Source organism: Pseudoduganella sp. (assembly GCF_041914865.1).
Classification (GTDB): Bacteria; Pseudomonadota; Gammaproteobacteria; order Burkholderiales; family Burkholderiaceae_D; genus Rugamonas.
Genome location: NZ_JAYSCO010000027.1, coordinates 1 through 57,671, shown reverse-complemented (window position 1 = coordinate 57,671; position 57,671 = coordinate 1). Strand labels below are relative to the sequence as shown.

General features: G+C 65.1%; 44 protein-coding genes and 1 other RNA gene (1 of these 45 running past the window's edge). 19 read left to right on the top strand and 26 right to left on the bottom strand.

Annotation, left to right across the window (positions count from 1 at the left end; all coding sequences use genetic code 11):
* Nucleotides 1–935, top strand: partial view of a methyl-accepting chemotaxis protein gene (locus ACE3TQ_RS14375; protein WP_374582957.1) — the 3' portion only. 697 nt of this gene lie to the left of the window's left edge; 935 of the gene's 1,632 nt are visible here — the last part of the coding sequence; the start codon falls outside the window, past its left edge; the stop codon is at nt 933–935.
* On the opposite strand, the gene ACE3TQ_RS14370 is transcribed toward ACE3TQ_RS14375, so the two are convergent.
* The gene (locus tag ACE3TQ_RS14370; protein WP_374582955.1) at nt 932–4,168 is read right to left on the bottom strand and encodes an alpha/beta hydrolase-fold protein; all 3,237 of its coding nucleotides are present in this window, start codon (nt 4,166–4,168) and stop codon (nt 932–934) included. The two genes, ACE3TQ_RS14375 and ACE3TQ_RS14370, sit on opposite strands and share 4 nt — an antisense overlap.
* A 2-nt stretch (nt 4,169–4,170) precedes the next feature.
* Nucleotides 4,171–6,009 carry a glycoside hydrolase family 13 protein gene (locus ACE3TQ_RS14365; protein ID WP_374582954.1) on the bottom strand — a complete coding sequence of 613 codons (1,839 nt, stop codon included), beginning with the start codon at nt 6,007–6,009 and terminating at the stop codon, nt 4,171–4,173.
* Nucleotides 6,010–6,323: 314 nt separating this feature from the next.
* Here ACE3TQ_RS14365 and ACE3TQ_RS14360 point away from each other — a divergent pair, with 314 nt between their 5' ends.
* Nucleotides 6,324–9,053, top strand: coding sequence for a TonB-dependent receptor (locus ACE3TQ_RS14360; protein ID WP_374582953.1), 2,730 nt, complete (start codon nt 6,324–6,326; stop codon nt 9,051–9,053).
* A gap of 45 nt (nt 9,054–9,098) precedes the next feature.
* Here the strand turns inward: ACE3TQ_RS14360 and ACE3TQ_RS14355 are convergent, their stop codons facing one another.
* Entirely contained in the window at nt 9,099–10,901 is a 1,803-nt protein-coding gene (locus tag ACE3TQ_RS14355; RefSeq protein WP_374582952.1) for a M2 family metallopeptidase, read from the bottom strand.
* A gap of 58 nt (nt 10,902–10,959) precedes the next feature.
* Here ACE3TQ_RS14355 and ACE3TQ_RS14350 point away from each other — a divergent pair, with 58 nt between their 5' ends.
* The 4 genes from ACE3TQ_RS14350 (at nt 10,960) to ACE3TQ_RS14335 (ending at nt 18,171) form a co-directional block, all read left to right on the top strand.
* On the top strand, nt 10,960–13,341 hold the full coding sequence (locus tag ACE3TQ_RS14350; protein ID WP_374582951.1) for a TIM-barrel domain-containing protein: 2,382 nt from the start codon (nt 10,960–10,962) through the stop codon (nt 13,339–13,341).
* A 122-nt stretch (nt 13,342–13,463) separates the two neighbouring features.
* Complete coding sequence (locus ACE3TQ_RS14345; protein WP_374582950.1) at nt 13,464–14,789, top strand: MFS transporter; 1,326 nt, start codon at nt 13,464–13,466, stop codon at nt 14,787–14,789.
* Between the two features lie 85 nt (nt 14,790–14,874).
* Nucleotides 14,875–16,506 (top strand): alpha-D-glucose phosphate-specific phosphoglucomutase, encoded by a 1,632-nt coding sequence (locus ACE3TQ_RS14340; protein ID WP_374582949.1) that lies wholly within the window; start codon nt 14,875–14,877, stop codon nt 16,504–16,506.
* A gap of 21 nt (nt 16,507–16,527) precedes the next feature.
* The gene (locus ACE3TQ_RS14335; protein WP_374582948.1) at nt 16,528–18,171 is read left to right on the top strand and encodes an alpha-amylase family glycosyl hydrolase; all 1,644 of its coding nucleotides are present in this window, start codon (nt 16,528–16,530) and stop codon (nt 18,169–18,171) included.
* Nucleotides 18,172–18,216: 45 nt separating this feature from the next.
* Here the strand turns inward: ACE3TQ_RS14335 and ACE3TQ_RS14330 are convergent, their stop codons facing one another.
* Together ACE3TQ_RS14330 and ACE3TQ_RS14325 are read right to left on the bottom strand one after the other, a co-directional pair.
* Nucleotides 18,217–20,979, bottom strand: coding sequence for an alpha-1,6-glucosidase domain-containing protein (locus tag ACE3TQ_RS14330; protein WP_374582947.1), 2,763 nt, complete (start codon nt 20,977–20,979; stop codon nt 18,217–18,219).
* Nucleotides 20,980–21,220: 241 nt separating this feature from the next.
* The gene (locus ACE3TQ_RS14325) at nt 21,221–22,801 is read right to left on the bottom strand and encodes an oligopeptide:H+ symporter (protein ID WP_374582946.1); all 1,581 of its coding nucleotides are present in this window, start codon (nt 22,799–22,801) and stop codon (nt 21,221–21,223) included.
* A gap of 194 nt (nt 22,802–22,995) precedes the next feature.
* Here ACE3TQ_RS14325 and ACE3TQ_RS14320 point away from each other — a divergent pair, with 194 nt between their 5' ends.
* Nucleotides 22,996–24,603 carry an alpha-amylase family glycosyl hydrolase gene (locus ACE3TQ_RS14320; protein ID WP_374582945.1) on the top strand — a complete coding sequence of 536 codons (1,608 nt, stop codon included), beginning with the start codon at nt 22,996–22,998 and terminating at the stop codon, nt 24,601–24,603.
* Between the two features lie 84 nt (nt 24,604–24,687).
* Nucleotides 24,688–26,562: a glucokinase gene (locus tag ACE3TQ_RS14315; RefSeq protein WP_374582944.1), complete on the top strand. Its 1,875-nt coding sequence runs from the start codon at nt 24,688–24,690 to the stop codon at nt 26,560–26,562.
* A gap of 42 nt (nt 26,563–26,604) precedes the next feature.
* Here the strand turns inward: ACE3TQ_RS14315 and ACE3TQ_RS14310 are convergent, their stop codons facing one another.
* From ACE3TQ_RS14310 to ACE3TQ_RS14285, 6 genes are read right to left on the bottom strand one after another with little or no spacing between them, the layout of a single operon-like run.
* Nucleotides 26,605–28,338 (bottom strand): ABC transporter ATP-binding protein, encoded by a 1,734-nt coding sequence (locus tag ACE3TQ_RS14310; protein WP_374582943.1) that lies wholly within the window; start codon nt 28,336–28,338, stop codon nt 26,605–26,607.
* A gap of 26 nt (nt 28,339–28,364) precedes the next feature.
* Nucleotides 28,365–28,928: a peroxiredoxin family protein gene (locus ACE3TQ_RS14305; protein WP_374582942.1), complete on the bottom strand. Its 564-nt coding sequence runs from the start codon at nt 28,926–28,928 to the stop codon at nt 28,365–28,367.
* On the bottom strand, nt 28,928–29,500 hold the full coding sequence (locus ACE3TQ_RS14300; RefSeq protein ID WP_374582941.1) for a MauE/DoxX family redox-associated membrane protein: 573 nt from the start codon (nt 29,498–29,500) through the stop codon (nt 28,928–28,930). The genes ACE3TQ_RS14305 and ACE3TQ_RS14300 overlap by 1 nt, the downstream gene beginning before the upstream one ends.
* On the bottom strand, nt 29,497–30,372 hold the full coding sequence (locus tag ACE3TQ_RS14295; protein ID WP_374582939.1) for a hypothetical protein: 876 nt from the start codon (nt 30,370–30,372) through the stop codon (nt 29,497–29,499). The genes ACE3TQ_RS14300 and ACE3TQ_RS14295 overlap by 4 nt, the downstream gene beginning before the upstream one ends.
* The gene (locus ACE3TQ_RS14290) at nt 30,357–31,373 is read right to left on the bottom strand and encodes an MvdC/MvdD family ATP grasp protein (RefSeq protein WP_374582938.1); all 1,017 of its coding nucleotides are present in this window, start codon (nt 31,371–31,373) and stop codon (nt 30,357–30,359) included. The genes ACE3TQ_RS14295 and ACE3TQ_RS14290 overlap by 16 nt, the downstream gene beginning before the upstream one ends.
* Before the next feature lie 51 nt (nt 31,374–31,424).
* On the bottom strand, nt 31,425–31,601 hold the full coding sequence (locus tag ACE3TQ_RS14285) for a hypothetical protein (protein ID WP_374582937.1): 177 nt from the start codon (nt 31,599–31,601) through the stop codon (nt 31,425–31,427).
* Between the two features lie 171 nt (nt 31,602–31,772).
* Here ACE3TQ_RS14285 and ACE3TQ_RS14280 point away from each other — a divergent pair, with 171 nt between their 5' ends.
* Together ACE3TQ_RS14280 and ACE3TQ_RS14275 are read left to right on the top strand one after the other, a co-directional pair.
* Nucleotides 31,773–32,300 carry a PadR family transcriptional regulator gene (locus ACE3TQ_RS14280; protein WP_374582936.1) on the top strand — a complete coding sequence of 176 codons (528 nt, stop codon included), beginning with the start codon at nt 31,773–31,775 and terminating at the stop codon, nt 32,298–32,300.
* A complete protein-coding gene (locus ACE3TQ_RS14275) occupies nt 32,297–33,532 on the top strand; it encodes an MFS transporter (protein ID WP_374582935.1) in 1,236 nt (411 codons plus the stop codon). Before ACE3TQ_RS14280 ends, ACE3TQ_RS14275 begins: the two co-directional genes overlap by 4 nt.
* Here the strand turns inward: ACE3TQ_RS14275 and ACE3TQ_RS14270 are convergent.
* From ACE3TQ_RS14270 to ACE3TQ_RS14215, 12 genes are all read right to left on the bottom strand, one after another.
* Nucleotides 33,510–34,130, bottom strand: a complete 621-nt coding sequence (locus ACE3TQ_RS14270) for a hypothetical protein (protein WP_374582933.1) — start codon at nt 34,128–34,130, stop codon at nt 33,510–33,512. The genes ACE3TQ_RS14275 and ACE3TQ_RS14270 overlap by 23 nt on opposite strands.
* A 3-nt stretch (nt 34,131–34,133) precedes the next feature.
* Nucleotides 34,134–34,763: a glutathione S-transferase family protein gene (locus ACE3TQ_RS14265; RefSeq protein ID WP_374582931.1), complete on the bottom strand. Its 630-nt coding sequence runs from the start codon at nt 34,761–34,763 to the stop codon at nt 34,134–34,136.
* 3 nt (nt 34,764–34,766) lie between these two features.
* A complete protein-coding gene (locus tag ACE3TQ_RS14260; protein ID WP_374582930.1) occupies nt 34,767–35,219 on the bottom strand; it encodes a hypothetical protein in 453 nt (150 codons plus the stop codon).
* Nucleotides 35,220–35,358: 139 nt separating this feature from the next.
* Complete coding sequence (locus ACE3TQ_RS14255; protein ID WP_374582929.1) at nt 35,359–35,964, bottom strand: PEP-CTERM sorting domain-containing protein; 606 nt, start codon at nt 35,962–35,964, stop codon at nt 35,359–35,361.
* A 97-nt stretch (nt 35,965–36,061) separates the two neighbouring features.
* The gene (locus ACE3TQ_RS14250) at nt 36,062–36,802 is read right to left on the bottom strand and encodes a DUF6882 domain-containing protein (RefSeq protein ID WP_374582928.1); all 741 of its coding nucleotides are present in this window, start codon (nt 36,800–36,802) and stop codon (nt 36,062–36,064) included.
* A 67-nt stretch (nt 36,803–36,869) separates the two neighbouring features.
* Nucleotides 36,870–38,516, bottom strand: a complete 1,647-nt coding sequence (gene groL / locus ACE3TQ_RS14245) for a chaperonin GroEL (protein ID WP_374582927.1) — start codon at nt 38,514–38,516, stop codon at nt 36,870–36,872.
* Between the two features lie 39 nt (nt 38,517–38,555).
* On the bottom strand, nt 38,556–38,846 hold the full coding sequence (gene groES / locus ACE3TQ_RS14240) for a co-chaperone GroES (RefSeq protein ID WP_028101749.1): 291 nt from the start codon (nt 38,844–38,846) through the stop codon (nt 38,556–38,558).
* A 159-nt stretch (nt 38,847–39,005) separates the two neighbouring features.
* Nucleotides 39,006–39,905, bottom strand: a complete 900-nt coding sequence (locus ACE3TQ_RS14235) for a ThiF family adenylyltransferase (RefSeq protein ID WP_374582926.1) — start codon at nt 39,903–39,905, stop codon at nt 39,006–39,008.
* The gene (locus ACE3TQ_RS14230) at nt 39,892–40,659 is read right to left on the bottom strand and encodes an N-acetyltransferase (RefSeq protein ID WP_374582925.1); all 768 of its coding nucleotides are present in this window, start codon (nt 40,657–40,659) and stop codon (nt 39,892–39,894) included. The genes ACE3TQ_RS14235 and ACE3TQ_RS14230 overlap by 14 nt, the downstream gene beginning before the upstream one ends.
* A 188-nt stretch (nt 40,660–40,847) precedes the next feature.
* Nucleotides 40,848–41,663, bottom strand: coding sequence for a flocculation-associated PEP-CTERM protein PepA (gene pepA, locus ACE3TQ_RS14225; RefSeq protein WP_374582924.1), 816 nt, complete (start codon nt 41,661–41,663; stop codon nt 40,848–40,850).
* 186 nt (nt 41,664–41,849) lie between these two features.
* The gene (locus tag ACE3TQ_RS14220; RefSeq protein WP_374582922.1) at nt 41,850–43,271 is read right to left on the bottom strand and encodes a sensor histidine kinase; all 1,422 of its coding nucleotides are present in this window, start codon (nt 43,269–43,271) and stop codon (nt 41,850–41,852) included.
* Between the two features lie 7 nt (nt 43,272–43,278).
* Nucleotides 43,279–43,959 (bottom strand): response regulator transcription factor, encoded by a 681-nt coding sequence (locus ACE3TQ_RS14215; protein WP_374582921.1) that lies wholly within the window; start codon nt 43,957–43,959, stop codon nt 43,279–43,281.
* A 142-nt stretch (nt 43,960–44,101) separates the two neighbouring features.
* Between ACE3TQ_RS14215 and ACE3TQ_RS14210 the strand changes: the two genes are divergently transcribed.
* From ACE3TQ_RS14210 to ACE3TQ_RS14175, 8 genes are all read left to right on the top strand, one after another.
* Nucleotides 44,102–49,078, top strand: coding sequence for a hypothetical protein (locus ACE3TQ_RS14210; RefSeq protein WP_374582920.1), 4,977 nt, complete (start codon nt 44,102–44,104; stop codon nt 49,076–49,078).
* A gap of 89 nt (nt 49,079–49,167) precedes the next feature.
* Nucleotides 49,168–49,389, top strand: coding sequence for a hypothetical protein (locus ACE3TQ_RS14205; RefSeq protein ID WP_374582918.1), 222 nt, complete (start codon nt 49,168–49,170; stop codon nt 49,387–49,389).
* Nucleotides 49,386–49,685: a cell division protein ZapA gene (locus ACE3TQ_RS14200; protein WP_374582917.1), complete on the top strand. Its 300-nt coding sequence runs from the start codon at nt 49,386–49,388 to the stop codon at nt 49,683–49,685. The genes ACE3TQ_RS14205 and ACE3TQ_RS14200 overlap by 4 nt, the downstream gene beginning before the upstream one ends.
* Before the next feature lie 36 nt (nt 49,686–49,721).
* A non-coding RNA gene (gene ssrS, locus ACE3TQ_RS14195) (6S RNA) lies at nt 49,722–49,902 on the top strand.
* A 67-nt stretch (nt 49,903–49,969) separates the two neighbouring features.
* Nucleotides 49,970–50,434 carry an EVE domain-containing protein gene (locus tag ACE3TQ_RS14190; RefSeq protein WP_374582915.1) on the top strand — a complete coding sequence of 155 codons (465 nt, stop codon included), beginning with the start codon at nt 49,970–49,972 and terminating at the stop codon, nt 50,432–50,434.
* Entirely contained in the window at nt 50,434–51,237 is an 804-nt protein-coding gene (locus ACE3TQ_RS14185) for a sulfite exporter TauE/SafE family protein (RefSeq protein ID WP_374582965.1), read from the top strand. Before ACE3TQ_RS14190 ends, ACE3TQ_RS14185 begins: the two co-directional genes overlap by 1 nt.
* Nucleotides 51,238–51,252: 15 nt before the next feature.
* Complete coding sequence (locus ACE3TQ_RS14180) at nt 51,253–51,810, top strand: chromate transporter (RefSeq protein WP_374582914.1); 558 nt, start codon at nt 51,253–51,255, stop codon at nt 51,808–51,810.
* Nucleotides 51,807–52,346, top strand: a complete 540-nt coding sequence (locus ACE3TQ_RS14175) for a chromate transporter (protein WP_374582913.1) — start codon at nt 51,807–51,809, stop codon at nt 52,344–52,346. Before ACE3TQ_RS14180 ends, ACE3TQ_RS14175 begins: the two co-directional genes overlap by 4 nt.
* On the opposite strand, the gene ACE3TQ_RS14170 is transcribed toward ACE3TQ_RS14175, so the two are convergent.
* From ACE3TQ_RS14170 to ACE3TQ_RS14160, 3 genes are read right to left on the bottom strand one after another with little or no spacing between them, the layout of a single operon-like run.
* The gene (locus ACE3TQ_RS14170; protein ID WP_374582912.1) at nt 52,311–53,939 is read right to left on the bottom strand and encodes an alpha-amylase family glycosyl hydrolase; all 1,629 of its coding nucleotides are present in this window, start codon (nt 53,937–53,939) and stop codon (nt 52,311–52,313) included. The genes ACE3TQ_RS14175 and ACE3TQ_RS14170 overlap by 36 nt on opposite strands.
* Nucleotide 53,940: 1 nt before the next feature.
* The gene (lgt, locus tag ACE3TQ_RS14165) at nt 53,941–54,753 is read right to left on the bottom strand and encodes a prolipoprotein diacylglyceryl transferase (protein WP_374582911.1); all 813 of its coding nucleotides are present in this window, start codon (nt 54,751–54,753) and stop codon (nt 53,941–53,943) included.
* 1 nt (nt 54,754) lies between these two features.
* The gene (locus ACE3TQ_RS14160) at nt 54,755–55,663 is read right to left on the bottom strand and encodes a LysR family transcriptional regulator (protein WP_374582910.1); all 909 of its coding nucleotides are present in this window, start codon (nt 55,661–55,663) and stop codon (nt 54,755–54,757) included.
* Between the two features lie 90 nt (nt 55,664–55,753).
* Here ACE3TQ_RS14160 and ilvD point away from each other — a divergent pair, with 90 nt between their 5' ends.
* Nucleotides 55,754–57,616 carry a dihydroxy-acid dehydratase gene (gene ilvD / locus ACE3TQ_RS14155; RefSeq protein WP_374582909.1) on the top strand — a complete coding sequence of 621 codons (1,863 nt, stop codon included), beginning with the start codon at nt 55,754–55,756 and terminating at the stop codon, nt 57,614–57,616.
* Nucleotides 57,617–57,671 lie beyond the last annotated feature (55 nt).

The following is a 57,671-nucleotide window of genomic DNA, read 5'->3' as shown; positions in this document are numbered from 1 at the left end:
CCAAGACCGTGGCGGCGGGCGACCTGCGCTGCGATGTGGAAGTGAAAACCCGCGATGAAGTGGGCGAGCTGCTGACCGCGCTCAAACAAATGAGCGGCAACCTGGCCGACATCGTGAGCCGCGTGCGCCAGGGTACTGAGACGATTGCCAGCGCCTCGCAGGAGGTGGCGACCGGCAGCATGGACCTGTCCTCGCGCACCGAGCAGCAAGCCAGCTCGCTGGAGGAAACCGCGTCCTCGATGACGGAGCTGACCAGCACCGTGAAGCAGAACAACGAGAACGCGACCCAGGCCCGCAAGCTGGCGGACGAGGCGTCGGACGTGGCGGTGCGCGGCGGCGCTACCGTGTCGGAGGTGGTGCAGACCATGGGTGCGATCAACGAGTCCTCGCGCAAGATCGTGGACATCATCGGCGTGATCGACGGCATTGCGTTCCAGACCAATATCCTGGCGCTGAACGCGGCGGTGGAAGCGGCGCGCGCCGGCGAGCAGGGGCGCGGCTTTGCGGTGGTAGCGGGCGAGGTGCGCAACCTGGCGCACCGTTCGGCGGCGGCGGCCAAGGAAATCAAGGAACTGATCGGCGATTCGGTCGAGCGCGTGGAAGCGGGCAGCCGCCTGGTGGGCGAGGCCGGCGTGACCATGGAGGAAGTGGTGAGCAGCGTGCGCCGCGTGACGTCCATCATCGGCGAGATCGCCATGGCGACCGGGGAGCAGAGCGAGGGCATCTCGCAAATCAGCGATGCCATCAGCCAGATGGACAGCGTTACGCAGCAGAATGCGGCGCTGGTGGAGGAAGCGGCGGCCGCCGCCGAAGCCTTGCAGCAGCAGGCGGCCAGCCTGTCGGAGGCGGTGTCCGTGTTCAAGGTGCATGAGACGGCGGGCGCAGCGCGCCCGCGCCTGTCCCCAGGCCGCAGCCTGCAGACGCTGCCGGCTTAAGGCTTCCCTCCCTGCGCTGGCTTGCCGAAGAACCAGGCCAGCGCCACATGCACGCGGCTGGCCCATGACTGCTCGTTGTGGCGGCCGCCTTCATCGGACAGGAACAGCAGCTCGCGGCCTTCGCGGTAGCCGTTCTTCACCAGGGCCTGGCGGAACGCTTCGGTATCCTCCATGCCGTCATACACCGTGCCCGCATCGATATACAGCTTGAGCGGCAGGCGCTTGGGCGGATGCCTGACCGCGTCGCGGTTGTTCCACCAGAACGAGCTGGAAAAGCCGCCCGCCATCGAGAATACCTTGGGGTAGCGCTGGGCGATGCCGAGCGAGGCGATGCCGCCCAGCGATGAACCCATGATGGCGGTGTGCGCGCGGCCCGGCTTGGTGCGGTATTGCCTGTCGACCCAGGGCTTGACGGTCTTCGCCACGAAATCGGCGTAGGCATTCAGTTTGCCGCCGCCGTGCTTGGGGTCGCAGCACGGCGTGTATTCGGCAATGCGGTCGGTGGTGTTGTCGATGCCGACCACGATCACTTCCTGCATATCCCCTTGCCGCACCAGGCGGTCTGCCACTTCGTCGATATTCCACTCGGTGCCGTAGGCGGCGGTGCCGGCGTCGAACAGGTTCTGGCCATCGTGCATGTACAGCACGGGGTAGCGCCGTTTGGTGTCGCTGCCGTAGCTCGGTGGCAGGTAGATGCGCAGCGTGCGTTCGTTGCCGAGTTGCGGCGACTTGAATTTTTCCACCAGTTGCAGCGTGCCGTGGCGCGGCGGCTGGGGCGCTGCGGCGGCCGGCAGCAGGCGGCTGCCCAGCACCTCGGCCTGGTTGCGCGCGCCGCCGGCGTCGGCGTAGCTGGCATTGCTTTGCAGGTCGCTCATATTGTAGAAGGGCTGCAGCTCCAGCTGATAGTTGCCCGGCTTCAGCTGCGCCGTCAGGGGCGTCGACCACGCGGGGCCGTCGGCGGCGGCGTTGTGCGGCATCTGCACGATGCCTTGCGCCGCCAGCGCGCCGTGCCTGTCGCGCAGGCGCACGGCCTGCACGGCGTTGGTGATGCCAAGGTTGATCTGGTGCGCGTGGTTGTTGTAGCGCAGCTGGAGGTGGTAGCGGCCTTCCTTCGCCACGGTGATGCGGCCGTCGCTGGCTGCCTGCATCCCGGCCGCTTGCGTGGCGGAGGTGCACAACGGCTGCGAGTGGTGGCTGCGTGCGCCGCTGGCGGGGTAGGCTGCCTCCACGGCATAGCAATGCGCGGCGCCGGGCGCCGCTGCGCTGTCGCTCCATTCGCCCGCGGCGAGGCCGTGCGCGGCGAGCCGGCCATCGCGATAGATGCTGTAGCGCGCCGCGTCGCGCGTGCCGGGGGCGGGGGCAATGCGCAGCGCCGGCGCCGCGCCGGCCGGGGACAGCTGGACGATCGGTTCGGGCGGCGCGGTGGAGGCGTCTTCGCTGCCGGCGAAAGTGATGGCTTGCCGCCCGGGCACCAGCGGACCCATTTCCACCTCGATCAGGTTGTCGTCGGCCAGTTCGCTCCAGGCGACCGGGCTGCGCGCATCCTTGCCATTCAGCTTGCCGCCGGTCGGCACATAGTGGCCTTCCAGTGCCACGGCGGGCGGCAGCTTGATCCTGAGGTGCAGGCGCTTGCCATGCAGCGTGAGTCCCGACAGTTCGACCACGTCGCTGCCGGCAAACCATTCGCGCCGCAGGCGCGAGGTGATGAACGGGGTCACATGCAGGCGCTCGGCATCGACCCCGATCCCGAACACCTGCTGCACCACCATGCCGAGGAAGCCGCCCACCGACCAGAGCTGGCGGCGCGAATTGATGGCCGGCGCGGACGGGTCGCCGCTGCGCCATTCCAAGTTCTCCATATTGGACAGGTTCAGCGCCGCGCCTTGCAGCAGGCTGGCGTAGGCGGCGTCGGCCACTGCCACATTGCTGTGCTGCGTGGCGGCGCGCAGGCCGTAGGCGGTGACGAAGGGCCACAGGGCGCGGTTGTGGTAGACCGGCACGCCCGGCTGCTGCGGCCAGATGACGGGGGCGCCGAGCGGGCCGTGCGGATAGCGCGCGAGGATGGACTGCGCCTGGCCGGCGTCGGCCACGCCGGTGATGATGGCCAGCGCCTGGCCCAGCCAGTCGAACTTGTGCAGCGGGGCGCCGTCGAAGTGGCCGGCGGACAGGCTGCTGTACATGCCGGCGTCCTTTAGCCACAGCCGGTCGTTGATGGCGATCTTCAGTGCAGCGGCCCAGCGCGTGTAGCGCAGCGCGGTGCCGCTGTCGCCTGCTTCCTGCGCCAGTTCGGCGGCCAGGGTCAGCGCCTTGTAGTGCGCGACGTTGGTGGAGAGTGACTTGGCGCTGGCCATGCTGGACAAGTCGTGCGGGATCCAGCTGGCATAGGATTGCTCGCGCCAGTCGAGGAAGGATTGTTCGCCGTTGTATAAGCCGCTTTCCTGGTCGAAGGCGGCGATACGGTCGTTCTCGATGGTGTTGCGCAGGGCTTGCAGGGCGGTCGCGGCGAACTGGCTGCGTTCGGCGGCGGGCAGCGATTTCAGCGTTTGCTCGGCGCCGAAGGCCCAGCTGACGCGGTCGGTGCTAACCGGCCAGCTGCCGCCGCTGCCGGTGTCCTGCACGATCTGCAGGCCGTCGCTGCTGCCTGCCGCCAGCGCCGGCTTGCCGCTGCGGTAGCCGGAAAGCTTGAACAGCAGCGAGTTGCGCGTGCGCTGCGGGTCGAGCATGGCGAGGCCGAGGTGGGCGGCGTAGGACAGGTCGCGCGTCCACACGTAGTGCCATTTCTCGCCGGTCTCAAAGCACTCGCAGGCGATCGGCTGGCCGCCGTTGTAACTGCCGTCGCGGATGGCTTGCACCGAGTCCTGCTTCATCTCCGTGACCGCCAGGGCGAACAGGGCGTCGAAGGCCAGGTTGCCGCTGCGGACGCGTGGCAGGTTGGCTTGTTCGGCATAGATGATCGATTGCGGGGCGTTGTCGCGCAGCGGCATCGTGGTGGCGTGCGTGTAGCTGCGCAGCGGGGCTTGCGCGTCGGGCGTGGCGAAGCGCGCACGGTAGTTGCCGAAAGGCAGCTCAACGCTGCTGCTGGCAAAGGCCGGCGCGGCTGGCCACGCCAGCGCGAAAGCCGCTGCTATGGCGGCAACTGCGGTGGCCGCAGCTGTCGCCCTGGCGGCGGCAGGGGCGCCGGCGGCGGGGGCGGCGGGGGCGGTGGCGGTAGCGGCGGGGAGGCGGGGCGGCATGTTCACTGGACCTCCATCACTAGCACGCTGCGCGCCGGCAGCGTGAATTTGCCCTGCAGCGGCATGCTGCGGCCGGTGATCACATCCGTGCCGCTGCGCACGCCGGCCAGCATTTCGCGGAAGCGGTCGGCGTCGAGCGTGACGTCGTGCGTGTTCTTGTTCAGCGCCACCATGACTTTCTGCTGGCCGTCATAGCGGAAGTACACATACGTATCCTGCTCCGGCCCGAACTGCATCATCCTGCCATGCTTGACGGCGCTGGAGCCCTTGCGCCAGTTGGCCAGCTTGCGCACGAAAGCCTGCATCTCGCGCTGCGCCTCGGTCAGGCCGGCGCCGGTGAAGGCGTTCACCTTGTCGCCCGCCCATCCGCCCGGCATATCGTGGCGGTAGGACGGGTCGTCGCGCCCTTTGACGGTGCTCGGCATCAGGATCTCGGTGCCGTAATAGAACTGCGGGATGCGCGGCACAGTCAGCGTGAACGCCACTACCATGCGCAGCAAGGCCGGATCGCTGTTCACCACGCTGAAGCTGCGCGCCAGATCGTGGTTGCCCTCGAACAGCACCAGGTTGGACGGGGCAGGGTAGAGGTAATCCTGCGCCAGCGTCTCATACACATCGTACAGGCGGTAGGTGCCATCGGTGTCGGCCAGCGCCTTGCGCAGCGCGTCGTTGAGCGGGAAGTCCATCAGGCTCGGCGCGTTGAGCGCCTGCCAGCGCGCCACGATCGGGATGCGCGTGCTCCACTCCTCGCCCACCATGTTCAGGTTCGGGTATTCCGCGCGCAGGCGGCGCGACCACTCGGTGAGGAAATCGGTCTCGGAATAGCCGTAGGTATCGACCCGCAGGCCGGACAGGCCGGCATATTCGACCCACCAGATGTTGTTCTGGATCAGGTAGTTGGCGACAAAGCGGTTGGCCTGGTTCATATCCGGCATATGCGGCCCGAACCAGCCCTGGGTGAAGTTGCGCGCATCCTCCTTGCTGCCGTACGGATCGACATTGGCCACGCGGTGGTGCGCGGTCGGCGTGTACTTGCCGTTGTAGCTGAGCCAATCCGGCATCGGCATATCCTGCATCCACCAGTGGCGGCTGCCGATGTGGCTCAGCACCACGTCCTGGATCACGCCGATGCCGCGCGCCCGCGCCTGCGCCACGAAGTTGCGGTAATCCTCATTGCTGCCATAGCGCGCATCCACCTTGTAATGGTCGGTCGCCGCGTAGCCGTGGTAGGAATGCTTGTCCTGGTTGTTCTCCACCAGGGGCGTCGGCCAGACCTGGGTGAAGCCCATGTCGCGCACATAATCCAGGTGCGCCGCCATGCCGGCCAGGTCGCCGCCATGGCGCCCGCTGCCGTCGGCGCGGTTGGCCTTGTCCGGCATGCCCGCCACATTGTCGTTGGACGGATCGCCGTTGGCGAAGCGGTCCGGCATGACCTGGTAGATCGCGTCCGCCGGGGAGAAGCCCTGGCGCTGCGCCGAGCCGGGCGCGCGCGCCAGCAGCTGGTAGCTGTACACCATGCCGGCCTTGCCCGGCGCAGAGAAGCGGATATCGAAACGGCCCGGCGCCACGTTCGGCGCCAGTTCCAGGTCGATGAAGAGGTAGTTGCGGTTGGCCACCCGGCTCACGCTGGCGATGCGCACGCCCGGATAGTCGATGGCCGGCTCCAGGCCCGCCACCTGCGGCGCATGCACCATCAGCTGCAGCCTGGGATGCTGCATGCCGGCCCACCAGAACGGCGGCTCCATATGCTGGATGCGCGCCTCCGCCGCGAACGCGGACGGCAGCAGGGCAGGGGGCAGCAGGGCGGCGGCCAGCAGCGCGGCGCAAATGGTCTTTCTCATCTTGTCTCCGGTTGGAATGTCTTATGGGCCTGACAATACACCCAATTGAGCTGTAGTTCTACTACATTGAATTTTGCCCGAAGCTGTAGCCGAAATACAACGCGGCAACGCAGTTTCCCCAAGGAGGCCGGTCAATATTCGCAGTAATACATGCCGGTGATGATGGTCATTCATTGACATTGAATCTAGTTTTAGTACAGAATCCGGCTCAGAGCGTCCGATAGAGCGTTCGCTTCCTAAGGATTCCCGTGTAGTCGAAATAAACCGGTATGCGCAGGTTGCGGGAAAATTGTTTAATGAGTGAGGGGACTTTAATGAACATCTTCGCAAGCAAGCGAGGCAATACCGTATTCCGACTGAGTCCAGTGGCAGCTGGCTGCGCTGTCTTCGTATCGGCCGTTGCCGGCTCTGCCTACGCACAGAACACCACCACCGGCCAGGCGGCCGACGCAACCATGCAAACCGTGACCGTGTCCGGCATCCGGCGTGGTATTGAAGACGCGATCTCGGTCAAGAAGAACGCCACTTCCATCGTTGAGGCGATTTCCGCCGAAGACATCGGCAAGCTGCCGGATTCCTCCATCGCCGAATCCATCGCCCGCCTGCCAGGCCTGGCCGCCCAGCGCGTTGCCGGCCGTGCCCAGAACATTTCCGTCCGCGGCCTGTCGCCGGACTTCTCCACCACCCTGCTGAACGGCCGCGAGCAAGTCTCCACCGGCGACAACCGCAGCGTGGAATTCGACCAGTACCCGTCTGAACTGATCAGCGGCGTGACCATTTACAAGACCCCGGACGCCGGCATGGTCGGCCAGGGCCTGTCCGGCACGCTGGACCTGCAGACCGTGCGTCCGCTGGCCTTCGGCAAGCGCACCGTCTCCATGGGCGCGCGCGTCGAGAAGAACTCCCTGGGCGGCATTGCCAACACCGACGACCGCGGCAACCGCTTCAACTTCAGCTACATCGACCAGTTTGCCGACCGCACCATCGGCGTGGCGATCGGTTTCGCGCACCAGGACCAGCCGCAGCTGGCCTATGAAACCGGCGTGTACGAGCCATGGAAGCGCGAGTCGCGCCCAGGCGTTCCGTCCGGCACCACCGTCACCGACGGCATCAAGTCCCTGGGCCGCAGCGGCTACAACAAGCGCAATGGCCTGATGGGCGTGCTGCAGTACCGCCCAAGCAAGACCTTCACCAGCATGATCGACGTGTACGCGTCGCAGTTCAAGCATGAAGACACCGCCAACCAGTTCGAAGTGCACATCGGCGGCTACAACGGCAACTACACCCCGGGCCTGAACTTCGAAAACGTCACCACCAGCGGCGGCGTGCTGTCCAGCGCCACCGCCACCGGCGTGTACCCGCTGGTACGCGGCATGTACGACAAGCGCAAGGACGATATCCGCGCCATCGGCTGGAACAACGAATGGAAGATGGATGGCTGGTCCCTGGTGGCCGACATCAGCCGCTCCACCGCCAAGCGCGATGAAGTGAGCCTGGAAAACAACCTGCAGATCAGCGACGCAGCCGGCAATCCGTTCCTGGATTCGGTCAAGCTGGCCTTCCGCACCGGCGGTTTCCCGACCATGGACCCGGGCCGCGACTACAGCAGCCCAAGCAACCTGTACGTGCGCAACACCATCTACGGTTCCGGCTACGGCAAGACCCCGAAGGTCAAGGATGAACTGAACGGCTTCAAGCTGGCCGCCAACATCCAGTCCTCCGGCGCGATGGAAAAATACTTCTCGAGCTACGACTTCGGCGTGCACTACTCCGACCGCAGCAAGTTCAAGGACCAGCCGGAAGGCAGCATCAACCTGAAGGGCGCACCGTCCACCATTTCGTCGGACCTGATGTACAACTCGGTCGACCTGGGCTTTGCCGGCGTCGGCATGATCCCGGCCTGGAACGTGCCAGGCGTGGTCGCCAAGTACATGACCTTCGCACCGGTCAACAACCTGGACTACCTGATCGCCAAGGCCTGGACCGTGGATGAGAAGATCACCACCACCTTCGCCAAGGCCAACATCGACTACGACATGGGCGGCGTTTCGGTGCGCGGTAACTTCGGCGTACAGGCGCAGCACACCAAGCAGTCGTCGGACGCCAAGTACTGGGACGGCACCGCCCCAGCCGGCAGCCAGGTCAAGCCAGTCCACGACGGCAAAACCTACACCGACTACCTGCCTAGCCTGAACCTGGCGTTCGGCTTCGAGAACGACCACACCGTGCGCATGGCCCTGGCCAAGCAGATGGCCCGCCCACGCGTCGACCAGATGCGCGCAGCGCTGGACTTCAACGTCGGCACCAACGACTTCAAGCCAAGCGGCAGCGGCGGCAACGCCCAGCTGGACCCATGGCGCGCCAAGGCCTTCGACATCTCGTACGAGAAGTACTTCGGCAAGAAGGCGTACGTGTCGCTGGCTGGTTTCTACAAGAAGCTGGACACCTACATCTTCACCGAGACCCGCACCCGCGACTTCTCGGCGCAGATCCCTGGCACCAAGGCGATCACCCCGTTCGGCAACTACACCGCGCCATACAACGGCAAGGGCGGCAACATGAAGGGCCTGGAGCTGACCGCTTCCCTGCCGCTGAACATGGTGACCCCGGTGCTGGACGGCTTTGGCGTGAGCGGCAGCTATGCCTACACCGACAGCGCGATCACCATCAAGGACCCAAGCAGCAGCATCGCCACCAACATCATGCTGCCTGGCCTGTCGAAGAACACCAGCAACCTGACCCTGTACTACGAGAAGGCAGGCTTCGAAACCCGCGTCAGCCAGCGTCGCCGTTCCGACTTCGTGGGCGAGATCGGCAACTTCGCCGGCGAGCGCACCCTGCGCTACGTGGTGGGTGAGAACATCATCGACTTCCAGATCGGCTACAGCTTCGGCGAAGGCATGTTCAAGGGCATGGGCCTGGTGCTGCAGGTGAACAACCTGCGCAACGCAGCCTACGAGACCTACAACGGTATCGCCAACCAGCAGCTGGAATACCAGAAGTACGGCCGCACCGTACTGGTCGGCGCGAACTACAAGTTCTAAGCAGCCGGCATAAAAAAATCGGGGGCCGCGGCCCCCGATTTTGTTTTACTTCGCTTTAGCGGCGAGTTGCTTGTTTTGTTCGTCCAGCCAGGTTTTCAGCGGGGCGAAGTAGTCCAGCATTGCCTGGCCATCGATGCGTTCCTCGCCGGTGGCGGCTTTCAGTGCTTCCGGCCATGGCTTGGAAGTGCCCATCTCCAGCATGGACCACAGCTTCTTGCCTGCCTTTTCACTGCCGTAGATCGAGCACTGGTGCAGCGGGCCGGTGTAGCCGGCTTCCTTACACAGGGCACGATGGAGTTGGAATTGCAGCAGGTGGGCCAGGAAGTAGCGCGCGTACGGCACGTCGGCCGCCACGTGGTACTTGGCGCCGGCGTCGAAGCCGTCGGCCAGCATCGGCAGCGGGCGCTTCACGCCCATGTACTGCTCGCGCAGCTGCCACCAGCTCTTGTCGTAGTCCGCAGGCTTGGTCTTGCCGGCATAGACGTCCCAGCGCCATTTATCCACCGAGTAGGCGAACGGCAGGAAGGCCACCTTGGCCAGCGCGCGCTTGAGCAGCTCGCCGGTGGCGGCGTTCGGGTCCGGTTCCTCGTTCATCAGGCCGACCTTCTTCAGGTAGTTCGGGGTGATGGACAGGGCAATGGTGTCGCCGATCGCTTCGTGGAAGCCGTCGTTGGCGCCGTTGCGGAACAGGTTGGACTGGTTCTTGTAGGCCAGGTCGTAGTAGATGTGGCCCAGCTCGTGGTGGATGACGGCGAATTCCTCTTCGGTCGGGCGGATGCACATCTTGATGCGCACGTCGTCCTTGCCATCCAGCTGCCATGCCGAGGCGTGGCACACCACGTCGCGGTCACGCGGCTTTTCCAGCAGCGAGCGCTCGTAGAAGGTGTCCGGCAGCTTCGGCATGCCGAGCGAGGTGTAGAAGCGCTCGCCGTACTGCACCATCTCCTTGGCGCTGGTTTTCTTCTGCTCCAGCACATTGGTCAGGTTGAACTTGGAGGCGCCGGTGGCAGGCATCAGCAGCGGGTAGATGTTCTCCCAGCTCTGGCTCCACATATTGCCGAACAGGTGGGCCGGGATCGGGCCGGTCAGCGGCACCACGTCCGGGCCGTAGGCTTCGCGCAGCTTGTAGCGGGCGTAGGTGTGCAGCGACTCGTGCAGCGGCTTGACCTGCTGCCAGATGCGCTCCATCTCGGCCGAAAATTCTTCCGGCTTCATGTCGTAGCCCGAGCGCCACAGGGCGCCGGTGTCGGCATAGCCCATTTCGCGCGCGCCCTTGTTGGACAGCTCAACGTACTCGGTGTACAGCTTCTTGTAGGACGGCGACTGCAGGTGCCAGCCGTTCCACGCTTCCAGCAGCTCTTTCGGGTCGCGGCTGTTGGCCAGGGTCTTTTCCAGGTCGCCCAGGGCCTGGCACTTGCCGTCGGCGGTGCAGTACTTGGCCTTGCCGTAAGCGCCGTTCAGCTTGGCGTTGGCGTCGGCGTAAGCCTGGCGCTCTTTATCGTTCGGCAGCATCAGCGTCAGCTGCAGCAGCTTGATCTTGCGCGCTTCCTCGTCGCTCAGCTTCACGCCGTTAAAGCGGCGCGCTTCCAGCGCGGCCTGGCCGGACGCGTCCAGCTGCAGCTCGCCGAAGTAGGCGGTCAGCGCTTCGGTGTCGTCGGTGATGAAGTTCTGCGCCACCCAGGCGGCGCGGCTGCCGATGTGGCCCAGCTTGTCGAACTTGGCCTCGGTCTCGGCGATAAACTTCTTCGCTTCAGCCGGGGTGCCCTTGCCCTTTTTCGGGGCTGGGGCGGCGTGGGCGAAGCCCGTCGCCAGGGCCAGGCCCAGGGCCAGGACCAGTGGTTTTTTCATAGTAGTTTTAGTCAATTCAATCTCCTCTCAGATAAAACTGCCCGCTAATATATCACTCATGAAACTCATACAACTCGCTGTTTTGGCCCTCTGCAGCCAGGCCGCCCTGGCGCAAAATGCCGATCGCCAGTTCATTTCCGCCGCTCGCAACGCAAATTCGCTCGAAATCGGCACAAATGACGGCAAATACATCATCAAGCCGTATTCGGCAGCCGTGGTGGAAACCACCTTTGTTCCGCACGGCGAGCAGTTCGACCCTGCCTCGCACGCGGTGGTGCTGGCGCCGGCCGCCGTGCCCACCACGCTGCGCGAAGAGGGCGGGGTGCTGGAATACGCCACGCCCGGCCTGACGGTGCGCATTGAGAAGTCGCCGTTCCGCATCAGCTACGCCTACAAAGGCCAGCCGCTGGTGGCGGAGAAGCGCGGCTATCGCCGCGAAGGCAAGATGGAGGCGCTGGAGTTCGCGCTCGATGGCGACGAAGCCCTGTACGGCGCCGGTGCGCGCGCGGTCGGCATGAACCGGCGCGGCCACCGCTTCCAGCTGTATAACCGCGCCCACTACGGCTACGAGGCGCGCTCCACGCTGCTGAACTTCACCATCCCGATGGCGCTGTCGTCCAAGAAGTACGCGATCCACTTCGACAACCCGCAAACCGGCTACCTCGACTTCGACAGCAAGAAGGACGGCACGCTGTCGTACGAAACCATCGGCGGCCGCAAGACCTACCAGGTGGTGGCGGGCGAGCAGTGGGAGGACGTGGTGGCCAACTACACCAGCCTGACCGGCCGCCAGCCGCTGCCACCGCGCTGGACCTTCGGCAATTTCGCCAGCCGCTTCGGCTACCACACGGAGGCCGAAACGCGCGCCGTGGTCGACAAGTTCATCGCCGAGAAGATCCCGGTCGACGCCGTGGTGCTGGACCTGTACTGGTTCGGCAAGACCGTGAAAGGCACGATGGGCAACCTGGCCTGGGACAAGGACAGCTTCCCCAACCCGAAAGGCATGATGGCCGACCTGGCCGCCAAGGGCGTGAAGACCGTGATCATCACCGAACCCTTTGTGCTGACCACCTCCAGCCGCTGGCAGGAAGCCGTCGAGCGGCGCGCGCTGGCCACCGACGCGTCCGGGGCGCCGGGCCGCTATGACTTCTACTTCGGGAACACCGGCCTGGTCGACCTGTACCGCCCGGAAGGGCGCGACTGGTTCTGGAACATCTATAAAGAGCTGAAAGCCGGCGGCGTGGCCGGCTGGTGGGGCGACCTGGGCGAGCCGGAAGTGCATCCGGCGGGCCTGCGCCACGGCAGCAAGGGCGAGCTGGGCGCCGACCAGGTGCACAACATCTACGGCCACGACTGGGCGCGCCTGATCGCTGAAGGCTACCAGAAGGAATTCCCGAACGAGCGTCCCTTCATTCTGATGCGCGCCGGCTATTCCGGCTCGCAGCGCTTCGGCATGATCCCGTGGTCGGGCGACGTGCAGCGCAGCTGGGGCGGCCTGCAGTCGCAGATGGAGATCGCCCTGCAAATGGGCATGCAGGGCCTGGCCTACATGCACTCCGACCTGGGCGGCTTTGCCTCGCCGATGCTGGACGACGAGCTGTACGTGCGCTGGCTGCAGTACGGCGTGTTCCAGCCGGTGTTCCGCCCGCACGCGCAGGAAGAGGTGCCATCCGAGCCGGTGTTCCGCGCCGAGCGCACCAAAGCGCTGGCGCGTGAAGCGGTCCGCCTGCGCTACGCCATGCTGCCGTATAACTACAGTGCAGCATTCGACAACAGCCAGAGCGGCCTGCCGCTGATGCGCCCCATCATGTTCGAGGGCGGCGACGGTGGCGTAGCCTCCACCTACCTGTGGGGCCGCGACTTCCTGGTCGCCCCGGTCACCGAGCCAGGCGCGCAGCGCAAGGAAGTCAACTTCCCCGCCTCGTCCAAGGTCTGGTTCGACTTCCACAGCGGCGCCGCGCACAAGGGCGGCATCAATGAGGTGGTGCAAGTCGTCCCCGAGCGCATTCCGGTCTTCGTGCGCGCCGGCGCCTTGGTGCCGCTGGCGAAAGTGGTGCAGAGCACGCGCGACTACAGCAGCAGGCAGATCGACCTGCATTACTACTACGACGCCAGCGCCGCCGCGTCGTCCGGCAAACTGTATGAGGACGACGGCGCCACCGCCAATGCATACGGCCAGGGCAAATACGAGCTGGCCCGCTTCAGCGCCAGCGCCTCGGCGGGCGGCTTCGAGATCGGCATCGACACCGAGGTTGGCCAGGCCTGGCAGGCTGTCGCGCGCAGCTACGCCGTCAAGGTGCACAATGTGGCCAGCCGTCCGCGCAGCGTGACCCTGGACGGCAAGCCGCTGGCGGCGCGCTGGGATGCCCGTTCCCGCACCCTGGAGCTGGCCGTGCCGGCACGTGCGGCGATGAAGGCGAAACTGGCGGTTGCCCTGTAACATGACTACAAATTTGCACTAAAACCGGCTGTTTACGGGCTGTCACTGCATTGACAGCCCGTAGTTGCCATGTTATTTTGCTACAAATTTACGCAAGCGCGGACAAAAAACGGGGACACTAGATGCACGCAACCACCAGCAAACCGCGGCTGTCATTCTGGCAGCTGTGGAATATGAGCTTCGGCTTCTTTGGCATCCAGTTCGGTTTCGCGCTGCAGAACACCAATACCAGCCGCATTTTCTCCACGCTCGGCGCCACACCCGACGAGCTGCCGCTGTTCTGGCTCGCCGCACCGGTCACCGGCCTGCTGGTGCAGCCGATCATCGGCTACCTGAGCGACAACACCTGGCACGCCAAATGGGGCCGCCGCCGCCCGTTCTTCTTCATCGGCGCGCTGCTGGCCAGCATAGCCCTGTTCCTGATGCCCAATTCCACCGCCTTGTGGATGGCCATCCTGGTGCTGTGGCTGATGGACGCATCGATCAACATCTCGATGGAACCGTTCCGCGCCTTCGTCGGCGACAAGCTCGATGAATCGCAGCAGACCGCCGGCTTCGCGATGCAGACCTTCTTCATCGGCCTGGGCGGCGTGATCGCCTCGCTGCTGCCGACCATCTTCACCGACGTCCTGCACGTCAGTAACGAAGTGGTGAACGGCGCCATCCCCGACTCCGTACGCTACTCCTTCTACGCCGGCGGCGCCGCCTACTTCCTGGCCGTGCTGTGGACCGTGCTGACCGCCGACGAACTGCCGCCGGAAGACGTGGAAAAATTCCGCATGGAGCGCGCCCAGCGCCGCGGCTTCCTGCACTCGCTGAAGGAAGTCTTCGGCGGCGTGATGCACATGCCGAAAACCATGGTGCAGCTGGCGCTGGTGCAGTTTTTCACCTGGTTCGCGCTGATGGGCATGTGGGTATTCACCACGCCCGCCGTGGCCGACAACGTCTTCAACACCGTCGACGGCAAATCCGCACTGTTCCAGGAAGCAGGCAACTGGGTCGGCTGGCTGTTCGCCACCTACGGCGGCGTATCCGCCCTGGCCGCCTTCCTGCTGCCCAAGCTGGCGCACGTCACCAGCCGCCGCTTCGTGCACATGCTCTGCCTGGTAATCGGCGGCTTGAGCCTGGCCAGCGTCGCCTTCATCCACGACAAGCACATGCTGCTGCTGCCGATGATCGGCGTTGGCATCGCCTGGGCCAGCATCCTGACCATGCCATACGCCATCCTGGCAGGCGCGCTACCGGCCAAGCGCATGGGCTACTTCATGGGCGTGTTCAACTACTTCGTGGTGCTGCCGCAGATCGTCGCCAACCTGGTGCTCGGCCCGGTCATCAAGCACCTGTTCGACGGCCACTCCGCCAGCGTGCTGGTGCTGGGCGGCATCTCGATGGCGATTGGCGGCGTGCTGACCCTGATCGTCAGCGACTCCGCCAAGAAAGAAGCCTGAACCATCCAGCGGCGCGCACCGCCCGCGCCGTTCGCGGCAAACTAGGAAAAATGGGGACGTACCCCATTTTCTCGGAGGAGTGGACATGGCAATCCAGACCGTAGCAACTTCCCCCATCCCCGGGCAGCGGCCGGGGACTTCCGGGCTGCGCAAGAAGGTCAGCGTCTTCCAGCAGCCGCACTATCTCGAAAATTTCGTGCAAGGCGTGTTCGACACGCTGGGCGACGCCGCCGGCAAGACCCTGGTGCTGGGCGGCGATGGCCGCTACCACAACCGAGCCGCGATCCAGGTCATCCTGAAGATGGCGGCGGCGCACGGCTTTGCGCGCGTGCTGCTGGGGCAGGGCGGCATCCTGTCCACGCCGGCCGCCAGCTGTGTGATCCGCAAGCACGGCGCCATGGGCGGCATCATCCTCTCCGCCAGCCATAATCCCGGCGGCCCGGAGGGCGACTTCGGCATCAAGTACAACGCGGCCAACGGCGGTCCCGCGCCGGAAGCGCTGACCGAAGCAATCTACCAGCGCACGCTGGCGCTGGCCGCATACCGCATCAGCGACGCGCCGGATGTCGATATCGACGCAATCGGCGCCCGCATGGTCGATGGCATGCACGTCGAAGTGATCGACCCTGTCGCCGACTACGCGGAACTGATGGAGCAGCTGTTCGACTTCGACGCCATCCGCCGCCTGTTCGCCGCCGGCTTCACCATGCGCTTCGACGCCATGCACGCGGTATCCGGCCCGTATGCCCGCGCCATCCTGGAAGGCAGGCTGGGCGCCCCGGCCGGCACCGTCATCAACGGCCAGCCGCTGGAGGACTTCGGCGGCCTGCACCCCGACCCCAACCCGGTCAACGCCGAACAGCTGGTCGCGCTCATGGCCGCACCCGGCGCGCCCGACCTGGGCGCCGCCTCCGACGGCGACGCCGACCGCAACATGATCGTCGGCCGCAGTTTCGCGGTCACCCCGTCCGACAGCCTGGCCGTGCTGGCCGCCAATGCCGCCGTCGCGCCAGGCTACGCCGGCGGCCTGGCCGGCATCGCCCGCTCCATGCCCACCTCGCGCGCCGCCGACCGCGTGGCCGAAGCGCTCGGCGTGCCTTGCTACGAAACGCCCACCGGCTGGAAGTACTTCGGCACCTTGCTCGACGCCGGCAAGGCCACCCTGTGCGGCGAAGAAAGCTACGGCACCGGCTCGAACCATATCCGCGAAAAGGACGGCCTGTGGGCCGTGCTGTTCTGGCTCAACCTGCTGGCCGTGCGCGGCGGCTCGGTGCAGGAAATCGTCGAAGCCCACTGGCAGCGCTTCGGCCGCCACTACTACTCGCGGCACGACTACGAAGCCATCGAGCCCGACGCCGCGCGCCTGCTGATGCAGGACCTGCGCATCAAGCTGGCCAACCTGCCGGGCCAGAAAATGAACCACTACGAAGTGCAGGCTGCCGACGACTTCGAATACACCGACCCGGTGGACGGCGCGCACGCCAGCCAGCAAGGCATCCGCATCATGATGACGGACGGTTCGCGCATCGTCTACCGCCTGTCCGGCACCGGCACCGAAGGCGCCACCCTGCGCGTCTACCTCGAACGCTACGAGGCCGACCCGGCGCAGCACCATATCCCAACGCAGCAAGCACTGGCCGGGCTGATCGCCATCGCCGACAGCGTGGCCAGCATCGCCCTGCACACCGGCCGCAGTAATCCCACCGTCATCACCTGAACCGCAAAAGGAACCAGCCGCATGAAACTGTCATCCCTCGCATTGTCCCTGCTGCTTGCCACCGGCGCACACAGCGCGTTCGCCGCGCCGCCCAAGCCCTTCCTCTGGGAGAATGCGACCGTCTACTTCCTGCTGACCGACCGCTTCGCCAACGGCGACAAGTCCAACGACCTGGCCTACGGCCGCAAGGCCGACGGCGCCCCGCTGCGCGGCTACATGGGCGGCGACTTCAAGGGCCTGACCGCCAAGATCAAGTCGGGCTACTTCGACGAGTTGGGAGTGGACGTGATCTGGACCACGCCGCCGGTCGAGCAGATCCACGCGGGCACGGATGAAGGCACCGGCAAATCCTACGGCTTCCACGGCTACTGGGTGCGCGACTTCACGGCGGTGGACGCCAACCTCGGCACCGAAAAAGACTTCCGCGACTTTGTCGAAGCAGCGCACGCACGCGGCATCCGCGTGCTGCTGGACGTAGTGATGAACCACACCGGACCGGTGACCGAAGCCGATCCCGTCTGGCCGGCCGGCTGGGTACGCACCGAACCGCAATGCCACTACAAGGACGCCCCCGGCACCATCGCCTGCACCCTGGTGAAGAACCTGCCCGACTTCCGCACCGAGAGCAACGAGGCGGTCGAACTGCCGGAAGCGCTGGCCGCCAAATGGAAAGCCGAAGGCCGCTACGAACGCGAAGTGAAAGAGCTGGACGAATTCTTCGCCCGCACCGGCTACCCGCGCGCGCCGCGCTACTACATCATGAAATGGCACGCCGACTGGGTGCGCAAATACGGCATCGACGGCTTCCGCGCCGACACCGTCAAGCACGTGGAGCCCGCCGTATGGGGCGAACTGCGCAAGGTAGCCCAGGCCGCGCACGAAGACTGGAAGCGCGCCAACCCGAAAAAGGTGCTGGGCGACGGCCGCTTCTTCATGACCGCCGAGGTGTACAACTACAACATCGCGCACGGCCTGGAGTTCGACATGGGCGGCGGCACCAAGAGCAACTTCTACGCCAACGGCTTCGAAAACCTGATCAACTTCGGCCTGGTGCACGACGCCAAAGGCGACTACGAATCCGTGTTCGGCAAATACGCCGCCCAGCTGGCCGGCCCGCTCAAAGGCTACTCGGTGCTGAACTACATTTCCTCGCACGACGACGGCAACCCCTTCGACCCGGCGCGCAAGAAGCCGTTCGAATCGGCCAGCAAGCTGCTGCTGGCGCCCGGCCTGGCGCAGATCTACTACGGCGACGAAACCGCGCGCCGGCTCGATATCGCCGAAGCCACCGGCGACGCCAAGCTGCGCTCCTTCATGAACTGGGAAGACCTGAAATCGAACGCCCAGCGCGAAGGCTACAAGGTGGGCGCGGTGCGCGCGCACTGGGCCAAACTGGGCAAATTCCGCCGCGCCCATCCGGCAATCGGGGCAGGGGAGCACAAGAAGCTGGCCGACGCGCCATACACCTTCAGCCGCGTCTACGGCGCAGACAAGGTGGTGGTCGCGCTGGATGCCAAGACCGGCGCCGCGCTGGACATCCAGGTGGGCGGCGTGTTCGCCGAAGGTGTGCGCGTGAAAGACGCCTATTCCGGCGCCACGTACAAGGTGAAGAATGGGGTTGTGCGCACCAACGGCAAGCACGCCACCATCCTGCTGACCCAGTAAAACCGGAAAACCCGGGGGGCAGACAGTGTGGGTCTGCCCCCGGTCTTACTCGACAAACACCACAGCCGTCCGCGCCGGAATGGTGAAGCTGCCGCTGGCCGCATCGAAACGCGCCTCAGCCGCCCGCTTATCCCCCGCCTCCGGCGCGGCATGCACCGGATGCAGCTTGTAAGCCCTGCCAGCCTCCGACGACGCCACGACCGTCTGCGCCACCTTATCCACGTTGATGAAGTAAGCCACGGTACGGAAACCCGCGCCGGGATAGCCCGCGCCATCCAGCCGCGCCGCCACCACGGTCGCCACCTGCAGCGGCCCCGTATTCAGGAAATGCAAGCGCTGCCTGACATCCTCCGCCGAACGCATGCGGAACAGCGAGCTGCTCGCGCGGATACGCAGCAGGTCGCGGAAAGTATCGCGCGCAAACGCGATATCCAGCGGCGTCGGCTTCAGGGCCCGGTTCGCCAGCAAAGGCTGGATCAACGCATAATCCTTACCGTTATCCGCCTCCGGCGGCAAACCCGTGCCGAAATAGTTATCCTGGTAAGTCCAGTCCAGGCGATTGAACCAATCGCCCGACTCAAAGCTATTGCGGTCCATCGACTTCGAACGCAAGATCTCAAAGCCCGCGTGATAATAGGCCACGCCCTGCGAGAACGCATTCACCGCAGCCGCCAGCATCTGCACCCGCGCCCGATCCGCGCTGGTGGTCGACAACGGAAGCTTGAACGCATTGATATCGTAAAGCGTCTGGTTATCGTGGTTCTCCACATAATTCACCACCTCGCCCGGCTCGCTCGCGTAGCCCGCAGGCTGGTTGCCGCCATAGACGATGGACTGCAGCTCGCGCACCTCGCCGGTATGCACCTGCATGCGATATGAACGCAGCGAACCGGCCAGCCCCACGCGCACCATATCCGCCGCCTTCATCAGATCCGCCACCGGACGCAAGCCCGCGCCCGCATTCGCGTCATACACCAGCCCATTCACAAAACCCTGCTGCGCGATCATCTGCGCCCCCGAATCGCCCGCACCGCCGCCGCGCACCGCATCGCGCGCACGGTCGCTGAAAGTACCGATGCCGCTGCCGTTCAGCGACAGCTGCGACGCCTGCACAAAGCGCACCCCATCCGCCACCTCGCCGAAGTTCCAGCCCTCGCCGATCAGGTTCACATGGCGCCCGGCAGCCTTGTTGACGCGCGCCTGCAGCGCCACCATCGCCGCGCGCGGCTGGTGGCCCATCAGGTCGAAGCGGAAGGAATCGATGTGGTAATGCCGCGTCCACAGCTCCGCCGAATCGATCATCAGCTTCGCCATCATCCGGTTCTCGGTCGCCGTGTTGAAGCAGCAGGTCGACTGCTCGATATCGCCCTTCAGGTTCAAACGATGGTAATAACCCGGCACGATACGGTCCAGCACCGAACGCTCATGCTGCCCGCCGCGATAGGTATGGTTGTAGACCACGTCCGTCCCCACGCGCAGGCCGGTCTTATGCAGCGCCATCACCATCTCGCGCAGCTCGACGATGCGGCGCGCCCCATCCGAAGCATCCGTACTGTAGCTACCCTCCGGCGCATTGAAATGCCACGGATCGTAGCCCCAGTTATAGCAATCCTGCTGCGCATTTGCCGACACGATCTTCTGTTGCTGGTCGCTGTCCGGCGCCCCGTGCACGACCGGCGCCACGCAGCCCTTCTCAGGCACGCTGCCCAGGTCATACACCGGCAGCAGGTGCACATCCGTCACGCCCGCCCGCGCCAGCATGGCCAGATGCTTCATGCCGTTCGAACCCGACTCACGGAAAGCCGTGTACTTGCCCCGGTTCGCCACGCTGACCGACTGATCGTTGATCGAAAAATCGCGCACATGCAGCTCATAGATCGACATATCCGGCTGCGCCTTCACGCTGGGAGGCGGCGCATCCTTGTTCCAGCCAGGCGGCGCCAGGCGCGGATCGGCCAGGTCAGCGATATAGCTGCGCGCCGAATCCGCAGCCAGGCTGACGGAGTAAGGATCGGTTACCACATTGCGAACCAGCCCGGTGCGCGGCGCCACAACGTCCACCACGTATTTGTAGTAGCCGCCCGACAGGTTGCCGCGCAGGTTCGCCGACCAGATGCCGGTCTTCGCATCGGCACGCATGCCGGTGATGGATTTCGGCTTGCCGCTGCCGCTATCGAAAAGGCAGACGGACACCCGCTGCGCCGTCGGCGCCCACAGTTTGAAAGTCGTGCCACCTTTGCCGATGGAGGCGCCCAGGTCATTCGCGCCTTCCGCCGCCGCATAGATATCGTCCAGCGCACCCGGCACCTGCAGCGCGGTAGCATCGCGCACGGTGCCATCCTGGTTCTCCTGCACCAGCACCAGCTGCTTCGCCAGCAACGAAGGCAAGCGCGCACGATCCGCCTCCGTCAAGGCCAGCACCACGCCATCGCCCGCGTAGCGGAAGCGCGCCGGCAGTGCAGTCTCCACCAAGGCCAGGGACAACGCCCCATCCGCACCACCGACGGTCGCCCCCCGCGCCGCACTGATGCCCGCCGCCGCCGCGTAATACAGCTTGAAGCTGCCCCCCGGCTCGACGCCCGGCCAAGTCGCCCGCCCGCCATCCAGCCAAAGCGCACGCGCATCGAAGCCCTGGGTGCGTGCCAGCACGGTTTCGTGCGGACCATCGCAAGCGGCCAGGGTAGGCGCCGTCGCGGCCGTCGGTGAAGCTGTGAGGGCGGTGGTAGGCGCGGCCGCCTGGCCCGCCGGCGCGGCCAATGCCGCCACGGCGGAAGCCACCAAAGCCGCCATAAGGGTACGCTGCTGCATATTGTCTCCGTAGTAGTGATGCTACAGAAATATTACCTCAACACATGTAGTTGCACTACATCTCCGCGCCCAAAATTCGGGGTCAGGTCTGACAATCGGACACCGACAGCCTACCTTTGATTTTCCTCAAAACTTCCACTTCATGAAAAACGCCCCGTTCCTGGATGAGCCAGGAACGGGGCGTCTTGAGAAAAGTCAAAGGTGTGGGGTTGGTGTCCGATTGTCAGACCTGACCCCGAATTTAGTCTTTGCGGTAGAAGTCCATCATCTTGTAGCGCATGGCGTACACGGCGAATATGGTGCCGGCGAGGGCGGCGAAGGCGGCGCAGAAGTACATCTGGAAGGCCATCACCGAGAGGCCGGTGGTGGAGATGTAGCCCAGCACGCCTTCGTTCTTGACGCTGGCGTTCAGGATCAGCACCCACAGGTTGCCAATCGTGGTGCCGAGGTACCACAGCGCCATGATCGCGCCTTTCATCGAGGCCGGGGCCTGCGAGTAGGCGAACTCGATGCCGGTGGCGGACACCAGCACTTCGCCGGCGGTCAGCAGCACGTACGGCAGCACTTGCCAGGTCATCGAGACCGGGGTGCCGCCATCCATCACCAGCTGGATGGTGCCGATCACGATCCAGGACATCGAGGACAGCATGATGCCGGCGCCAATCCGCCGCAGCGGCGTCGGTTCAATGCCGATCTTGCGCAGCATCGGGAAGATGAGGATGTTGTTGAGCGGGATCAGCAGCATTACGAACAGTGGATTCAGCGCCTGCATCTGCGCCGGTTCAAATTTGAAGCTCCAGCCCAGCAGCTCGTAGGTCGGGCGCACCATGTCGTTGGCTTGCACGATCCAGGTCGAGGCTTTCTGGTCGAACAGCGACCAGAATGGGGTGATCAGGGCGAACACGATGAAGATGCGCAGCACGGCGCGGGTGCCGTCCACCGCTTCGTCGGAGTGCTTGCCGCGCGCGCGTTCGAGCTGCATGGCGGTGCCGATGCCGCCGAAGGCGAGCAGCAGGACGATGGCGGTGCAGGCGGCGATGACGAAGCCCCATTTGAACGACATGGCAAGCGACAGCACGGCCAGCGCCGCGCCGATCGCGGCCACCGCCAGGCCTGGGCGCGCTTGGCCGGGCGCCTGCGCCAGCAGGGCGGTCTTGGCGACGCGGGTGAAGGAGTCGGCGTTCGGTGCTTGCGGCGGTACGTGCACGTATTTGTGGCGGCCCATCCAGAACACCAGGGTGGCGATGAACATCAGGATGCCGGGGATGCCGAAGGCGACCGATGCGCCGTAGTCGCGCAGGAAAATCGGCATCAGCAGCGAGGCGAAGAAGGAGCCGAAGTTGATCGACCAGTAGAAGGCGTCGAAGACGATCTTGGCTTTCTTTTTGTTGGTCTGGTCGAACTGGTCGCCGACGAAGGACACCACCAGCGGCTTGATGCCGCCCGAGCCGAAGGCAATCAGGAACAGGCCGAAATAGAAGCCTTCAAGATGGTGCTCGAACAGGGCCAGGCAGGCGTGCCCGGCGCAGTAGATCAGCGAGAACCAGAATACCGTGTTGTATTTGCCGAAGAAGCGGTCGGCCAGCCAGCCGCCCAGCAGCGGGAAGAAGTAGACGCCGATGACGAAGGTGTGGAAGACGTGCTTCGCTTCGCTGGTGCGGTGTTCGGATGGGATGAACAGCAGCAGGGTGCTGACCAGGAATGGCACCAGGATGTTGCGCATGCCGTAAAAACTGAAGCGTTCGCAGGCTTCGTTGGTGATGATGTACGGGATTTGCCGGGGTAGCGGCCCGTTTCCCTGTTCCAGTTCTCGCGTCGACATGGAGTCTCCAATTTGATGAATGGGCGCGATGCTATGCGAACGGGCTGGGCTTGGCAACTACTGGTTTCACTTACATGTAGTTTGACTACGCGAAAATTTATAAGTCATTGATTTTAAACAAATCATAGTATTTGAACTTCCCCTGATCATAATGTATATTATCTACATAACAGTTTTTGGAGGGGATTTGGGTCATGAGCACGCCTTGGTGGAAAGAAGCAATCATTTATCAGGTTTATCCGCGCAGCTATCTGGATACGAATGGGGATGGCATCGGTGACCTGAATGGCATCACTGATCGCCTCGACTATATCGCCAAACTGGGCGTGGACATCATCTGGATCTCGCCTTTCTTCAAGTCGCCGATGCGCGATTTCGGCTACGACGTGGCGGATTACTGCGATGTCGACCCGATGTTCGGCACCCTGGCGGACTTCGACCGGATGATCGCCAAGGCGCACAGCCTGGGCCTGAAGATCATGATTGACCAGGTCATGTCGCACACGTCCGAGGACCATCCGTGGTTCAAGGAGAGCCGCTCTTCGCGCGATAACCCGAAGGCCGACTGGTATGTCTGGGCCGATCCGCTGCCGGATGGCTGCCCGCCCAACAACTGGCTGTCGGTGTTCGGCGGTTCGTCGTGGCAGTGGGATTCGCGCCGCAAGCAGTATTACATGCATAACTTCCTGGTCAGCCAGCCTGACCTGAACTTCCATAATCCGGAAGTGCAGCAGGCGCACCTGGATGCGCTGCGTTTCTGGCTGGAGCGCGGCGTGGACGGCGTGCGCATGGATGCCTGCAATTTCCACTTCCACGACCGCCAGCTGCGCAGCAATCCGCCGGCGCTGGTGCGCGATACGTCGACCGTGAGCGATGCCAACCCGTACGGCATGCAGGCGCACGTCTACGACAAGAGCCAGCCGGAGAACGTGGCCTTCCTGGAGAAGCTGCGCGTGCTGCTGGATGAATACGGCGCGGTGGCCATCGGCGAGGTGGGCGCGGACGATTCGCTGGCGGTAATGGCGCAGTACACGGAGGGCGGCAACAAGCTGCACATGGCCTACAGCTTCAACCTGCTGACCGCTGACAGCAGCGCGGGCCATATCCGCAAGCAGGTGGAGGACTTCAAGGCGCGCGTGAAGGACGGCCAGCCTTCGTGGTCGGTCGGTAACCATGACGCGGTGCGCGTGGTGACGCGCTGGAAGGGCATGGGCAACCAGGCGGCTTTCGCCAAGCTGGTGCTGGCCATGCAGCTGTCGCTGAAAGGCACGCCTTGCCTGTACCAGGGCGATGAGCTGGCGTTCAGCGAGGCGGATGTGCCGTATGAATTGATCCAGGACCCGTATGGCAAGACGTTCTGGCCGGAGTTCAAGGGCCGCGATGGCTGCCGTACGCCGATCGCCTGGACCAGCGGCGAGCATGGCGGCTTCACCAGCGGTACGCCGTGGCTGCCGGTGGCGGAGGAGCATAAGGCGATTGCGGCTTCGCTGCAGGAGGACGATCCTGCGTCGCCGCTGAACTTTGCGCGCAGGATGATCGCCTGGCGCAAGACCATGCCGCAGCTGACGCGCGGCGATATCGTGTTCTTCGATGCGCCGGAGCCGGTGCTGGCGCTGCGGCGCGACCTGGAGGGCGAGCGCAGCGTGATCGCACTGTTTAACCTGGGCGCGGCGCCGGTCAACTTTGCGCTGCCGGCGGCGCAGGGCGCGCAGAAGCTGGAGCAGCCTGGCTTGCCGGGCGAGGTGGTGGATGGGCAGGTGCAGCTGCCTGGCTACGGCGCCTGGTTCGGCTATGCCGCTTAAATAAGAAGGCCCCGTCTGTGCACGGGGCCTTGTTTTTCGGGTATCCTCCCGCCTTTGTGGCGTTATCTAATACTTAAAAAGACAATGAAACAGATAGAGGCAGACCCAAAAGCCAACCGTTCCGCTTTTGCGGACGGCCCGCGCCTGCTGGCGGACATCGGCGCCACCCATGCGCGCCTGGCCTTGCAGACGGCGCCCGGTGAATTCAAGGCGGTGCGCGTGCTGCAGTGCGACGACTTCACCGGCATTGTCCCGCTGCTGCGCAGCTATCTGGCCGACCACGGCGACATCACCCTGAACCACGGCGCGCTGGCGCTGGCCAACCCGGTGCACGGCGATTTCATCCGCATGACCAACCGCGACTGGCAGTTCTCGACCGACGAGGTGCGGCGCGAACTGGGCCTGCATACCCTGCTGGTGGTGAACGACTTCACCGCGCTGGCGATGGCTATCCCCGGCTTCAAGGCGGACGACTTGATGCAGGTGGGCGGCGGCGCGCCGGCGCAGAATTCGGTGATCGGCGTGCTGGGCCCGGGCACGGGCCTGGGCTGCTCGGGCGTGATCCCGACCACGGATGGTTTTGTGACCTTGGGTTCGGAGGGCGGCCACACCAACTTTGCGCCGGCCGACGAGCGCGAATACGCGATCCTGCAGTACGCCTGGCAAACCTGGCCGCACGTGTCGAACGAGCGCCTGATTTCCGGTCCGGGCATGGAAATCATCTACCGCGCGCTGGCGCGGCGCAACGGCCTGAGCGTGCGCGACCTGACGTCGCAGCAGATCATCGCTGGCGCGCTGAAGGACAAGAATGCGCTGTGCATCGAGGTGCTGGAATGCTTCTGCGCCATGCTGGGTGGCGCGGCGGCCAACCTGGCGGTGACGCTGGGCTCCTTCGGCGGCATCTTCATCGGCGGCGGCATCGTGCCGCGCATGGGAGAGTGGTTCCTGGAGTCGCCGTTCCGTTCGCGCTTTGAAGCCAAGGGCCGCTTCTCGTCCTACCTGGCCGATATCCCGACCTATGTGATCACCACGCCGAACCCGGCGTTCTACGGCGTGGCCACGATTTTGTCCGAACACCTGCGCGGGCGCACCGGCGCCAACACGCTGATGGAGCGCGTGCAGTCGCTGAAGGCGGAACTGACGCCGGCCGAGCAGCGCGTGGCGCAGCTGGTGATCGAGCAGCCGCGCCTGGTGCTGAACGAGCCGATCGCCGATATCGCCCGCCTGGCGGAGGTGTCGCAGCCGACCGTGATCCGTTTCTGCCGCTCGCTCGGCTTCCAGGGCCTGGCCGATTTCAAGCTGAAGTTCGCTTCCAGCCTGACCGGCGCGATCCCGGTGCGCCACAGCCAGGTGCGCGTGTCCGACAGCACGCACGACCTGAGCGCGAAGGTGATCGACAACACCGTGTCGGCCATCCTGAAATTCCGCGACCAGATGGACGTGCATTCGCTGGACCGCGCCATCGAGCTGCTGTCGAAGGCGAAGAAGGTCGAGTTCTACGCCATGGGCAATTCGCGCGTGGTGGCGCTGGACGGCCAGCACAAGTTCTTCCGCTTCCGCATCCCGACCGCGGCGTATGGCGACTCGCACCTGTTCACCCTGGCCGCCGAGCTGCTGAAACCGGGCGACGTGGTGATTGCCATCTCCAATTCCGGCAAGCTGCCGGAGCTGCTGGAAGCGGTCGACGCGGCGCGCCGCGCCGGCGCCGACGTCATCGCCATCACCAGCAGCCAGTCGCCGCTGGCGAAGAAGGCCTCGGTGTGCCTGGCGGTCGACCACGCGGAGGACAGCAGCGCCTTCCTGTCGATGATTTCGCGCATCCTGCAGCTGCTGCTGATCGACATCCTGTCGGTCGGCATTTCGCTGGACGAGCAGAATGCCGAGCTGGTGCTGGAGCACAAGGCCAACGGCGTGGTGCAGGAAAGCCGCCGCCTGCAAATTTCCCACCTCGACAACTGAAATCCGGGGCCACCCGAAAAATAGGGACGTACCCCATATTCGCTAAGCGAAAATTGGGGTACGTCCCCATTTTTCGGGTGGCCCCGGATTTATCTGGTGCTGCATCAGTTCGTGGTACAGGCCGTGGCGGTCGCGCAGGAGTTCTTCGTGGCGGCCTTGCTGCACGATGCGGCCTTCCCGCAGCACCAGGATGCGGTCGGCCTTGACGATCGTGGAGAAGCGGTGGGCGATGATGATCGTGGTGCGGCCTTCCATCAGCCGCTCGAGCGCGGCCTGCACCTGCATTTCGCTGGCGGCGTCGAGGGCGCTGGTGGCTTCGTCCAGCACCAGGATGGCGGGGTTGCGCAGCAGGGCGCGGGCGATGGCGATGCGCTGCTTTTGTCCGCCGGAGAGCTGCACGCCGCGTTCGCCGACTTCGGTGTCGTAGCCTTGCGGGAAGGCGCTGATGAAGTCGTGCGCGTTGGCGAGCCGGGCGGCGGCGGCCACTTCGTCGCGGCTGGCGCGGCGGCCGGGCACGGCGAAGGCGATGTTGTCGTGGATGCTGCCGGCGAACAGCGCGGGTTCCTGTTCGACGATGGCGATGCCGGCGCGCGCTTCGTGTCCCGCCAGCGGGCGGCCGTCGAACAGCACGCGTCCCGCCTCCGGTTCGTAAAAGCCCAGTAAAAGACTGGCGATGGTCGATTTGCCGGCGCCGGAGGCGCCCACCAGGGCGACCTTCTGTCCCGCCGCCACGCTGAAGTCGATGCCGTCGAGCGCCAGGCGCTGCGGGCGTTCGGGATAGCGGAAGCTGACGCGTTCAAACGCGAACTGGCCGGCCAGCGCTGCGGCGCCGGCGCCGGCTTCCGGCTCGGGCGGCGGGGCGCTGTCGATCACTTCGAACAGGCGTTCGGTGGCGCCCACGGTGCGCATCCAGTCGGCCCAGAAGTCGTTCACCATGCCGGCCGATTCGGTGGCCATGGCCGCGTACACGACGAAGGCGGTGAGCTCGCCGATACTGAGCGTTCCCTGGCCGATCAAATGGGCGCCGTAGCCCAGCGTTAGCAGCAGCGCGAAGTAGGTGAGGAAGGACGATATGCCGCGGAACAGGCCGAACAGGCGGGTGCCGGCGAGTGCCGTGCGCAGCGCGCTGCCGGTGGCCTCTTCGTAATGCCGGGCCGCGCTACGATACTGGCCGAAGGCGCGCACCAGCCGTATATTGGCCAGGTACTCATGCGCCACGCGGCCCGCTTCGGCCTGGCCGCGCTGGATGTCGCGCGCGCAGTCCTTGAGCCGTTTGCCGCTCCAGGTGCTCAGCACCACGCTGAGCGGGGCGTAGCACAGCAGCACAAGACATAGCGCGGGCGAAATCGCGAGCAGCATGGCGACGGCGCCTGCCACGATCAGCGCGCAACGCAGCGCGATGGACAGGCCCATGCTCAGCGCGTCGTGCAGCTCCTCGGCGTCGGCGGCCAGGCGGCTGGTCAGTTCGCCGACGTGGTGCTGGTCGAAGAAGGCGACCGGCTGGCGCAGCAGGGCGGTGTACACCTGGCGCCGGATGCTGGTGACGATCATGTAGCCGGTCGACTGGAACAGGTAGTAGCGCATGGTGGCGGCGATCCCTTGCACCACCAGCACGGCCAGCGCGGCCAGGAAGAAGGTGCCGTACCAGGCGGCGTCGTGCCCTTTGCCGGCGTTGTCGATGAAGTAGGCGAGGGCCTTGGGGTAGGCCAGCTGCACCGCCACGGCCAGCGCCATGCACAGCATGCCTGCCGCCATGCGGCCGGCGAAGGGGCGCACCAGGCGCAGGCGGCGCAGGTGGGCGTTCAGGCGGCCTCCCGCTCCGTGCCGGCGTCCAGCATCTGGGCGCGGAAGGTTTCCCAGTTTTCGTCGCCGACGGTGCCGCCGGTCTGCAGGCGGCCCTCTTCATTGACGAACAGGTAGAAGGGCGAACTCATGGTCGGGTTCAGCGCGCGGTAGCTGCGCATGTCGACGCGCAGGGTGTGGCCGGCGAGCGGGCTGCCGCGCAGGAAGCGCCGCAGGCGCCAGCGCGGTTCGCGGCTGACCAGCCACAGTTCCAGTCCGGCGTCGTCCAGCTGCGGCAGGTAGCCGGCGAGTTCGGGCAGCTTCTGGCGGCATTTGGGGCAGGTGCTGGAGAGGAAGACCAGCACGGCCGGCATGCCGGCCGGCGGCAGCTGCCGGCGCGCGCCGCCCTGCAGCATGCGGGCCGTAACGGCGGGCAGGATTTCATCGAGCGGTGGCGTGGCCTGGCGCTGGCCTGCCGCCGCCAGGTGGCGCGCCGCTTCGACCGCCGCCAGCGACAGCATCAGCGCCAGGGCGACGCCGAATGCCAGTACGCCCAGTAGCAGGTAAAGTACGCCGGCATCCATCACACCACTCCTTCCCTGGCGTACAGCAGCAGCATCATGATCTCGTGCAGCTTGGCCAGCACCACGGCCAGCAGGGTGGCGACGCCGAGCGCGCACACCATGGCTTGCCAGCCGGCCGCTGCCGCCAATGCCGGTGCGTTGGCGCCGGCCGCAAGGCTGTACGCCAGCGCGGCGATGATGGCGGCGTTGCGCGCCAGGTCAAAGCCGGACACGGAGCGGTCGGCATCGCCGAAGCAGCTGCATTTGACGATATCTTCGGTGGCGTATTTCCACGCCACCACCGCTGTGAACACGACGAACAGCAGCAGCGCGCCGGCCAGCGCGGCCTGGCCGGTCGTGCCGCCGGCGGCCAGGCCGACGGCCAGCCCCAGCTCGATGCCGGCGATAGCCGGGGCGAGCCAGGCGGCCAGCGCCGGCCGCACGCTGAAACTTGTTTCCAGGTTGGCGCGGAACTGGCCCAGCGCCTGCCATTTGCCGTAGGCGGCCGCCAGCAGGAGCAGGGCGCCCATCAGGCGCAGCACTTCGGCCAGAAAGGCGGCGGCGGGCAGGGCGGATGGCAGCGCGGCGCTCATGAGGCCGGCCTTTCTTCGCGCCAGCGTCCGTGCAGGCCGCCGGGGCGGCGCTGCCGCACGTTCACGCTGTCGCGCGTGGCCAGCAGCATGTCGTCCCATTCGTCCTCTTCCGATTGCGCCGTGCCGCGCCCAAAGCCGGCATGCAGCGTGCGCGCGATATCCCAGGCCAGCGCTTCGGCTTGCGCGTCGCGCCGCACGCGCAGGCCGAGGGCGGCCAGCTCAGCGCCGGTGATGGCGTAGTTGTGGGAATGGTAGTCCTGCATCAGGCGCCGCACGATGGCGCGCCGCGCCTCGCTTTCCAGCTGCGGCAGCTGGTAGCGCAGCAGCTCCTCGCCGATCTGCTCCATCTCCAGCGTGGTGCGGTAGAAGGCGGCCAGGGTGGGCGGGAAGATGTTCTGGCACATCAGCGCCAGGGCCTGCTCGCGCGCGGCATCCGGGTCGGCGCCGAACCAGCTGGCGCACATCTTGCCGAACAGGCGGATGTCCTGCGCCGAGATGGAGCTGGTGTCGCCGCCCGCGTCGCCGTGCAGGTGCGGGTCGATCGGCGAGAAGATGGCCAGGTCGCCGGCGATGATCTCGTCGCCTGCCATGGCCAGCAGGGTGGCCGACGACTCGCAGTAGTGCGGCACGATCACGCCCAGGTGCCGGGTGAATTCGCGCAGCAGCAGGGCGATGCGGCGCGCGCCGTTGACAATGCCGCCGCGGCTGTGCAGCACGACGTCGAGGCGTTCCACCTTGCCGATGGTGCGCAGCTGGTCGTACAGGGCGGGCAGCAGGTCGATGTCCAGCGTGCTGGCCGCCAGCACCAGCACGCGGCTGCCGCGCGCCTGTTCCAGCGCGCGCAGCGCCTGCAGGTCTACGGGTTGCGGCATAGGCACTCCTTGCTCAGCAGGTCAGCCACGGCGTCGAACAGGCGCAGCGCAGGCACCAGCTGTTCGACGAAAAGGAATTGGCCGCACGGGTTATTTTCGAGGAAGACGTAGTCGCCTTCCGGGGTGACGATCAGGTCCAGCGCGCCGAACGACAGGCCGTAGCTGCGCACGAAGTCGCGGCAGCGCCGCGCGACGTCGGGCGGCAATTCGGCGGCGCTGTAGCCGACGTCGGCCGACATGTCGCGGCAATCGACCATGGTGCGTTCATCGTCCTGCGAGTCGATGCGGGCGGCGAACACGCGTTCGCCGATCACGGTCACGCGCAGCTCGTATTGCTTGGGGATGTATTCCTGGAAGTGGCATGCCAGCTCGCTGACCGCATCCAGGCAGGCACGCATTTCCGGCGTGACCAGGGTGGTGGCCAGGCCGCTTGCGATGCATTCCTCGTCCGTCACCTTGTCGGCGGCGAGCGTGGGCGAGGACAGCGACTTGAAAATGCCGTCGCCCGGCAGCGCTGCGAGGAAGTCGCGCGCCTCCTGCGGGTCGTTGGTGACGATGGACGCCGGCACGCGGAAGCCATGGCACAGCGCGCGCTGCAGCTGCTCGCCTTTCCAGCATGCGCCGCGCAAGGCGGTCGGATGGCTCATCCAGAAGCAGTCGATGGTGTACAGCAGGCCAAACAGGGCCTGTTCGCTTTCCTGCTGGGCGTAAGCTTTTTCCTGCGGCGCCAGGTCGTCGCTGGCGAAGGCGAATTCGCCCGGCTTGCGGTTCCACACCGCGCCTACCTGACTCAGGTCGACGCGCGCGCCGCTGGGCAGGTGCTGCAGCTGCGCTTGCAGGCTGCCGTGCAGGAAGCGCTGGCTCAAACGGTAGTCGCGGGGGAAGGTATCAAGGTCGATGCGGAAGCTGCGCACGCCGCGCGCGGCCAGCAGGGGTGCCATCAGGTCCGCGTGCAGGTCGCGCGAATTGCTGATGATGAGGACTGTGTCTTTTGCGGCCATAGGCAAAAAAAGCCTCACTCCGCCGGAGCAAGGCTTTCTGGCTTGTATGACTTAGCAATAAACGCCGCCGTCGCCCCACTGGGTGCGTGCGCGTTCCGAAGGGAACGAGCAGCCGGCGGTTGCGACGCCCTGGCGTGCTTGCCACTGCTGGGTGGCTGGCTTTTTCACTTCGGTTTTGATTTCTGCGACTTTAAAGGCAAACAGCTTTTTCTCGTTCTGCTTTTTCATTTTCCACTTCTTTCTTAAAAAAGTTGATCATGATTGCTTAGTCACCGTCGTGATGCGACGGAAGGCGAATGTAGCTCGCGGGTTTCAGAAACGTCAACAAAAAAAATCATATGCAAGTTACAAAATAGTGCTACGATATATCTTATTAAGATATATCTTAAGGAGTTCGCCATGTTCCACTTCTTCCGCGGCCGGCACCGGCTGCACCACGAACACCACCACCACCAGCGCGGCGGCGGGCGCGGGCCGAAAATGTTCGACTCGGGCGCCATGCGCTATGTCGTGCTGCAGCTGATCGCCGACAAGCCGCGCCACGGCTACGAAATCATCAAGGAGCTGGAGACGCTGACCGGCGGCAGCTACTCGCCCAGCCCCGGCGCGATCTATCCGCTGCTGTCGATGCTGGCCGACATGGGCCAGGTCGATATCGTCAAGGACGGCAACAAGAAGCTGTATTCCGTGCTGCCCGAAGGCCTGGCCTTCCTCGATGCGAACCGCGCCATGGTGGACGCGTATATGGCGCGCCTGTCCTGCAGCGCCAACGGCGAAGCGGGCGGCGACTTGCGCAGCCTGATGCACGCGTTGAAGGAGGCCGTCTTCAGCCGCGGCCGCGGTCCCGGCACGACGCGCGCCCAGGTCGAGGCGATCCGCGCCATCCTCAAAAACGCCACCGACGAAATCAATAAACTGAACCAATGACACAAACACTCACCCCGCAACGCGAACGCACAGTCCTGTGGCTGCTGGCGTTCATCCAGTTCACCGTGATCATGGACTTCATGGTCATGATGCCGCTCGCCCCGCAGTTGATGCGGGCCTTTTCGATCAGCGCCGCCCAGGTCTCGGGCGCGGTGTCGGCCTATGCCTGGTGCGCCGGCCTGTCCGGCCTGCTGGCGGCCACCTATGCCGACCGTTTCGACCGCAAGAAGCTGATGCTGGCGGTCTTCATGCTGTTCAACCTGTCCAATCTGGCGTGCGCGCTGGCGCCCAACTTCCATGTGCTGGTGCTGTCGCGCGCCTTTGCCGGCATGACCGGCGGCGTGCTCGGCGCGATCAGCATGTCCATCATCGCCGACCTGATACCGCAGGAGCGCCGTGGCGCCGCCACCGGCATCGTCATGACTTCCTTCAGCATGGCCGCGATTGCCGGCGTGCCGGCTGGCGTCATGCTGGGCGCGCACTTCGGCTGGCAGTCGCCGTTCTACCTGCTGGTGCTGCTGTCGATGCTGGTGTGGCTGGTGGCGGCGCGCGCGCTGCCGTCCATGACGCAGCACCTGGCGCGGGCGGCGGTGCCGCTGGCGCGCGTGCTGCCCGAGCTGTTCGGCCTGTTCACCGTGGGCGCGCACCTGCGCGGTTTCCTGCTGTGCTTTGCGGTGACGGTGAGCGGCATGATGGTGATCCCGTTCATCTCGCCCATGCTGGTGGGGAACCTGGGCATTGCGCCGGCGCAGATCAGCTACGTCTACCTGTGCGGCGGCATCGCCACGCTGTTCAGCTCACGCCTGATCGGCGGCTGGTCGGACAAGGCCGGCAAGCAGCGCGTGTTCCGCTGGGTGGCGCTGTTCTCCATCGCGCCCACGCTGTTCATGACGCATATGCCGCACATCCCGCTGCTGGCGGTGATGCTGTTCTTCCCGTTCTTCATGGTGGCCATGTCGGGCCGTTTCGTGCCGTTGCAGGCGCTGCTGACCACCATTCCCGAGCCGCAGCGGCGCGGCGCCTTTTTGAGCGCGAATGCGGCGGTGCAGCAGCTGGGGACGGGCGTCGGCGCGTTCGCCGGCGGCCTGCTGGTGCATACCGATGCCGGCGGACGCCTGCTCGGCTACGACACCATCGGTATCATCGCCTCGCTGCTGATCGCGTTTGCGGTGTGGTGGATCGGGCGCGTGCAACCGGCGCCGGCGGCGGCTACTGCGCGTCCTGCGGCCTGACCACCAGGTCCAGCAGGCGGCGGCCCTGCTCCAGCACGGGCTTGGCCAGCGCGTCGCCCAGGATGCTGTGCAGCGGGCCTTCCAGCACGCGGTTGCCTTCCTGCGCCAGGATGGTCATGCGCATGCGGCCGTTGTGCGGCGCAAGCTTCGGCTTGTGCGGGTTGGCCCCGCTGTAGGCGGCGCTGGCGGCCGCCACCAGGGTTTTCGCCTGCTGCGCCACGTCGCCCGGCGCGCCCTCGAAGACGGCGGTGCCGCCGTGCTGGTCGATGTAGCGCACGCGCCCGTCGGCGTAGGCCGCCAGCGTGTCCATGCTGTCGTCCAGCGGCACTTCGATCACCACGCCCAGCACTTCCGGCGCGGCCGGCGGCTCGCCGTGGGTGCGCAGCCATTGCGCCGCCAGCAGGCGCACGCGCGATTCCTCGGTGGCATCCTGGGCGATGGCCTGCACCACGCGCACGTCCGGTGCATCGCCGAACAGCTGGCCGGCGTCGTCGGCGAACAGCAGCTTGTGGACGGCGTTCAGCTCGTCCTTGGCATAAGGCGCATCAGCGCGGGTTTTGGAGCCGGCGCCGAACGCCGCTAACAGCTTCTTGAACATCTCTTACCAATCACTAAGGGCTTCAACGTGCGACACATGCTGCCAGCTGGGGCGGGCACGCATCATGTCGGCATACTTGCGCAGCGCCGGCCAGTCGGTGGCGGGGCGCGGCATATTGCGCGACCAGCGCATATACATGGTCAACATCAGGTCCACGCCGGAGAACGCTTCTCCCAGCAGGTAGGGCCCGTTGGCGGCCAGCCGTGCATCGAGCCGCTCCCAGGCCGCCTCGATGCGCTGCCGGATGGCGCCGCGCGTCGCCGCGTCGCCTTCGCTGCTGCCGATGTCGGACGGGTAGAACCACAGGCGGAAATTATTGCCAAGGTCGTTCGCCAGCGACAGCGCCAGCTGGTACCACGCGGCGCGCGCCAGCGTACCGGCCGCCGGCGCCAGCTGCGATTGCGGGTGGCGTTCGGCCAGGATCAGCATCAGGGCGGCCGATTCGGTGAACGGCTGGCCCTCGATGAGCAGGGTCGGGATCTTGCCTTGCGGATTAAGGCGCAGGTAGTCCGGGCTGCGCTGCTGGCCGGCGTCCAGGTCGATCTCGGCCAGCTGGTAGGGCACGCCGATTTCGTGCAGCGCAGCGTGGATCGCCAGGCTGGCCGCACCGCGGCCGTAGTACAGGGTGTACATGCGTCAATCCTTCAGCTTCTTGCGCCACTGCTCGACCGGGAGCAGCTCGCCGCTGGTGTCGTCTTCCACCAGGATATCGCCGCTCGCGTGCGAGACCAGGAAGCTGGCCAGCGCCTGCGCCATGTCGTCGCCGTTTTCGACGAAGCTGAGCTGGTAGTAAGGCTGGCCGTTAACCGCGCGCGGCGCCGGATCGGTCTCCAGCAGGGCGCCGTGGCGCGTGCCGCCGCTGCGCTGCTCGATCGCATCGGCCCAGCGTTTCAGTTCCGGCAACGCCATCAGCCTGGCGACCGCCTGCTCGCGGCTGACGGCGGCTTGCGCCAGCGTTGCCGCAGGAGCGGATGCCGCCGGCGCAGGCAGAGCCTGCGCGCGCTGCTGGTTCACATGCCAGGCGCCGAGCCCGGCAAGCAGGAGGCCGGCCAGGGTGCCGGCGATTGCGGATTTACGGTTGGAGGACATGCTGGGTGCCGCCTTGCTGTTGAAAGTGCGCCCATACTATCAGAAACAAATTCGGGGTCAGGTCTGACAATCGGACATTTTGTCCGATTGTCAGACCTGACCCCGATTGTTGAGTCCGGCGGCGCGGCGCGCCTGGTGCTTACTGCTGGCGGCGGCGCAGGGTGAAGCCGAGCATGCCAAGGCCCAGCAGCAGCGAGGCCAGGGTGCCTGGCTCGGGCACGTTGGTGGTCAGCGAAACGTTGTCCAGCGAACCGCCCAGGCTGTCGCTGGTGCCCGCGGCCTTGAACTCCAGCTTGGACAGGCTGCCCACGCCGAACAGGGACAAGTCATACTTGATCCAGTTGGTCGCATTGCTGTAGTTGTTCTGCGCCAGTTGCTTGACCAGCTGGCCGTTCCAGAAGACGTCGATACCGTTGGTCGCGGCGCCAGTCTGCTCGCGCGCGGCGTAGTAGAAGGACAGCTTGTACTCGGCGCCCTTGCTGGTGTCGAAGGACTGGCTGATCCAGCTGTTGCCGGTGGTGTCCAGTTCCAGGTAGTTGCTGCCGTTCTGCGCGGCGCCGGCGACGTTGTTGCGCACTTCGGCGCCGTTGGCGCCGACGGTCCAGCCGTCCAGGGCATATTTGATGTTCCAGCTGTTCGCGGCGACGCCATTTTTTTCAAAGCTGCCATTCTTGACCAACTCGATGACGCCGGCATGTGCGGCCCCAGCGGCCAGCAGCAGCATCGCTGCAATAATCTTCTTCATGTTATTAAAAAGTAATATTAGTTGTTTAAAAGTCAGTGCGATTGTAGCACGGCAATTGCCAAAAAAATCGCCAGCAATGAAAAAAATGCGGGAGGGATCAGCTTCCGGGGCGGTGCCGGGCGGACAGAATGGCCATGAAGATGTAGCCATCGCCGGACGGGACGCGGTAGGCGCCAATGGCGCCCAGCTGCTCGACGGCGATGGCGGTCATGTGCCAGCCGTCGTGCATGTCGGCTTCCCAGATGGGAACGGTGAGATGGGGGAAGTCGCGCTCCCCGCCAGCCTCGCGCACCGCTGCGATGCGTGAACGGACTGCTTCGAGCAGGCTGAAATTGGCCCACGACCACATCCAGGTATTGCTGGCGGTGGAGAGGGTGCCGACGAATTCGATGTCGGCCACCAGCTCCGGCAACTGGCCGCCGGAAAACACCAGCTGTGCGCGGTCCTGGTAGTAGTCCCAGCGCGGATAGTCGTCCAGCCGCAGTTGCGCCGTCATGGCGGCCTGCTTTTCCGACAGGGTGGCGCAATGGCCGTCGACGAAGCTGGTCCACTCGTCCAGTGCCGCGCCCTCCAGGCGCTTCACGCTCTGGCCAATGTGGTGCTCGTAGCAGTGGCAGCAAATCAGCTTGATGTCCGCTTCGCCCTCGTTGTTTTCGTTCCATTCGCCTTCGCGTTCGAAGGCCAGCTCGCATTCGGCGCACCAGGCGTCGCGCCACTGCGCATCTTCTTCCGGATAGCCGCAGTACCACTGCTGGACGGGGTTGGCGAGCAGGTGCTTGCAGATATAGGCGAACTGGCTTTCGCCGTGCGTGGGGCAGGTGATGGTGTCGGTTGTCATGCGTGCATGGTACATAAAAAAAGCCCACCGGGTGGTGGGCTTTTTGGCCGTAAGGCGAGGGGATGGATTACATCATGCCGTCCATGCCGCCCATGCCGCCCATGCCACCCATGCCGCCCATGCCGCCGGCTGGCTTGTCTTCTACGACTTCAGCAACCATGCAGTCGGTGGTCAGCATCAGGCCAGCGATGGACGCTGCGTTCTGCAGTGCGGAACGGGTGACCTTGGCTGGGTCCAGCACGCCCATTTCAACCATGTCGCCGTAGGTGCCGTTGGAGGCGTTGTAGCCGTAGTTGCCGGTGCCGGCCAGAACAGCGTTCACCACCACCGAGGCTTCTTCGCCGGCGTTGGTGACGATCATGCGCAGTGGCTCTTCCATTGCGCGCAGCACGATCTTGATGCCGGCGTCCTGGTCGGCGTTGTCGCCTTTCACGTTCAGGACAGCGCGGGCGCGCAGCAGGGCAACGCCGCCGCCTGGCACAATGCCTTCTTCCACAGCTGCGCGGGTGGCGTGCAGTGCGTCTTCAACGCGTGCCTTCTTCTCTTTCATTTCGACTTCGGTGGCTGCGCCAACCTTGATCACGGCAACACCGCCGGCCAGCTTGGCCACGCGCTCTTGCAGCTTCTCACGGTCGTAGTCGGAGGTCGCGGCTTCGATCTGGGTGCGGATCTGTGCCACGCGGCCTTCGATGGCGGAAGCTTCGCCGGCGCCGTCGATGACGATGGTGTTCTCTTTGCCCACTTCGATGCGCTTGGCTTGGCCCAGTTCCGCCAGGGTGGCTTTTTCCAGGGTCAGGCCGACTTCTTCCGCTACCACCTGGCCGCCGGTCAGGATGGCGATGTCTTCCAGCATGGCCTTGCGACGGTCGCCGAAGCCAGGAGCCTTCACTGCGCAGGTCTTCAGGATGCCGCGGATGTTGTTGACCACCAGGGTCGCCAGGGCTTCGCCTTCGATGTCTTCAGCGATGATCAGCAGTGGACGGCCGGCTTTTGCTACTTGCTCCAGTACTGGCAGCAGGTCGCGGATGTTGGAGATCTTCTTGTCGCACAGCAGGACGAATGGGTTCTCCAGGACGGCAACTTGCTTTTCCTGGTTGTTGATGAAGTATGGGGACAGGTAGCCGCGGTCGAACTGCATGCCTTCCACGATGTCCAGCTCGTCGTGCAGGGACTTGCCGTCTTCCACGGTGATCACGCCTTCCTTGCCCACTTTTTCCATCGCTTCAGCGATGCGCTCGCCGATCGAGGCGTCGGAGTTGGCGGAGATCGCGCCAACCTGGGCGATTTCCTTGGAGGTGGTGCATGGCTTGGAGATGGACTTCAGCTGTTCGACGGTGGCAGCCACTGCCTTGTCGATGCCGCGCTTCAGGTCCATTGGGTTCATGCCGGCGGCAACGTATTTCATGCCTTCGCGCACGATCGCCTGGGCCAGCACGGTAGCGGTGGTGGTACCGTCACCGGCGTTGTCGGAGGTCTTGGAAGCAACTTCCTTGACCATCTGCGCGCCCATGTTCATCAGCTTGTCTTTCAGTTCGATCTCTTTGGCGACCGACACACCGTCCTTGGTGACGGTTGGGGCGCCGAAGGAGCGCTCCAGCACAACGTTGCGGCCTTTCGGGCCCAGGGTGACTTTAACGGCGTTGGCGAGGATGTTGACGCCTTCGACCATCTTGGAACGGGCGGAATCGCCGAAAATGACTTCTTTAGCTGCCATGTTTGTTTTCTCCTGAATTCTGTATCGGTGAGGCGGTGATCACTTCTGAACCACGGCCATGATGTCTTCTTCGCGCATTACCAGCAGTTCCTGGCCGTCGACTTTGACGGCTTGGCCGGCGTATTTGCCGAACAGAACGCGGTCGCCCACTTTCACTTCCAGAGCGCGCACGGTGCCGTTGTCAGCAACTTTGCCGTTGCCAACTGCCAGCACTTCACCCTGGTCTGGTTTCTCAGCAGCTGCATCAGGGATGATCAGGCCGGACGCGGTCTTGGTTTCCTGGTCCAGGCGTTTGACGATGACGCGGTCATGCAAAGGGCGAAGGTTCATACAAAACTCCTTTTACTCGGTTTATTGACAGTTGTTAGCACTCTCGGCTAACGAGTGCCAATAATTATAGGGACGACACTTTGGCTTTTCAAGGGAATTTCTTTTGCGAATGCTCAAATCTTGCGCACGATGCAATCGTGGCGGTTAAGCAAGTCCGGCTCAGGGACGGGCGTCGGGTGTGTTGCCGACGAAATGGCGGCGGGCGAACGCCAGCGCCAGGCGCTGCAGCGGGTGGCGGTTGCCGCCCGGGCGCCAGGTGGTGACCATCTTGTCGCGGTAGGCATCGTACTGGAAACCCCACGGCGCAGCCAGCACGGCGCCGCGCCGCAGCAGGATTTTCAGGGCCTGGCTGGCGGCGATGCCGGCGCACAGCTGGCAGCCCATGCTGGTCGAGGGGCCGCGGCGCTGCGCCAGGTCCACGCCTTGCGGCCATACCAGGTAGCTGCGGTGCAGGCCGGCCGGCGCCAGGCCGACCAGGAAGCGCAGCGCTTTTTCCACTTCCGGCAGGTCGCCCCACTGGAAGTAGTCCTCGAAACTCATTTTCCCGGGCAGGAAATTCAGGCAGGAGGCGCCCATGCCAAGCGGCGCCGCCATGGTGGCCGGAATGCCGCGCGCGGCGCAGTGGCCATATACCAGCTGGCGCGCTTCGAAGGCATAGAAGTCCAGGCCGTCCACATACACATCGACGCCTTGCAGGAAGTCGGCCACGTTGCCGGCGTTGACGCCGTCGCCAAACTCGCGGATGTCGACTTCGGGATTGATGTCGCGCGCCATGCGCGCCGCCACCGACACCTTGGGCAGGCCCATGGTGGACATGAAGGCGGCCGCCTGGCGGTTCAGGTTGGGAATGTCGTAGCAATCGAAATCGGCGACGTGGAAGGCGCCGACCCCCAGGCGCGCCAAGGTCAGCAAATGCACGCCGCCCACGCCGCCCATGCCGGCGATGGCGATGCGCTTGCCGCGCAGGGCTTGCTGTTCGTCCGGCGTCACCCAGCCGAGGTTGCGCGAGAACGCTTCCTCGTACTGGAACTGCGGCGGAGCCTGGTCACGACTTGCCATTGGGGAGGTTGAGCATTCTGTTGACGATTCCAATTTCCTCACGCGGCGAGAAGAAATGCGGGTAGAACGAGCGCACGCCGGGCAGATTGCCCTTGCCGCCGTAGCGCTGGATCTGCTCGGTCATATACGCCAGCTCCACGCACATCAGGATGCCTTGCACGCTGACGCGCGGGTTCATCTTGGCCTCGCCCAGCTGCTTGAAGCCGAGCGCGTTGTCGAAGAAGGCGCGGTGGCGCGGCTGCACTTCAATGAACATATGGGTGCATTTGTGCAGGTCGCGCGCGGTGATCACGGCCAGGTGGAACAGGGCGGCCTGGTACTGCTTGCTGGTGCCGGCCATGTCGAAGGCGAACTTGATGATTTCGCAGATGCGGCCGCCTTGCGCGCGCACCGCGTCCAGTTCCGGCTTGAACAGTTCGTCGGCCAGCAGGCCTTCCGGGCAATCGAGGCCCACGCTCAGGGTGCCAACCGCTTCGCCTTTCTGGCTGGCCATCAGCGTGACGCGGTTGGCCACCGGTTTCAGCGCGTGGTTGCCGCTGAAGCCGCGCCAGCTGTACATGCGGTGGATCAGCATGCTGGCCTGGTTGCGCCCGTCGGGCGTGTCGACCATTCTGATTCCGAAGTTCAGCTCCTGCGTGACCTGGTCGGGCAATTGCGCGAGCAGGGGATCGCCTTCGCTCACCGTGTGCGGCGTGGCGGCGTCTTCGGCCGTCTCCGGCGCGATGGTGGATGGGGCGTCTTGGCTGCTTTGCATGGCGAACTCCTCCAACGAGCGCCAGGCGTTGGCCCTTTCCAAACATAGCATGTTGAAAGCCAGGAAGTGCGTCAAACGCGCAGCGCTAAAAAACGATAGTGGCACGGCGGGCTCATGTGGGCAAGCGAATTTCGCTGCACCAATAGACAGGTCCCCGCCGCTGGCGGGGACCTATCGGAAAGGCCTGCTTAGCGGCGGCGCAGGCGCTGCGTGCCCAGCAACATCAGGCCCAGGCCGAGCAGGGCGATGCTGCCTGGCTCCGGAATGGCGTTGCCGTTGAAGTCCAGGATACCGGTCTCGGAGTTGATCGCCACCACCTCGGCGTCGACGCAACCGACGGTATCGCAAATAATGCCTTGCGACGTGTTGTTGAACGCGGTGAAGGCGGCGTTGTAGAACGGACGTGGATCGGTGAAGAAGTCGTAGCCGTCCGGGTTGACGGGATCGTCGTACAGGGTCCAGCCGAAGTTCAGGTTCTGGAACGCGCCGCCCAGCGCATCCAGACCGCCGATGCCGGCGTTCAGGACGTTGGAGCTGGCCAGCTTGTACTGCACGCCGTTCAGGCCGACCACCGGATCCAGCGCCACGGTCGACTGGCCGTAGCTGTTGTCGTTGCCCGGGTCAGCCCACATTTCGAAGCTGAAGTTCGACACCGTGCAATTCACGCCCGGGCCCAGCGGACCGGTACAGGTGAACTGCTGGCTGAACACGGCGTACAGGCCGTAATCGACGTTCACGCGCGAGGTGCCGCCCGGCACCGGTGCGCTGTCCAGCGCGAAGCCGTTGAAGAAGGCATAGCCGTTGGCCTTGTACACATTGGCCGGGTCGCCCACGTCGTGGCGGATACGGGTGGAGGAAAAGCCGTTGATGGCGTCCGCGTTAAAGATCGCGCCCGTGCCGGCGATGGTGGTCGGGTCCACCGTAAAGATCGGGGCCGCGGATGCCTGGGTTGCGCCTAGCAGGGCCAGGGCGCCTGCCAGCAATCCGCAAAGTTGTTTCTTCATGCTCGTTCTCCATTCAGGTTCTGGTTGAGTTCTTGGCTGTGCCAACGTTTGCCAGTCCTGACTAAGCAAGCGCCATGCCAAAAATCAGGGCCCCGAATAAATACAAGCACTTATTATTTACTTACAAATTGATATTTGAGTAACTTTTATATTGCTGTAAAAATTTCCGACGTTTTCCCAATGAAATCAAATACTTGCAGATTGTTTATCGATAATTTCTGCAGGCAACACGAGGCTGAAGCTGACCTGGGTTGGCAAGCATTCCGCAAGGCGCAGTTCGCCGCCATGGGCGCGTGCGATTTCGCGTGCCAGCGCCAGGCCCAGGCCGACGCCGGCCACGCGCCGGTTGTGCGCCTCGTCGGCGCGGTAGAAGCGGTCGAACAGGCGCTCGCGGTGTTCGAAGGCGATGCCGGCCGACTGGTTGGCCACGTCGATCTGCCAGCCATTGGGCGCGCGCCGCGCCTGGATTGCGATCCAGCCGTCCGGCACGCCGTACTTGACGGCATTGCTGACCAGGTTCTGCAGCACCTGGCGCAGCAGGTCGGCGTCGCCGCGGGCCGGCATGTGCGGCGGCAGCTGCAGCTGCAGCGGGCGCTCCGGCGCCATCATGTCCAGGTCGTCGGCCAGTTCGCGCAGCATCGGCACCAGGTCGAGCGGCTGCATCGGGATCTGCAGCTGGCCGGCGTCGGCGCGCGACAGCATCAGCAGCTTGCGCACGATGCTGTCCAGGCGCCGTACCTCGTCCAGCATGTCGGCCAGGGCCTGTTCCAGTTCCGGGTTGTCGGCGGCGCGCTCGAATGCGCGCTCCAGTTCGCCTTGCAGGATGGCGACCGGCGTGCGCAGCTCGTGCGCCGCGTCGCCGGAAAAACGCACCGCCTGCAGGAAGCTGCGCTCCAGCCGGTCCAGCATGTCGTTGAACACGGTCACCAGGCGTTCGAACTCCAGCGCCTCGTCGGCGGCCGAGACGCGCTGCCGCATATCGCTGGCGCGGATGCGTTCCATGACGCCGGTCAGGTGTTCGATCGGGCGCATGGCGCGTCCGGCCAGGTACCAGGCCACCAGGCCGACCAGCAGGCACAGCAGCACCACCGCGCCGCCGAAGCGCACGATGGTGGCTTTCAGCTGCGCTTCCGACAGCGTGGTGTTGACGCCCAGCTGCACCAGCATGTCGCCGCGCCGCGTCTGGCCGATGCGCCACTGGGTGCCGCCGCCGTAATAGGTGCGCAGTGCGCCGTCCGTCGCTTCCGGCACCAGCAGGGAGGCGGGCCAGTTCCGGCTCTGGTACACCAGCTCGCCCTTGTCGTTCACCGCGCGCAGGATGGCGAAATTCTCGCTGCTGCCGAGCGGTGCGAAGCCGCTGAAGCTGGCGTTCAGGTGGGCGTCGATGGCGGGCCAGACCGGGGTGCTGGTGGCGCCGAAGCCGGGCCCGGCCAGGTGCGCCACCATCATCCGGTCCAGGATGCTGCCGCGGCGATGCATGACGGTCCAGGAGGAGGCGACGAACAGCACCGCCACCACGCCGATGGCCAGGCCGGTCGTGATCAGCGCCACGCGCACGCGGAAGGAGCGGATGAAGGGGCGGCTGGCGCGCATCACGTCGGCATTCATGCGCGGCTTAGTTGTCGCCGTCCGGCTTGCGCAGGCGGTAGCCGACGCCGCGCACCGCCTCGATCGCGATGCTGTCGGGCAGGCTGAGTTTCTTGCGCAGGCGCTGGATGCAGACGTCCACCATATTGGTCTGCGGCTCGAAATCGTAGCCCCACACGTGCTCCAGGATCTGGGTGCGGGTGTAGACGCGGCCGGGCGAGCGCATCAGGTATTCCATCAGGTTGAATTCGCGGCTGGTCAGCTCGACTTCGCGCCCGTCGAGTTCGGCCACGCGCGTCAGGCGGTCCAGCTTGAGCGGGCCCACCGCCAGCACATTCTGCCGCTCGCCGCTCACGCGCCGCAAGAGGGCGTGGATGCGGGCGATCAGCTCTTCCACGTAGAACGGCTTGGCCAGGTAGTCGTCGGCGCCCAGGTTCAGGCCCTGCAGGCGGTCGTCCAGCTCGTTGCGCGCGGTCAGCAGGATGACCGGCGTGTCGCGCCCCTCGCGCCGCAAGCCTTTCAGGATGGCCAGGCCGTCGCGCCCCGGCACCATGATGTCGAGCAGGATGATGTCGTACTGGCGTGACAGGGCATAGTCATAGCCGAGGTTGCCATCTTCGCAATGGTCTACCAGGAAGCCTTGTTCGCGCAAACCGCTGCACACGAAACTGGCAATCCGCTGTTCATCTTCGACGAGGAGGGCTTTCATCTTTCCATTTTCCAAAAGTACAAAAGCGCCGTCAATGCGGCGCTCGATTACAGAATTGTAATCAAACTGTGGGGCTTTTTGTCATCTTCCCTTGATGTAATGAAAGAGTAGTAATCCTTTTTCAACAATCGGGAGAGAGACCATGGGCTTCGGCAGCTGGTTCAAGAAAAACGTCGTGAAACCCATCGAAAAGGTGGTCGACAAGGTCGGCGACGCAGTGAAGGATATGGGCGACGACTTCAAAGACATTGGCAGTGCCTTTGAACAAGTCGGCAACGATATGGCGGCGGCCGCCAAGAAAATCGTCGAACTGGGGTACACCAAGAAAAACCTGGGGAACGGCGACAACAATTACACAGCCACGTCGCTGGGCGCCAACATCATCCATGGTGAAGGAGGCAACGACAACATCACGGTCAACGCCGGCGCTTACAACAATATCTACGGCGACGACGGCAACGACACGCTGACGGTGCGCGTGGGCGGCTACAACGTGATCGACGGCGGCAACGGCAACGACACCATCCGCATCGACGTTGGCATTTACAACAAGGTCTCCGGCGGCAACGGCGACGACAACATCACCGTGGCTGCCGGCGCGGCGGCCGACGTCGACCTGGGCGAGGGCAATAACCGCCTGAGCGTCAATTCGGCCTATAACGAAATCGACGGCGGCAACGGCAACGACAACGTCACAGCCAACGGCGGCTGGAATGATATCGAGTTGCGTGGTGGCAACAATACCGTGGTCGCCAACGGCGGCAACAACAAGGTCACCACCACCGGCGACGGCCACGACAACATCACCGTCTACGGCGGCAACAACACCGTCAACGCGGACCACGGCAACAACGTGATCACCGCCGGCGGCGCGGCCAACACCATCAACACCGGCAACTGGGACGACAATGTGACCGCCGACGGCGTGAACAACGTCATCAACACCAACTACGGCAACGACACCATTACCGTCAAGGCGGCCAACAACCAGGTCAACGCCGGCGAAGGCAATAACGTCATCAACGCCGACGGCGGCCGCAACAGGATCACCAGCGGCGGCAACGACGACCGTATCACCGCCAACGGCGGCTGGAACGAGATCTACGCCGGCAATGGCCATAACAACATTACCGCCAACGGTGGCAACAACAAGGTGGTGACGGTTGGCGACGGCCATGACACCATCGTGGTCAACGGCGGCGCCAACAACGTCAATGCGGACCACGGCAACAACAATATTACCGCCGGTGGCGCCTCCAATATCATCAACACCGGCAACTGGGATGACGTGGTGGTGGCGGACGGCGTGTCGAACATCATCAATACCAACTTCGGTTCCGACCGCATCACCGTCAAGGCAGCCAACAACCAGATCAACGCGGGCCATGGCAACAACACCGTGAATGCCGAGGGTGGCCGCAACAAGATCACCACCGGCGACAATGACGACAGCATCACTGCTGCCGGCGCTTCCAACGAGATCAACGCTGGCCATGGCAGCAACAACATTACCCTGAACGGCGCCAGCAACGTCCTGAACACGGGCGACCACGTTGACCGCATTACTGCCAACGGCGCATCCAACGTGATCAACGCGGGCCACGGCAACAACGTCATTACCGCCAACGCCGCGTCCAACGTCATCACCACCCTGGGCGGGGCCGACAAGATCGATGCCAAGGGCGGCTCCAACGTCATCAACAGCGGCGCCGGCAACGACAATATCAGCGCGATCGGCGGCCTGAACGTCATCAACGCGGCCGAAGGCAACGACAGCGTGCTGGCGCTGGGCGGCGGCAACGGCATCAACGCCAACGACGGCAACGACACCATCATCGCCGGCGGCGGCGCCAACGTCATCGTGCAAGGCGGCGGCAGCAGCAATATCGTGGCCGGCGGCGCGGTCAACGTGATCTATACCGGCGGCGGCAACAACAAGGTCGGCGCGCTGGGCAGCACCAATGCGCTGGTCAGCAACCAGGGCGGCAATATGCAGGCGGCCGTGGGCGTGAACAACGTGATCCTGTCCAACGGCGGCGGCAACACCATGCTGGGCCTGGGCGCCGGCAACCTGATCGCCAGCACCGTGGGCGGCAACACCACCATCGCCGCCGGCGGCACCAACGTAGTGCTGACCGAACTGGGCGGCATGGTCAAGGCGGCAGCCGGCGGCCTGGGCTCGGTGCTGTCGAACGTGATGCCATCCAAGGATGCGGCCAAGGCCGTGACCAATGCCACCGGCAAGCTGACCGCCGCCATCAACAGCGGCGTCGGCAACGACATCGTGGTGGCGGCCGGCGGCAACAACGTGGTCTACACCGGCGGCGGCAAGGATATCGTGACCGCCGTGGGCGGCAACAATATCGTGCTGGCCAACGGCGGCGACAACGTCACCACCGCCCTGGGCGGCAACAACGTGGTCGTGAACATGGCCGGCAACAACGTGGTGACGGCCGCCGGCCAGAACAACGTGGTGGTGACCGGCCTGGGCGAAGGCATCAACGACGTCAGCGCCAAACTGGGCAACCTGGCGGGCGGCGTGACTTCCCAGGTCACCAAGTTCATCGGCAACAACGTCGCTGGCGGCAACGGCAACGACGTGGTGACCGCCGTGGGCAGCACCAACGTGCTGTACACCGGCGGCGGCAACGACGTGGCCACCGCCATCGGCGCCAACAACGTGCTCTGGAGCGGCAACGGCAACGACGTCGCCACCGTGTTCGGCGCGCGCAATATCGTCTGGGGCGATGCGGGCGTGGACAAGGTGACCGCAGTCGGCGCCAACAACCTGGTCGTCACCGGCGACTACAAGGAAGTGGCGGCAACCGCCGTCGGCCTGGTGGACTCCATCGCCGCCGGCGTGGCAGCCACCGACCTGGTGGGCAAGGCAGGCCTGAGCGCCGCAGCGACCAGCCAGTCCGGCACTGAAGTGATCACCGCCTTCGGCAAGAACAATGTGCTGGTGGGCGGCAGCGCTGCCACCATCGTGACCGCCGCCGGTGAGAACAACCTGGTGGCCACCGGCGCCAGCAACGACGTGATCACCGCAGCCGGCAGCAAGACCGGCATCGTGTCCGGCGCAGGCAACGACGTGGTGACCGCAGTGGGCACCTACAACGTTGTGGTGGCGGGCGAGGGCAACAACGTCGTCACCACCGTCGGCAAGGGCAACCTGGTCGAAGGCGGCTCCGGCAACGACGTGCTGACCGCGCTGGCCTTCGGCAGCGCCGCCAAGGTCAACGCCAACGCCAACATCCTGGTCGGCGGCGACGGCAACAACGTCATGACCGTGGTCGGCAAGGACAATGTGGTGGTCGGCGGCAGCGGCAAGGACGTGGCGGTGATGATCAGCTACGGCGGCTCCAACACCAAGAACACCACCACCGAGAAGGAAGGTTCGGACAAGACCACCACCAGCCAGACTACCGGCAGCACCCAGCTGAACGTGGGCTGGACCGGCGCCGGCAACGACGTGGCCGTGGTGTACGGCGACCATAACGTGGTGCTGGCCGACGCTGGCGACGACACCCTGGTGGTGCTGAACGCGGGCAGCAAGCTGTCCTACAGCAGCAAAACCACGCAGGCGGTGGAAGGTTCGGACAAATCTCAGACTGTCAGCTCCTCCAAGGTCAGCATCGACACCGGCATGAACTTCGTGCACGCCGGCTCCGGCAACGACACCATGGTGCTGGCCGGCACCACCACCGTCGGCATGGGCGGAGAGGGCAACGACACCATCGTGTCCTCCGGCCAGAACAACGTCGCCATCGGCGGCAGCGGCGACGACGTGATCATCGGCCTGGCCGAAATCACCGTCTTCAACGCAGCCGAAGCGCTGGTCGAGAACGAGTACGAATCGGCCGGCGACTGGGTCGGTGCGGCCATGAACGCCAAGTTCATCAAGTCGCAGTACGGTTCCCTGGCCAAGGGCGACCTGGGCAAGCTGAACCTGGTGGGCAACGTGATCGTCGGCGGCGACGGCAACGACACCATCTTCGCCACCAACGCCGGCACCTATGTCGGCGGCGGCAACGGCAACGACACCATGATGGGACTGGGCTGGGGCGTGCTGACCAAACTGCTGGTCAACAACAGCAAATCCATCAGCGGCGCCGTGAGCGACGTGGGCGCGGGCTTCGACGCCGTGACCAAGTACCTGAACAAGTCCTTCGGCGAAGAACTGCTGAAGGGCTGGAACAGCCTGTCGTCCGACATGAAGGCGGCGCTCGACAAGGCCACCGTTAACGCCAGCGACCTGATCGACGACATGGCCAATGCCGGCAACAGCGCCGTCAGCGCCATCAACGGCGTGACGGGCCTGAACATGGCCGACTTTGACTTCGCCAGCGCACTGAAGTCGGCGCTGGAGAGCGGCAAGGGCGGTTTGAACACGGCCATCAACGGCATCGGCAGCGGCGTCGGCTACGTGGCCGACGCCGACGTGGGCAGCGGCATCAACACCGCCGTCACCTGGACCGGCGAAGCAGTCAGCACCGCTTCGGGCGCCACCGCCTCCGGCATCGACTGGCTTGGCAAGCAGCTCGGCGTCAACCTGCAGCTTGACCAGTTCAAGGGCATGGACTTGTTCATCGCCGGCTTCATCGCCTATACGATGGGTTATAAGTACGCGGGCAACAACCGCCTCTGGGGCGGCGCCGGCGACGACACCATCTATTCCGGCATGGGCGCCGACCACTTGCACGGCGGCGCCGGCAAGGACATCTACATCATGTCCATGGGCGACGGCAAGGACACCATCCACGAAACGGCTGGCGGCAACGACATCCTCAAGTTCAGCGCCAACAAGCTCTTTAACGTGGCGATGAAGACCGACAATGTGAAGGTCAACATCGAGGGCAGCGACCTGGTCGTGAACTACGTGGACAACAACAAGTCCTACGCCCAGTTCACGGTGGAGAACTACAAGTCGGTCAACATCGCGGAACTCGACCTCCTCGATGCCAGCGGCGCTACCGTGGGCGTGCTCACGATGGCGCAGTTGCTCGAACGGGCGCAGAACAGCGCCAGCCCGTACGAAATGGCGTCGGTCTGGACTGCTGACCGCATGCAGGACTTCGCCCAGTTGGTGGGTACGGCCTTCACCGGCCAGGCTGCGTAACGCGGCTTAAGCTTGGACATGCATGCTAAAATGGCATGCATGTCCAACATCAGGTTGACCGCCCTAACGTGCGGCCCTATAGTTGCGGGATGATCGCAGACTTCCAAGAACTTTCCGACAAAATCGACCGACTGGCGGAACTCGCGCAATCCTTGCGCCGCGAGAATTCCCAGTTGCGCCAGGCCAACGCAAGCCTGGTGGCCGATAATCTTGAATACCAACGCCGCCTTGGCGAAGCGCACGCGCGTGTCGTGGCGCTGCTGGACAAAATTCCCGCCGCCGAAGCAGACACCCCTGAGGATGCCCAATGATCCATGTCGATGTGACCATCATGGGCCAGCCCTATAAGCTGGCGTGCAAGGAAGATGAAGAGCGCGCGCTGCGCGAAGCCGCCAACCTGCTGGATAAGAAAATGAGCGCGATCCGCGACGCCGGCAAGGTGAAAGGCAACGACCGCATCGCCGTGATGGCGGCGCTGGGCATGGCGGCCGAGTTCCTGGCGGCGAAAACCGCGGGCGGGCCGTCGCTGCTGGAAGTGCAGGAGAAGCTGGGCGCCATGCACAAGGTGCTCGACAACGCGCTGACCCCGCAAGAAAATCTGTTTTAGGCCTTTCGCCAAATTCGTTTGAGGAGTAAACTTCGTGTCACCCTGCGGTGTTCGAGATTTGCCATATATTCCTTGAACCATTTACATGCATCGGTTGCGGGAATTTGTTCGACGGGCGTGAGCGTCACTAGTCTGATGAACCCGAAGTTGAACTAACTGCAACCACCTTGAACCGTAAGGTTCGGGATGCCGGCATAACGGCACAGGCGGGGCCTCATTCCATACAAGAGCGGTTGCCAGCACCTGCGGGTGCGCAACCGTTTTTTTACGTCCAGAGGAGCGCCATGCAATATTGGTTGATGAAGTCCGAGCCCGACGAAGTGAGCATCGACGATGTCATGTCTGCCAAGGACAAGACCGTACCCTGGTTCGGCGTACGCAACTACCAGGCCCGCAATTTCATGCGCGACGCGATGCAGGTGGGCGACGGCGTGCTGTTCTACCATTCCTCCTGCCCGGAACCGGGCATCGCCGGCATTGCGGAAGTGGCCAGCGGGCCCTATCCGGACGCCACCCAGTTCGATCCCAAAAGCCATTACTACGACGCCAAGGCGACGCCCGAGCAGCCGCGCTGGATCTCGGTCGACGTGAAGGGCGTGCGCAAGACGCGCCTGCTGTCGCTGGCGGAAATGCGCACGCTGCCGCAGCTGGAGGATATGGTGGTGCTGCAGAAGGGCAGCCGCCTGTCGATCACGCCGGTCACGGCGGCGCAATGGAAGCAGGTGCTGGCGCTGCTGAAGGGCGCCTGATGGATTGGGGACTGGTCGGCATCCTGCTGCTGATGGGCGCAGGCGGCGGCTTCGCGGCGGGCCTGCTGGGCATTGGCGGCGGCATGGTGCTGGTGCCCTTCATTACCATGATCTTCACGGCCAAGGGCTTCCCGCCGCACGTGGTGGTGCATATGGCGATCGCCACCTCGCTGGCGACCATCATGTTTACCTCGCTGTCCTCGGTGCGCGCCCACCACAAGCATGGCGCGGTGCAGTGGCGCATCGTGGCGCTGCTGGCGCCGGGCATTGTGGTCGGTTCCTGGATCGGGCCGTGGATCGGCAAGCAGATGAACACCACCGCGCTGTCGCTGCTGTTTGCGGCCTTCGTCACCTTCTCGGCGGTGCAGATGATCCTGAACAAGAAGCCGGCGCCGGGGCGCGAGCTGCCCGGCACGCCCGGCATGTTCGCGGCGGGCGGCGCGATCGGCACCGTGGCCGGCCTGGTCGGCGCCGGCGGCGGTTTTATTTCGGTGCCGTTCATGACCTGGTGTAATGTGCGCATCCACCAGGCAGTGGCTACCAGCGCGGCGCTGGGCTTCCCGATCGCGCTGTCGGGCACCTTGTCGAACATTTACTTCGGCTGGTCGGAGCCGGGCCTGCCGCAGTACTCGCTGGGCTTTATCTACACGCCGGCGCTGGCGGTGATCGTGGCGGCCAGCGTGACCATGGCGCCGCTCGGCGCGCGCACCGCGCACAAGATGGATGTGGCGGCGCTAAAGCGCGCCTTCGCCGTGGTGCTGTTCGGGCTGGCGGCATATATGTTCTATCACGCATTCGCGTAAGCGCGGGAGGCGGGCATGCAGGTTGGTTGCTGGTCGCTGTTCAAAGTCTTCTCCCAGATGTCGCTGCTGGGCTTCGGCGGCGTGCTGCCGTTCGCCTACCGTCACCTGGTCGAACGCACGCAGTGGCTGACGGCCGCTGAATTCGGGCAGCTGCTTGGCGTCGCGCAGCTGCTGCCCGGGCCCACTGTCTGCAACCTGTCGGTAATGGTCGGCCAGCGCTACGCCGGTGTGGCGGGCGGCTTCTCGGCGCTGGCTGGCTTGCTGCTCGGTCCTTTCTTTATCGTCATCGGGCTCGGCGTGGCCTACCAGGAGCTGGCGGGGCATCCGGTCTTTGCCGCCGCCATGCGCGGCATGGCCGCAGCGGCGGCGGGACTGATCCTGGCCACCGCGCTCAAGTTGGCGGCCGGCATGCTGCGCGGCACGGCGCCGGGCGCGCGCCGCCTGGTCCAGGTACTGCTGCTGGCGGCGGCCTTCATCGGCCTTGGCGTCGCCCGCTTCGGGCTGCTGGCGGTGGTGTGCACGCTGCTGCCGCTCGGCTTCCTGCTGTTCGCTTTCGTCTTGAGGAAGCCATGAGCGACGACGTCAAGCTGGGCGGGCTGGCCATGCACCTGGCGGTGCTGTCGCTGACGGCGATCGGCGGCGGCGTGGTGCTGGTGGCACCGGACGTGCACCATTACGTCACGGTGCAGAACCACTGGATGACGGACCAGCAGTTCGCTGCCGCCTACGCGCTGGCGCAGGCTGCGCCCGGGCCGAACCTGCTGTTCGTGACCTTGATCGGCTGGATGCTCAAGGGCTGGCTGGGCGCGATTGTGGTGACGCTGGCGGCGATCCTGCCGTCTTCCTGCCTGGTGCTGGCGCTGGGCGCATTCATCAACCGCCATGGCGGCGGGGAAGGGCGCTGGGCCGGCGCCCTGCGTGATGCGCTGGCGCCGCTGGCTTCCGGCATGCTGGCTGGCGCGGCCTGGACTTTCCTCAGCGTGGCCGGCGCCGGCTGGCGCGGCATCGCGCTGGCGCTGGCCGCCGCCACGGCGGCTTATGCCACGAAGATCAATCCGGTGTGGCTGATTGTGCTAGGCGCGGCGGCCGGTGCCGTCGGCCTGGTCTAGCACGCACACCAGCCAGCCGTGCGCGGCCAGCGTGCCAGCGGCGGCGTTCCAGCCGTCGGCCGCCAGCAGCGCGCCGTCGCGCGCAGGCAGCGCTGCGGTGTCCGGGCGCAGGTTGGCGAGCACCAGCAGGCTTTCCTGCGGCGCACGACGCGTGAAGCCGACCACCCCTGGCGGCAGGCCGTCGATGAACGCCACCTCGCCCCGGAGCAGCGCCACGTGGCCGCGGCGCAGGGCGAGCAGGCGTTGGTAATGCGCGAACAAGCCCGCGTCGTAGGCGTTCCAGTCCAGCTGGTATTGGTCGAACAGCACGGTCCAGTCGCGCCAGGTCGGCTCGCCGAACTCCTGTCCCATCAACAGGTGCGGCACGCCATCCAGCGTAAACAGCACCGTCGCCGCCGGGCGCAGTGCAGGCCCCAGCAAGGCGCTGGCGCGTGGCTGCTCCTTCTCGTCCAGCCAGCGCAGGCGCAGCGCGCCGCGCGGGAAGCTGTAGGTCGACTCGCTCCAGTAGCGCGCCAGGTCGGCGCCGCTGGCCCGGCCCTGCGCGCAGGCGTGCAGGATGGCGCGCGTGCCGCCTTCATACGTCAGGTCGCAGCTGGCGAAATGGTGGAACTCGTCGTAGGCCTGCGAAATGATGGCGATCTCCGGCTGCACGCGCAGCAGCGCGGCGCGGATCTGCTCCAGGAAGTCGAGCGGCGTGATATCGGAATCGTCGAAGCGCAGGCCGTCGAAGCCGAAGCGCTCGACCCAGCCGCACATGGCGTCGATCAGGTAGCGCCGCAGCGCCGCGCTGCTGAAATCGAAACCGGCGAAATAGTCGCGGTTCGGCACCGCGTAATAGATGCTGCCGTCGGCGCGGCGCGTGAACCATTCCGGGTGCGACTGCGTCAGCGGGTTGTCCACGCTGGCGCGGTTGAGCGTCCAGTCCAGCAGGACGCGCATGCCGCGCGCGTGCGCCGCATCGACCAGTGCGCGCAAGCCCTGCTCGTCGCCCAGCGCCGGATCGATGGCCAGGAAATCGCGCACCGCGTACGGATCGCCGCAGCTGCCGCGCCGGCCCACGATGCCGATCGGCTGCAGCGGCATGATCCACAGCGTGTTCACGCCCAGCTCGGCCAGGTAGCCCAGCCTGGCGCGCACGCCATCGAAGTCGCCGCCGAAGGCCTTCACCGACAACTGATAAATCACCGCGTCGCGCAGCCACTCCGGGCTGGCCAGGGCAGGGCGCGCATACAGCGCGCCAGGCGTTGCCGCGCTCAAGCCGGCATGGCGCAGCAGCACCGCGCCGCTTTCATCGACCGTCAGGCAGGAGTTGTTCTGCCCATCCTCCGAAATCCAGGGATTAGCCGGATCGCGCAGCCACTCGCTGCCGTCCACCACGAATTTGTAGAGATGGCGCCCGGCGGCGATCGGCAGCGTCACCTGCCAGCGCGTCGGCGCGACGCGCTCCATCATGCAGGCATCGCCCACCCAGCTGTTGAAGGTGCCCGCCAGCGCCACGCTGCGCGCTCCCGGCGCCGCGTCGTAAATGAAGCGAACGCCATCCGGCGTGGCGTTTGGCTGCAGGGCCGGATCGGCGGCGAACTGGAGATGCATGTCAGGCCGTGCGCGCCACAGGCTGGCGGTAAGCCCACACCAGCATGGCGATGGCGCCGATGATCATCGGCAGCGACAGCATCTGGCCCGACGTGATCGGCAGGCCGGCTACACTGATTTCCCAGTCCGGCGTGCGGAAGTATTCGGTGAAGAAGCGCGCGCAGCCATACAGCAGCACGTACAGCGCACCGACCGCCAGGCGCGGGCGCGCCTTGCGCGCGAACGGCCACAGGATGCAGAACACCAGGATGCCGTCCACCAGCATCTGGTAAATAGCCGACGGGTGGCGCGCCAGGTTGTCGTTCAGGTTCGGATAGATCATGGCCCAAGGCAGGCTTGGGTCGCTGGCCACGCGGCCTGGCAGTTCGGCATTGATGAAATTGCCCATGCGGCCGGCCGCATAGCCGAGCGGCACCAACGGCGCGATGAAGTCGTACACGTCCAGCAGGTTGCGCTTGCGTTTGCGCGCCCACAGCGCCATGCCGATCAATACGCCGAGGAAGCCGCCGTGGAAGCTCATGCCGCCTTCCCACACCTTGAAGATGCGCAGGGGCGTGAGCAGCATTTCTGGCTGGTAGAACAGCACTTCGCCCAGGCGGCCGCCGACGATCACGCCCAGCATGCCGTAGAACAGCATGTCGTCCAGGTCCTCCTTGGTCCAGCCCTGCTGCGCGATGTGCGGCTGCTTGATGCGCACACGTCCCAGCGCGATGAACATGGCGAAGGCCAGCACGTACATCAGGCCATACCAGTGGATCGCAACGGGGCCAAGGTGGACGGCGACCGGATCGGGCATTGGGTGGATCAGGGGCATTTCAAATTCTCTTCTTCATGAGTTCCAGGAAGCCGCGCAGCACGGGCGAGGCGTTATCGCGCCGCCAGGCCAGCCCGGTTTCCACCAGCGGCGTGCTCTGGACCAGGGGCAGGTACTCCACGCCCGGCCGGCGCAAATTCGAGACGGATTGTGGCACAAGTGCTAATCCCATGCCAGCCGATACCAGGCTGACAATGGTTTGCATCTGGATCGCCTCCTGCCCCACCTCGGGCGTGATGCCGGCTTCGCGGAACACCGACAGGATGGCGTCGTACAGCCCCGGCGAGATATGGCGCGGGAAGATGATCAGCGGGATGCCGGCCAGCTTGCGCAGGTCGACCGCGCGGGGCTTGCCAGCAGCGCCGGCCAGCATCGGCAGCCCGGCCGGCGCCGCCAGCACCAGCGGCTCGCGCAGCACCGGCAGGTAATCGAGCTCCTGGCGCGCGCGGTCGGGCAGGGGCGGGATCAGCAGGCCGGCATCGACCCGGCCTTCCAGCAGGTCATCCAGCTGCAGGTCGGAGGTGGCCTCCTTCAGCGTGATCTCCACCTGCGGGTATTCGGCGCGGTAGGCGCGCAGGGAAGGCGGCAGCACGCTGTAATCGGCCGACGAGACAAAGGCCAGCGCCAGGCGCCCGCTGGCGCCCGTGGCCGCGCGCTGCACCAGTTCCGGCAGCCCGGCCGCCTGCTGCAGCAAGCGCTGCGCCTCCGGCAGCAGGGCGGCGCCGGCAGCGGTGAGCGTGACGCCGCGCCGGTTGCGCTCAAACAGCGGCGCCCCCAGCAGCTCCTCCAGCGCCATGATGGTCTGCGACAAAGGCGGCTGGGTCATATGCAGGCGGCGTGCCGCGCGGCCGAAATGCAGCTCCTCGGCGACGGTAACGAAATAGCGCAGCTGGCGAAGTTCGATGGTCATTCGTAGAATATATCACAGGCACGATTATCATATATTTGACAACTCGCCGTGCGCGAGGCACCCTTAGACTCTTACTGAGGAGACCCCACCATGCCGCAATACCGTTCCTACACCACGACCCAAGGCCGCAATATGGCAGGCGCGCGCGCCCTGTGGCGTGCCACCGGCATGAAAGATGGCGATTTCAATAAGCCCATCATCGCCGTCGTCAACTCCTTCACCCAATTCGTGCCCGGCCACGTGCACCTGAAAGACCTGGGCCAGCTGGTCGCCCGCGAGATCGAAGCCGCCGGCGGCGTGGCCAAGGAATTCAACACCATCGCCGTCGACGACGGCATCGCCATGGGCCACGGCGGCATGCTGTACTCGCTGCCGTCGCGCGACCTGATCGCCGACTCGGTCGAGTACATGGTCAACGCCCACTGCGCCGACGCCATGGTCTGCATCTCCAACTGCGACAAGATCACGCCCGGCATGCTGATGGCTGCCATGCGCCTGAACATCCCGGCGGTGTTCGTCTCCGGCGGCCCGATGGAAGCGGGCAAGGTGATCAAAGCCGTCAACGGCGGCGAGAAGATCATCAAGCTGGACCTGGTGGACGCCATGATCAAGGCCGGCGACAGCACCGTGTCCGACGCCGACGTGGCCGAGATCGAACGCTCCGCCTGCCCGACCTGCGGCTCCTGCTCCGGCATGTTCACCGCCAACTCGATGAACTGCCTGACCGAAGCGCTCGGCCTGTCCCTGCCCGGCAACGGCACCATCGTCGCCACCCACAGCGACCGCAAGGAACTGTTCCTACGCGCCGGCCGCCTGATCGTGGAGATTACCAAGCGCCACTACGAACAGGACGACTACAGCGTGCTGCCGCGCTCCATCGCCACCAAGGAAGCGTTCGAAAACGCCATGGCGCTCGACGTCTCGATGGGCGGCTCCACCAACACCGTGCTGCACCTGCTGGCCGCCGCGCACGAAGCGCAAGTGCCGTTCACCATGGCCGACATCGACCGCATCTCGCGCAAAGTGCCATGCCTGTGCAAGGTCGCGCCGATGACCGACAAGTTCCACATCGAAGACGTGCACCGCGCCGGCGGCATCATCTCCATCCTCGGCGAACTGGCGCGCGCCGGCCTGCTCGACACCAGCCAGCACACCGTGCACAGCACCAGCATGGGCGCCGCGATCGAGAAATACGACATCAAGCGCAGCGACGACCCGGCCGTGCACCAGCTGTTCCGCGCCGCACCGGGCGGCGTGCCGACCCAGGTCGCCTTCTCGCAATCCGAACGCTACGCCTCGTCCGACCTGGACCGCAGCACTGGCTGCATCCGCGACCTGGAGCACGCCTATTCGAAAGACGGCGGCCTGGCCGTCCTGTACGGGAACATCGCCGAGAAGGGCTGCATCGTGAAGACCGCCGGTGTGGACGAATCCATCCTCAAGTTCAGCGGCAAGGCGCGCGTGTTCGAAAGCCAGGACGCAGCGGTGGAAGGCATCCTGGGCGACACCGTACATGAAGGCGACGTCGTCATCATCCGCTACGAAGGCCCGAAAGGCGGCCCCGGCATGCAGGAGATGCTGTACCCGACCTCCTACATCAAATCGAAAGGCCTGGGCAAAGCCTGCGCCCTGTTCACCGACGGCCGCTTCTCCGGCGGCTCATCCGGCCTGGTCATCGGCCACGCCTCGCCGGAAGCGGCGGAAGGCGGCGCCATTGGCCTGGTGGAGGAAGGGGACATGATCGACATCGACATCCCCGCGCGCACGATCAACCTGCGCGTCACGCCGCAAGAGCTGGCCGCCCGCCGCAGCGCCATGGAAGCGCGCGGCGCCGACGCCTGGCAGCCGGTGAACCGCGAACGCTACGTCTCGCAAGCGCTGCAAGCCTACGCCGCCCTCACCACCTCCGCCGACCGCGGCGCCGTACGCGACCTTAGCCAGCTCAAGCGTTAAAAGAAATTCGGGGTCAGGTCTGACAATCGGACAAACTATGCGCTTCGCGCATAGT

Coding starts and splice junctions, on each gene's coding strand:
- ACE3TQ_RS14370 (WP_374582955.1), bottom strand. CDS start 4,168: ATGCCGCCCCGCCTCCCCGCCGCTACCGCCACCGCCCCCGCCGCCCCC.
- ACE3TQ_RS14365 (WP_374582954.1), bottom strand. CDS start 6,009: ATGAGAAAGACCATTTGCGCCGCGCTGCTGGCCGCCGCCCTGCTGCCC.
- ACE3TQ_RS14360 (WP_374582953.1), top strand. CDS start 6,324: ATGAACATCTTCGCAAGCAAGCGAGGCAATACCGTATTCCGACTGAGT.
- ACE3TQ_RS14355 (WP_374582952.1), bottom strand. CDS start 10,901: ATGAAAAAACCACTGGTCCTGGCCCTGGGCCTGGCCCTGGCGACGGGC.
- ACE3TQ_RS14350 (WP_374582951.1), top strand. CDS start 10,960: ATGAAACTCATACAACTCGCTGTTTTGGCCCTCTGCAGCCAGGCCGCC.
- ACE3TQ_RS14345 (WP_374582950.1), top strand. CDS start 13,464: ATGCACGCAACCACCAGCAAACCGCGGCTGTCATTCTGGCAGCTGTGG.
- ACE3TQ_RS14340 (WP_374582949.1), top strand. CDS start 14,875: ATGGCAATCCAGACCGTAGCAACTTCCCCCATCCCCGGGCAGCGGCCG.
- ACE3TQ_RS14335 (WP_374582948.1), top strand. CDS start 16,528: ATGAAACTGTCATCCCTCGCATTGTCCCTGCTGCTTGCCACCGGCGCA.
- ACE3TQ_RS14330 (WP_374582947.1), bottom strand. CDS start 20,979: ATGCAGCAGCGTACCCTTATGGCGGCTTTGGTGGCTTCCGCCGTGGCG.
- ACE3TQ_RS14325 (WP_374582946.1), bottom strand. CDS start 22,801: ATGTCGACGCGAGAACTGGAACAGGGAAACGGGCCGCTACCCCGGCAA.
- ACE3TQ_RS14320 (WP_374582945.1), top strand. CDS start 22,996: ATGAGCACGCCTTGGTGGAAAGAAGCAATCATTTATCAGGTTTATCCG.
- ACE3TQ_RS14315 (WP_374582944.1), top strand. CDS start 24,688: ATGAAACAGATAGAGGCAGACCCAAAAGCCAACCGTTCCGCTTTTGCG.
- ACE3TQ_RS14305 (WP_374582942.1), bottom strand. CDS start 28,928: ATGGATGCCGGCGTACTTTACCTGCTACTGGGCGTACTGGCATTCGGC.
- ACE3TQ_RS14300 (WP_374582941.1), bottom strand. CDS start 29,500: ATGAGCGCCGCGCTGCCATCCGCCCTGCCCGCCGCCGCCTTTCTGGCC.
- ACE3TQ_RS14295 (WP_374582939.1), bottom strand. CDS start 30,372: ATGCCGCAACCCGTAGACCTGCAGGCGCTGCGCGCGCTGGAACAGGCG.
- ACE3TQ_RS14290 (WP_374582938.1), bottom strand. CDS start 31,373: ATGGCCGCAAAAGACACAGTCCTCATCATCAGCAATTCGCGCGACCTG.
- ACE3TQ_RS14285 (WP_374582937.1), bottom strand. CDS start 31,601: ATGAAAAAGCAGAACGAGAAAAAGCTGTTTGCCTTTAAAGTCGCAGAA.
- ACE3TQ_RS14280 (WP_374582936.1), top strand. CDS start 31,773: ATGTTCCACTTCTTCCGCGGCCGGCACCGGCTGCACCACGAACACCAC.
- ACE3TQ_RS14275 (WP_374582935.1), top strand. CDS start 32,297: ATGACACAAACACTCACCCCGCAACGCGAACGCACAGTCCTGTGGCTG.
- ACE3TQ_RS14270 (WP_374582933.1), bottom strand. CDS start 34,130: ATGTTCAAGAAGCTGTTAGCGGCGTTCGGCGCCGGCTCCAAAACCCGC.
- ACE3TQ_RS14265 (WP_374582931.1), bottom strand. CDS start 34,763: ATGTACACCCTGTACTACGGCCGCGGTGCGGCCAGCCTGGCGATCCAC.
- ACE3TQ_RS14260 (WP_374582930.1), bottom strand. CDS start 35,219: ATGTCCTCCAACCGTAAATCCGCAATCGCCGGCACCCTGGCCGGCCTC.
- ACE3TQ_RS14255 (WP_374582929.1), bottom strand. CDS start 35,964: ATGAAGAAGATTATTGCAGCGATGCTGCTGCTGGCCGCTGGGGCCGCA.
- ACE3TQ_RS14250 (WP_374582928.1), bottom strand. CDS start 36,802: ATGACAACCGACACCATCACCTGCCCCACGCACGGCGAAAGCCAGTTC.
- groL (WP_374582927.1), bottom strand. CDS start 38,516: ATGGCAGCTAAAGAAGTCATTTTCGGCGATTCCGCCCGTTCCAAGATG.
- groES (WP_028101749.1), bottom strand. CDS start 38,846: ATGAACCTTCGCCCTTTGCATGACCGCGTCATCGTCAAACGCCTGGAC.
- ACE3TQ_RS14235 (WP_374582926.1), bottom strand. CDS start 39,905: ATGGCAAGTCGTGACCAGGCTCCGCCGCAGTTCCAGTACGAGGAAGCG.
- ACE3TQ_RS14230 (WP_374582925.1), bottom strand. CDS start 40,659: ATGCAAAGCAGCCAAGACGCCCCATCCACCATCGCGCCGGAGACGGCC.
- pepA (WP_374582924.1), bottom strand. CDS start 41,663: ATGAAGAAACAACTTTGCGGATTGCTGGCAGGCGCCCTGGCCCTGCTA.
- ACE3TQ_RS14220 (WP_374582922.1), bottom strand. CDS start 43,271: ATGAATGCCGACGTGATGCGCGCCAGCCGCCCCTTCATCCGCTCCTTC.
- ACE3TQ_RS14215 (WP_374582921.1), bottom strand. CDS start 43,959: ATGAAAGCCCTCCTCGTCGAAGATGAACAGCGGATTGCCAGTTTCGTG.
- ACE3TQ_RS14210 (WP_374582920.1), top strand. CDS start 44,102: ATGGGCTTCGGCAGCTGGTTCAAGAAAAACGTCGTGAAACCCATCGAA.
- ACE3TQ_RS14205 (WP_374582918.1), top strand. CDS start 49,168: ATGATCGCAGACTTCCAAGAACTTTCCGACAAAATCGACCGACTGGCG.
- ACE3TQ_RS14200 (WP_374582917.1), top strand. CDS start 49,386: ATGATCCATGTCGATGTGACCATCATGGGCCAGCCCTATAAGCTGGCG.
- ACE3TQ_RS14190 (WP_374582915.1), top strand. CDS start 49,970: ATGCAATATTGGTTGATGAAGTCCGAGCCCGACGAAGTGAGCATCGAC.
- ACE3TQ_RS14185 (WP_374582965.1), top strand. CDS start 50,434: ATGGATTGGGGACTGGTCGGCATCCTGCTGCTGATGGGCGCAGGCGGC.
- ACE3TQ_RS14180 (WP_374582914.1), top strand. CDS start 51,253: ATGCAGGTTGGTTGCTGGTCGCTGTTCAAAGTCTTCTCCCAGATGTCG.
- ACE3TQ_RS14175 (WP_374582913.1), top strand. CDS start 51,807: ATGAGCGACGACGTCAAGCTGGGCGGGCTGGCCATGCACCTGGCGGTG.
- ACE3TQ_RS14170 (WP_374582912.1), bottom strand. CDS start 53,939: ATGCATCTCCAGTTCGCCGCCGATCCGGCCCTGCAGCCAAACGCCACG.
- lgt (WP_374582911.1), bottom strand. CDS start 54,753: ATGCCCCTGATCCACCCAATGCCCGATCCGGTCGCCGTCCACCTTGGC.
- ACE3TQ_RS14160 (WP_374582910.1), bottom strand. CDS start 55,663: ATGACCATCGAACTTCGCCAGCTGCGCTATTTCGTTACCGTCGCCGAG.
- ilvD (WP_374582909.1), top strand. CDS start 55,754: ATGCCGCAATACCGTTCCTACACCACGACCCAAGGCCGCAATATGGCA.